This window comes from Kitasatospora sp. NPDC088742, assembly GCF_055584905.1.
In genome coordinates this window covers 207,027-262,902 of record NZ_JBVJLD010000003.1, presented here as the reverse complement: position 1 = coordinate 262,902, position 55,876 = coordinate 207,027, and the positions used below count along the sequence as shown (strand labels likewise).

Annotated in this window: 47 protein-coding genes, 3 tRNA genes, 3 pseudogenes and 3 riboswitches; of the genes and pseudogenes, 27 read left to right on the top strand and 26 right to left on the bottom strand. The window is 73.9% G+C overall.

All coding sequences use genetic code 11. The annotated features are described in order from the left end of the window. Window positions 1–128 precede the first annotated feature (128 nt). Both ACZ6ZR_RS05565 and ACZ6ZR_RS05560 read left to right on the top strand, forming a co-directional pair. On the top strand, window positions 129–1,763 hold the full coding sequence (locus ACZ6ZR_RS05565) for an ABC-F family ATP-binding cassette domain-containing protein (RefSeq protein ID WP_465639622.1): 1,635 nt from the start codon (window positions 129–131) through the stop codon (window positions 1,761–1,763). 308 nt (window positions 1,764–2,071) lie between these two features. After that, on the top strand, window positions 2,072–2,443 hold the full coding sequence (locus tag ACZ6ZR_RS05560) for a hypothetical protein (protein WP_465639621.1): 372 nt from the start codon (window positions 2,072–2,074) through the stop codon (window positions 2,441–2,443). Window positions 2,444–2,487: 44 nt separating this feature from the next. Here the strand turns inward: ACZ6ZR_RS05560 and ACZ6ZR_RS05555 are convergent, their stop codons facing one another. Then, complete coding sequence (locus ACZ6ZR_RS05555; protein WP_465639619.1) at window positions 2,488–3,606, bottom strand: IS110 family RNA-guided transposase; 1,119 nt, start codon at window positions 3,604–3,606, stop codon at window positions 2,488–2,490. A gap of 222 nt (window positions 3,607–3,828) precedes the next feature. Here ACZ6ZR_RS05555 and ACZ6ZR_RS05550 point away from each other — a divergent pair, with 222 nt between their 5' ends. Next, the gene (locus ACZ6ZR_RS05550; RefSeq protein WP_465639617.1) at window positions 3,829–4,962 is read left to right on the top strand and encodes an IS630 family transposase; all 1,134 of its coding nucleotides are present in this window, start codon (window positions 3,829–3,831) and stop codon (window positions 4,960–4,962) included. Between the two features lie 119 nt (window positions 4,963–5,081). On the opposite strand, the gene ACZ6ZR_RS05545 is transcribed toward ACZ6ZR_RS05550, so the two are convergent. The 3 genes from ACZ6ZR_RS05545 to ACZ6ZR_RS05535 form a co-directional block, all read right to left on the bottom strand. Next, entirely contained in the window at window positions 5,082–5,519 is a 438-nt protein-coding gene (locus tag ACZ6ZR_RS05545) for a hypothetical protein (RefSeq protein WP_465639615.1), read from the bottom strand. A 667-nt stretch (window positions 5,520–6,186) separates the two neighbouring features. Continuing rightward, window positions 6,187–7,422, bottom strand: a complete 1,236-nt coding sequence (locus tag ACZ6ZR_RS05540) for an IS110 family RNA-guided transposase (RefSeq protein WP_465639613.1) — start codon at window positions 7,420–7,422, stop codon at window positions 6,187–6,189. A 553-nt stretch (window positions 7,423–7,975) separates the two neighbouring features. After that, complete coding sequence (locus tag ACZ6ZR_RS05535; protein WP_465639611.1) at window positions 7,976–10,750, bottom strand: AAA family ATPase; 2,775 nt, start codon at window positions 10,748–10,750, stop codon at window positions 7,976–7,978. A 163-nt stretch (window positions 10,751–10,913) separates the two neighbouring features. On the opposite strand from ACZ6ZR_RS05535, the gene ACZ6ZR_RS05530 reads away from it, so the two are divergent. The 3 genes from ACZ6ZR_RS05530 to melC2 all read left to right on the top strand — a co-directional run bounded on the left by ACZ6ZR_RS05530 (window position 10,914) and on the right by melC2 (window position 14,916). Beyond that, complete coding sequence (locus tag ACZ6ZR_RS05530; protein WP_465639609.1) at window positions 10,914–13,214, top strand: ATP-binding protein; 2,301 nt, start codon at window positions 10,914–10,916, stop codon at window positions 13,212–13,214. Window positions 13,215–13,604: 390 nt separating this feature from the next. Further along, entirely contained in the window at window positions 13,605–14,030 is a 426-nt protein-coding gene (gene melC1, locus ACZ6ZR_RS05525; protein ID WP_465639607.1) for an apotyrosinase chaperone MelC1, read from the top strand. 58 nt (window positions 14,031–14,088) lie between these two features. Further along, window positions 14,089–14,916 carry a tyrosinase MelC2 gene (melC2, locus tag ACZ6ZR_RS05520; RefSeq protein WP_465639605.1) on the top strand — a complete coding sequence of 276 codons (828 nt, stop codon included), beginning with the start codon at window positions 14,089–14,091 and terminating at the stop codon, window positions 14,914–14,916. Here melC2 and ACZ6ZR_RS05515 read toward each other — a convergent pair. From ACZ6ZR_RS05515 to ACZ6ZR_RS05505, 3 genes are all read right to left on the bottom strand, one after another. Then, entirely contained in the window at window positions 14,898–15,986 is a 1,089-nt protein-coding gene (locus ACZ6ZR_RS05515) for a MerR family transcriptional regulator (protein WP_465639603.1), read from the bottom strand. The two genes, melC2 and ACZ6ZR_RS05515, sit on opposite strands and share 19 nt — an antisense overlap. A gap of 67 nt (window positions 15,987–16,053) precedes the next feature. Continuing rightward, complete coding sequence (gene sigK, locus ACZ6ZR_RS05510; RefSeq protein ID WP_465639601.1) at window positions 16,054–16,632, bottom strand: ECF RNA polymerase sigma factor SigK; 579 nt, start codon at window positions 16,630–16,632, stop codon at window positions 16,054–16,056. An 83-nt stretch (window positions 16,633–16,715) separates the two neighbouring features. After that, complete coding sequence (locus ACZ6ZR_RS05505) at window positions 16,716–17,087, bottom strand: hypothetical protein (protein ID WP_465639599.1); 372 nt, start codon at window positions 17,085–17,087, stop codon at window positions 16,716–16,718. 203 nt (window positions 17,088–17,290) lie between these two features. Between ACZ6ZR_RS05505 and ACZ6ZR_RS05500 the strand changes: the two genes are divergently transcribed. After that, window positions 17,291–17,773, top strand: a complete 483-nt coding sequence (locus ACZ6ZR_RS05500) for a DUF4383 domain-containing protein (RefSeq protein WP_465639598.1) — start codon at window positions 17,291–17,293, stop codon at window positions 17,771–17,773. Window positions 17,774–17,846: 73 nt separating this feature from the next. Here the strand turns inward: ACZ6ZR_RS05500 and ACZ6ZR_RS05495 are convergent, their stop codons facing one another. From ACZ6ZR_RS05495 to ACZ6ZR_RS05460, 8 genes are all read right to left on the bottom strand, one after another. Then, entirely contained in the window at window positions 17,847–18,140 is a 294-nt protein-coding gene (locus ACZ6ZR_RS05495) for a DUF3040 domain-containing protein (protein WP_465639597.1), read from the bottom strand. 112 nt (window positions 18,141–18,252) lie between these two features. Beyond that, window positions 18,253–19,515 carry a beta-ketoacyl-[acyl-carrier-protein] synthase family protein gene (locus tag ACZ6ZR_RS05490; protein WP_465639595.1) on the bottom strand — a complete coding sequence of 421 codons (1,263 nt, stop codon included), beginning with the start codon at window positions 19,513–19,515 and terminating at the stop codon, window positions 18,253–18,255. Further along, the gene (locus tag ACZ6ZR_RS05485; RefSeq protein ID WP_465639593.1) at window positions 19,512–19,787 is read right to left on the bottom strand and encodes an acyl carrier protein; all 276 of its coding nucleotides are present in this window, start codon (window positions 19,785–19,787) and stop codon (window positions 19,512–19,514) included. The genes ACZ6ZR_RS05490 and ACZ6ZR_RS05485 overlap by 4 nt, the downstream gene beginning before the upstream one ends. Next, a complete protein-coding gene (locus ACZ6ZR_RS05480) occupies window positions 19,784–20,965 on the bottom strand; it encodes a beta-ketoacyl-ACP synthase 3 (protein WP_465639591.1) in 1,182 nt (393 codons plus the stop codon). The genes ACZ6ZR_RS05485 and ACZ6ZR_RS05480 overlap by 4 nt, the downstream gene beginning before the upstream one ends. Next, window positions 20,962–21,804, bottom strand: coding sequence for an SDR family NAD(P)-dependent oxidoreductase (locus ACZ6ZR_RS05475; RefSeq protein WP_465639589.1), 843 nt, complete (start codon window positions 21,802–21,804; stop codon window positions 20,962–20,964). The genes ACZ6ZR_RS05480 and ACZ6ZR_RS05475 overlap by 4 nt, the downstream gene beginning before the upstream one ends. A gap of 27 nt (window positions 21,805–21,831) precedes the next feature. Next, entirely contained in the window at window positions 21,832–22,905 is a 1,074-nt protein-coding gene (locus tag ACZ6ZR_RS05470; protein ID WP_465639587.1) for a 3-oxoacyl-ACP synthase III family protein, read from the bottom strand. Then, window positions 22,902–24,767: an acyl-CoA dehydrogenase family protein gene (locus ACZ6ZR_RS05465; protein ID WP_465639585.1), complete on the bottom strand. Its 1,866-nt coding sequence runs from the start codon at window positions 24,765–24,767 to the stop codon at window positions 22,902–22,904. The genes ACZ6ZR_RS05470 and ACZ6ZR_RS05465 overlap by 4 nt, the downstream gene beginning before the upstream one ends. Further along, on the bottom strand, window positions 24,764–25,918 hold the full coding sequence (locus tag ACZ6ZR_RS05460) for an acyltransferase domain-containing protein (protein WP_465639584.1): 1,155 nt from the start codon (window positions 25,916–25,918) through the stop codon (window positions 24,764–24,766). The genes ACZ6ZR_RS05465 and ACZ6ZR_RS05460 overlap by 4 nt, the downstream gene beginning before the upstream one ends. A 245-nt stretch (window positions 25,919–26,163) precedes the next feature. On the opposite strand from ACZ6ZR_RS05460, the gene ACZ6ZR_RS05455 reads away from it, so the two are divergent. After that, window positions 26,164–27,558, top strand: coding sequence for a tetratricopeptide repeat protein (locus tag ACZ6ZR_RS05455; protein ID WP_465639582.1), 1,395 nt, complete (start codon window positions 26,164–26,166; stop codon window positions 27,556–27,558). A gap of 74 nt (window positions 27,559–27,632) precedes the next feature. After that, window positions 27,633–28,736: a hypothetical protein gene (locus tag ACZ6ZR_RS05450; protein ID WP_465639581.1), complete on the top strand. Its 1,104-nt coding sequence runs from the start codon at window positions 27,633–27,635 to the stop codon at window positions 28,734–28,736. On the opposite strand, the gene ACZ6ZR_RS05445 is transcribed toward ACZ6ZR_RS05450, so the two are convergent. Together ACZ6ZR_RS05445 and ACZ6ZR_RS05440 are read right to left on the bottom strand one after the other, a co-directional pair. Next, window positions 28,733–29,752: an ADP-ribosylglycohydrolase family protein gene (locus tag ACZ6ZR_RS05445; protein ID WP_465639579.1), complete on the bottom strand. Its 1,020-nt coding sequence runs from the start codon at window positions 29,750–29,752 to the stop codon at window positions 28,733–28,735. The two genes, ACZ6ZR_RS05450 and ACZ6ZR_RS05445, sit on opposite strands and share 4 nt — an antisense overlap. A 56-nt stretch (window positions 29,753–29,808) precedes the next feature. Further along, window positions 29,809–30,567: a DeoR/GlpR family DNA-binding transcription regulator gene (locus ACZ6ZR_RS05440; protein WP_465639577.1), complete on the bottom strand. Its 759-nt coding sequence runs from the start codon at window positions 30,565–30,567 to the stop codon at window positions 29,809–29,811. 48 nt (window positions 30,568–30,615) lie between these two features. Between ACZ6ZR_RS05440 and ACZ6ZR_RS05435 the strand changes: the two genes are divergently transcribed. The 4 genes from ACZ6ZR_RS05435 to ACZ6ZR_RS05420 all read left to right on the top strand — a co-directional run bounded on the left by ACZ6ZR_RS05435 (window position 30,616) and on the right by ACZ6ZR_RS05420 (window position 33,626). Continuing rightward, window positions 30,616–31,323, top strand: a complete 708-nt coding sequence (locus ACZ6ZR_RS05435; RefSeq protein ID WP_465639576.1) for an NUDIX domain-containing protein — start codon at window positions 30,616–30,618, stop codon at window positions 31,321–31,323. A 112-nt stretch (window positions 31,324–31,435) separates the two neighbouring features. Continuing rightward, window positions 31,436–31,897 carry a hypothetical protein gene (locus tag ACZ6ZR_RS05430; protein WP_465639575.1) on the top strand — a complete coding sequence of 154 codons (462 nt, stop codon included), beginning with the start codon at window positions 31,436–31,438 and terminating at the stop codon, window positions 31,895–31,897. Between the two features lie 158 nt (window positions 31,898–32,055). Next, a complete protein-coding gene (locus ACZ6ZR_RS05425; protein ID WP_465639574.1) occupies window positions 32,056–32,928 on the top strand; it encodes an aldo/keto reductase in 873 nt (290 codons plus the stop codon). After that, window positions 32,925–33,626 carry an NADPH-dependent F420 reductase gene (locus tag ACZ6ZR_RS05420; RefSeq protein WP_465639649.1) on the top strand — a complete coding sequence of 234 codons (702 nt, stop codon included), beginning with the start codon at window positions 32,925–32,927 and terminating at the stop codon, window positions 33,624–33,626. The genes ACZ6ZR_RS05425 and ACZ6ZR_RS05420 overlap by 4 nt, the downstream gene beginning before the upstream one ends. Window positions 33,627–33,698: 72 nt before the next feature. Here ACZ6ZR_RS05420 and ACZ6ZR_RS05415 read toward each other — a convergent pair. Both ACZ6ZR_RS05415 and cobF read right to left on the bottom strand, forming a co-directional pair. Next, window positions 33,699–33,830 (bottom strand): annotated as a pseudogene (locus tag ACZ6ZR_RS05415) (short-chain fatty acyl-CoA regulator family protein); the annotation flags it as partial. A 168-nt stretch (window positions 33,831–33,998) separates the two neighbouring features. After that, on the bottom strand, window positions 33,999–34,760 hold the full coding sequence (gene cobF / locus ACZ6ZR_RS05410; protein ID WP_465639572.1) for a precorrin-6A synthase (deacetylating): 762 nt from the start codon (window positions 34,758–34,760) through the stop codon (window positions 33,999–34,001). Window positions 34,761–34,876: 116 nt separating this feature from the next. Continuing rightward, window positions 34,877–34,995: riboswitch (cobalamin riboswitch) on the top strand. A gap of 101 nt (window positions 34,996–35,096) precedes the next feature. On the opposite strand from cobF, the gene ACZ6ZR_RS05405 reads away from it, so the two are divergent. Continuing rightward, window positions 35,097–36,143: a peptidase gene (locus ACZ6ZR_RS05405; protein ID WP_465639570.1), complete on the top strand. Its 1,047-nt coding sequence runs from the start codon at window positions 35,097–35,099 to the stop codon at window positions 36,141–36,143. A gap of 20 nt (window positions 36,144–36,163) precedes the next feature. After that, window positions 36,164–36,607: a flagellar hook-length control protein FliK gene (locus ACZ6ZR_RS05400; RefSeq protein WP_465639569.1), complete on the top strand. Its 444-nt coding sequence runs from the start codon at window positions 36,164–36,166 to the stop codon at window positions 36,605–36,607. An 89-nt stretch (window positions 36,608–36,696) separates the two neighbouring features. On the opposite strand, the gene ACZ6ZR_RS05395 is transcribed toward ACZ6ZR_RS05400, so the two are convergent. Both ACZ6ZR_RS05395 and ACZ6ZR_RS05390 read right to left on the bottom strand, forming a co-directional pair. Further along, window positions 36,697–37,866, bottom strand: coding sequence for a serine hydrolase domain-containing protein (locus tag ACZ6ZR_RS05395; RefSeq protein WP_465639567.1), 1,170 nt, complete (start codon window positions 37,864–37,866; stop codon window positions 36,697–36,699). A gap of 54 nt (window positions 37,867–37,920) precedes the next feature. Beyond that, window positions 37,921–39,087: a serine hydrolase domain-containing protein gene (locus tag ACZ6ZR_RS05390; protein WP_465639565.1), complete on the bottom strand. Its 1,167-nt coding sequence runs from the start codon at window positions 39,085–39,087 to the stop codon at window positions 37,921–37,923. A gap of 257 nt (window positions 39,088–39,344) precedes the next feature. Further along, a riboswitch (cobalamin riboswitch) is annotated at window positions 39,345–39,576 on the top strand. Between the two features lie 137 nt (window positions 39,577–39,713). Here ACZ6ZR_RS05390 and metE point away from each other — a divergent pair. From metE to ACZ6ZR_RS05360, 6 genes are all read left to right on the top strand, one after another. After that, window positions 39,714–42,023, top strand: coding sequence for a 5-methyltetrahydropteroyltriglutamate--homocysteine S-methyltransferase (gene metE, locus ACZ6ZR_RS05385; RefSeq protein WP_465639563.1), 2,310 nt, complete (start codon window positions 39,714–39,716; stop codon window positions 42,021–42,023). Window positions 42,024–42,199: 176 nt separating this feature from the next. Further along, a riboswitch (cobalamin riboswitch) is annotated at window positions 42,200–42,327 on the top strand. 135 nt (window positions 42,328–42,462) lie between these two features. Then, window positions 42,463–45,330, top strand: coding sequence for a prenyltransferase/squalene oxidase repeat-containing protein (locus tag ACZ6ZR_RS05380; protein WP_465639562.1), 2,868 nt, complete (start codon window positions 42,463–42,465; stop codon window positions 45,328–45,330). Further along, entirely contained in the window at window positions 45,327–46,409 is a 1,083-nt protein-coding gene (locus ACZ6ZR_RS05375; protein ID WP_465639561.1) for a hypothetical protein, read from the top strand. Before ACZ6ZR_RS05380 ends, ACZ6ZR_RS05375 begins: the two co-directional genes overlap by 4 nt. Further along, on the top strand, window positions 46,409–47,596 hold the full coding sequence (locus tag ACZ6ZR_RS05370) for a CbiQ family ECF transporter T component (RefSeq protein WP_465639647.1): 1,188 nt from the start codon (window positions 46,409–46,411) through the stop codon (window positions 47,594–47,596). Before ACZ6ZR_RS05375 ends, ACZ6ZR_RS05370 begins: the two co-directional genes overlap by 1 nt. Continuing rightward, a complete protein-coding gene (locus ACZ6ZR_RS05365) occupies window positions 47,593–49,236 on the top strand; it encodes an ABC transporter ATP-binding protein (RefSeq protein WP_465639559.1) in 1,644 nt (547 codons plus the stop codon). The genes ACZ6ZR_RS05370 and ACZ6ZR_RS05365 overlap by 4 nt, the downstream gene beginning before the upstream one ends. Beyond that, the gene (locus tag ACZ6ZR_RS05360) at window positions 49,233–50,048 is read left to right on the top strand and encodes an ECF transporter S component (RefSeq protein WP_465639558.1); all 816 of its coding nucleotides are present in this window, start codon (window positions 49,233–49,235) and stop codon (window positions 50,046–50,048) included. The genes ACZ6ZR_RS05365 and ACZ6ZR_RS05360 overlap by 4 nt, the downstream gene beginning before the upstream one ends. 147 nt (window positions 50,049–50,195) lie before the next feature. Here the strand turns inward: ACZ6ZR_RS05360 and ACZ6ZR_RS05355 are convergent, their stop codons facing one another. From ACZ6ZR_RS05355 to ACZ6ZR_RS05345, 3 genes and pseudogenes are all read right to left on the bottom strand, one after another. Further along, window positions 50,196–51,656 carry a PepSY-associated TM helix domain-containing protein gene (locus ACZ6ZR_RS05355; RefSeq protein WP_465639557.1) on the bottom strand — a complete coding sequence of 487 codons (1,461 nt, stop codon included), beginning with the start codon at window positions 51,654–51,656 and terminating at the stop codon, window positions 50,196–50,198. Between the two features lie 117 nt (window positions 51,657–51,773). Beyond that, entirely contained in the window at window positions 51,774–52,433 is a 660-nt protein-coding gene (locus tag ACZ6ZR_RS05350) for a hypothetical protein (protein WP_465639555.1), read from the bottom strand. Between the two features lie 183 nt (window positions 52,434–52,616). Next, window positions 52,617–52,922, bottom strand: a pseudogene (locus ACZ6ZR_RS05345) (MmyB family transcriptional regulator); the annotation flags it as partial. An 8-nt stretch (window positions 52,923–52,930) separates the two neighbouring features. Here ACZ6ZR_RS05345 and ACZ6ZR_RS05340 point away from each other — a divergent pair. Beyond that, window positions 52,931–53,308, top strand: a pseudogene (locus ACZ6ZR_RS05340) (SDR family oxidoreductase); the annotation flags it as partial. Window positions 53,309–53,406: 98 nt separating this feature from the next. Next, window positions 53,407–54,099, top strand: coding sequence for a VOC family protein (locus ACZ6ZR_RS05335; RefSeq protein ID WP_465639553.1), 693 nt, complete (start codon window positions 53,407–53,409; stop codon window positions 54,097–54,099). Window positions 54,100–54,379: 280 nt separating this feature from the next. Here the strand turns inward: ACZ6ZR_RS05335 and ACZ6ZR_RS05330 are convergent, their stop codons facing one another. After that, entirely contained in the window at window positions 54,380–54,535 is a 156-nt protein-coding gene (locus ACZ6ZR_RS05330; RefSeq protein WP_465639650.1) for a hypothetical protein, read from the bottom strand. On the opposite strand from ACZ6ZR_RS05330, the gene ACZ6ZR_RS05325 reads away from it, so the two are divergent. The 4 genes from ACZ6ZR_RS05325 to ACZ6ZR_RS05310 all read left to right on the top strand — a co-directional run bounded on the left by ACZ6ZR_RS05325 (window position 54,503) and on the right by ACZ6ZR_RS05310 (window position 55,173). Beyond that, window positions 54,503–54,655: a hypothetical protein gene (locus ACZ6ZR_RS05325; RefSeq protein WP_465639645.1), complete on the top strand. Its 153-nt coding sequence runs from the start codon at window positions 54,503–54,505 to the stop codon at window positions 54,653–54,655. The two genes, ACZ6ZR_RS05330 and ACZ6ZR_RS05325, sit on opposite strands and share 33 nt — an antisense overlap. A 236-nt stretch (window positions 54,656–54,891) precedes the next feature. Then, window positions 54,892–54,964: transfer RNA gene (locus ACZ6ZR_RS05320), tRNA-Gln, on the top strand. Between the two features lie 31 nt (window positions 54,965–54,995). Beyond that, window positions 54,996–55,090 (top strand) — tRNA-Ser (locus ACZ6ZR_RS05315). Between the two features lies 1 nt (window position 55,091). After that, a tRNA-Tyr gene (locus ACZ6ZR_RS05310) sits at window positions 55,092–55,173 on the top strand. Between the two features lie 44 nt (window positions 55,174–55,217). Here ACZ6ZR_RS05310 and ACZ6ZR_RS05305 read toward each other — a convergent pair. Further along, on the bottom strand, window positions 55,218–55,876 hold a 659-nt coding region (locus ACZ6ZR_RS05305), incomplete at its 5' end, for a tetratricopeptide repeat protein (protein WP_465639552.1).

Here is a 55,876-nt window from a genome sequence, read left to right as displayed (position 1 = left end):
ACCCGGTCCTGAGGCCGTCGGCGGGTGGTGGACACCCGGTGTGACGGCCCGGTTCGTCGTACCTCTCCATCCAGTCTCCCGTCACCCCGGCGGAGTCCGCTCCGCCCTGCTCACTTCAGGGTTGCGCCGTGTCCGATGCGTCCATCGTCTGCTCCCACCTGTCCTTCTCCTGGCCCGACGACACCCCCGTCTTCCAGGACCTCTCCTTCGCCCTCGGCCCCGGCCGCACCGGCCTGGTGGCGCCGAACGGCTCCGGCAAGTCCACCCTGCTGCGACTGCTGGCCGGCCAACTCACGCCCACGGCGGGGACGGTGACCATCGCGGGCACCGTGGCGTACCTCCCGCAGGACCTACCCCTCTCGGCCGGCCGCACCGTGGCCGAGGTGCTCGGCGTCGCGGACGTGATCCGCGCGATCGACGCCGTCGAGTCCGGGGACGTCTCGGAGCGGCACTTCACCACCATCGGCGACGACTGGGACGTGGAGGAGCGCAGCACCGCCCAGCTCGAACGCCTCGGCCTGGACGGCATCGGCCTGGACCGGCACCTGGAGACCCTCAGCGGCGGCCAGGTGGTCCAACTCGGTCTCGCCGCCCAACTCCTGGCCCGGCCGGACGTGTTGCTGCTCGACGAGCCCACCAACAACCTCGACCTGGCCGCCCGCCACCAGCTGTACGACGCACTGGACTCCTTCTCCGGCTGCCTGCTGCTGGTCAGCCACGACCGGGCCCTGCTGGACCGGATGGAGCGGATCGCCGAGCTCGGCGGCTCCGAACTCCAGCTGTACGGGGGCGACTTCACCTCGTACGAGCAGTCCGTCCAGGCCGCGCAGGAGACGGCGGAGCGGAACGTCCGCAACGCGGAGCAGGAACTCAGGCGCGAGAAGCGGGAGTTGCAGCAGGCCCGGGAGCGCGCGGACCGGCGGGCGAGCAACGCCGCGCGCAACCTCAAGAGCGCGGGGCTGCCCAAGATCTTCGCCGGCACCATGAAGCGCGGCGCCCAGGAGTCGGCCGGCCGGGCCGGCCAGGTCCACGCGGGGCGGGTCGGGGAGGCTCGGACACGGCTCGACGAGGCGGAGCGCGCGCTGCGCGACGACCAACGGCTGGTCCTCGACCTCCCCGACACCAAGGTCCCCGCCGGGCGCGACCTCTTCGTCGGCGAGGGCCTCCAACTCCTGCGCGACGGCGCCCCGTTCTTCGCGGACGGCGGCATCGACCTCACCATCCGCGGCCCGGAGCGGATCGTCCTGACCGGCCCCAACGGCGCCGGCAAGACCACCCTGCTGCGCCTCCTGCTCGGCGGCCTCACGCCCACCGACGGCCGGCTCCGCCGCGCCGAGGGCCGCGTCGCCTACCTCTCCCAGCGCCTGGACCTGCTCGACCCGGCCCTGACCGTCGCCGAGAACTTCGCCCTGGCCGCCCCCGAACTCCCCGCCGCCGACCGGATGAACCTGCTGGCCCGCTTCCTCTTCCGCGGCCCCAAGGCCCACCTCCCCGCCCACACCCTCTCCGGGGGCGAACGCCTCCGGGCCACCCTGGCCTGCACCCTCTGTGCCTCCCCCGCCCCGCAGCTCCTCCTGCTGGACGAGCCGACCAACAACCTCGACCTGGTCAGCCTCGCCCAGCTCGAGAGCGCCCTCACCTCCTACCAGGGCGCCTTCGTCGTCATCAGCCACGACGACCGCTTCCTCAGCACCATCGCCCCCACCCGCCACCTCCACCTCACCGGCGGCACCCTGACCGAGGCGGCGGTCCCGGCCGGGTAGGCCCCGCAGGGCCGGGGCCCGCGCCAAGGCGCAGGCGGCCGGGCCCGGGGCGGCGGGGGACCGCTCCGTGGGCCCGGCCGACGGGAGGTCAGCAGCGCACAGGGGGCGGCGCTGCTGCTCTGCTCGGCGGCCCGGTAGAGGTGTGGTGGGGCCGCCGTGGCCGGAACACTAAACCCCCAGGTCGGGCCGCCGCCAGACTTCCCAATGCCGCTTGTCAAGGAGATGTGACCCGTCTCAACGAGGTTTGACAGCACTGGACGGCTACCCCGCCCCGCCAGTGGAACCCGGTGATCAATAGGCTGTCGCACATGAAGCAACCGTCGGAGATGAGCGAGCGCGAGTTCTTCGCCTTCATGGGTCGGCGTCCAAGCATGGTCGTGGGCAGGAACTCGTTCGACATGGCGACCGTCTTCCTCTCCGGCTACGCAACGCACGCCGAACGCCACGGCGGCCCGGACCCCCTCGACGGCTTTCACGAGTGGCTGGTCGCCCGCCGAGGCCGAAACTGCAACCACGGCTGGCCGGGCCAGGTCCTACACATTGCTCTCCCCCACGGCTGGGAGAACTTCCAGGACCTACCGCCCGAGGACGAGCAGCGGGCCATCGGGGTCCTGTTCGAGCTCCTCGACGCCTTCCTCGCCGAACGCGAGGCGAAGGCGAACACCCAAACATCAGCGTGACCACACCGGCATCACCAGCGGCGATCAAACTTCGATGAGACGGGTCAAGATGAGATGACTGGCGGTGCAGGTTGGTAGCACCGACCGTCACGCAGAAGTGCCCACAGGACGTTGACGCGTCGACGTGCCAGGGCCAGGACGGCCTGGCTGTGGCGCTTGCCTTCAGCCCGCTTGCGGTCGTAGTACCGCCGCGAGTCGGGGCAGCACGTCAGGCTGCTCATCGCTGACATGTAGAAGACGCGTTGGAGCCCGCGGTGGTAGCGGGTGGGACGGTCTGGGCTGGCGAACAGGGCCATGTCGCCGCCGGTCGCGGCGAGGAACTCCGCGCCGAGCAGGGGGCCGATGCCGGGAACGCTGGTGACGATCTCGGCGTGCGGCTGGGCCTGGAACGCGGCCTGGATCGCCTGGTCGGCCTCGGCGATCTTCTCGTTCAGTTCCATGACCTCGCGGGCCAGGGTGTGCACCATGCGGGCCGTGGCCTTCTCTCCAGGGACGGAGGTGTGCTGGCGCTCGGCGGCGTCGACGGCCAGCCGTGCGAGGCTCGCGCAGCCGCGGACCTTGCGGTTTCGGAGCCAGGTCTCCAGTCTGCTGGCACCCATGCGGCGTATCCCGGCCGGAGTCTGGTAGCCCGTCAGCAGGACCAGCGGGCCATTGTTAGACAGGTCCAACGTTCGTTCAAGTGCCGGAAAGAGACTGGTCAGCATGCCTCGGAGTCGGTTGACGGCGCGGGTGCGGTCGCAGACCAGGTCGGTGCGTCGGCGTGTGGTCAGCCGGAGCTCGGTCAGGTTGTCGTCGGCGACGTTGACGGGCATCAGGTCGCGGCGCATGCGGGCTTGGTCGGCGATAACGACGGCATCGCGAGCGTCGGTCTTGCCTTCGCCCCGGTAGCCGGCGCTGGCGCGGTTGACGGTCCGGCCGGGGATGTAGAGGACACGCTGTCCGTGGCCGACGAGCAGGGCGATGACCAGCGCGGCACCGCCGTCGGCGAGGTCGATGGCCCAGGTCACGTCTTCGCCCAGGACGAGGACGTCGGCGATGAGCTTCAGCAGCTCGGGCTCGTCATTGGCAACGCGGCGCGACAGCAACTTGCCGCCCTCGGCATCCAGGGCCACACAGTGGTGATGCCCCTTGCCCGCGTCGATCCCCGCCCATATCCCGCTCATCGCGCTCCAGGTGCCGTCGAACTTGTCTCGTACTCGGACGACCGCGCCGTCGTTGTCCTACTCAGCGATGTGCTCGCAACTCCCAATGAGCGGCCGGGTCGTCGTTGGGGCACCGGGCGGCCAAGTCTCTCTAGTGCCGCATCAGCCAATGTTTGCCTCGTTGTGATGTGACGCGCCGTCCGGGTGATGCTTTGGACGGTGCCTCTGCGCCAAGCTGTGCGGATGGCAGAGCGGGTACGGGTTCGAGAGATCGATGATGACGAGGGGCAGCGGCTGCTGCGGATTGTCCGGCGGGGCACCGGGTCGGTGGTGACCTGGCGGCGGGCTCAGATGGTGCTGTTGTCCGCGCAGAGCATGGACGTGGGCAAGATCGCCGAGGTTACTTTCACCAGCACGGACCGGGTCCGCGACGTGATCCACAACTTCAACGCCGACGGCTTCGAATCCCTCTACCCGAAGTACCGGGGTGGCTGGCCCAAGACATTCACGCTTCCCGAGCGTCGGGAGATCAAGAAGATCGCGAAGTCCAAGCCGGCCGAGCACGGCCTGCCCTTCTCGACCTGGAGCCTGGCCAAGCTGGCGGACTTCCTGGTCGCCGAGGGGGTGGTCGACGACATCAGCCACGAGGGCCTTCGGGTCCTGCTCCACCAGGAGGGCGTGTCGTTTCAACGCGTGAAGACCTGGAAGACCTCACGTGCCCCGGACTACGCCGCCAAGAAGGCCCGTGTCGAGCACCTCTACGCGATCACCGACGGCGATGTCATACCCGAGGAAGGTGAGCCCGAAGTCGTCTTCTGCATGGACGAGTTCGGCCCGCTCAACCTCCAGCCCCACCCCGGCCGGCAGTGGGTCGAGTGCGGTGGAACGCACAAGGACCCCGACCGCGAACCCCGACCACGGCGGCGGGCGACCTACACCCGCCCGCACGGGGTCCGGCATCTGATGGCTGCCTACGACCTGGCCAAGGACAAGCTCTACGGCCACATCAAGAAGACCAAGAACCGCTCCAAGTTTCTGGAGTTCTGCCGTTACCTGCGCACCCTCTACCCGCTGGACATCCGGATCGCGATCGTCTGCGACAACTACTCGCCGCACCTGACCACCAAGCGGTGCCGGCGGGTCGCCGACTGGGCCGAGGCGAACAACGTCGAGATCGCCTACACCCCCACCAACAGCTCCTGGCTGAACCGCATCGAGGCCCAGTTCACCGCCCTGCGCTACTTCGCCCTCGACGATACCGACCACGCCAGCCACAAGGCCCAGGGCAGCATGATCCGCCGCTACATCATCTGGCGGAACAAGCACACCGCCGACCTTCGGCTCCGCAAGGTCGTGGCCAGGGCCAACGTCGCCTGACCGGCGACTGTCCGAACACCCCGGGGCCGGCGGGCAGCGAACACGTCTGCGCGTGATGCTGTCATCTGGCCTGGCGTTCGACAGTGTCGGCGAGCTGGACGGGTGTTCTGGCCAGAGGCCTACATATCCCATTCGCCGGGAGGGGTTGGCTCGGCATCCGGGTAGTTCTCCCGGAACTCGCGCAGCACCCATTCGTTGGCCGTGCAGACGTCCCAGCTCGTGCTGTCGAACTCTCTCAAGGTCACCACAAGCTCGCCGCCCGAGTACCCCCTGAAGTCCCCGTCGACCGTCTGCAGGTCGGGCGCGGCCAGGGCCAACAACTCCAGGGTGCCGATTCCGGCGCGCGTCGACGCACGTTCCAACTCGGCAAATGCGGCATCCAGCTGAGTGTGATCGGTTCGCGCCTTCCAGGTGAGGCCAAGCCCGAAAGATCCCAGTCGTACAAGGAGCTCCGCCAGGGTTACGTAGCGGAGAGTGACTTGCCCGGCGGCGCGATCACTGACATTTCGCCAAGCTGCGAATGTGAGCGACTGCATCGGGGCCGACGTCTCGGTCATCTGGCTGGAACCCCGTTCGCCCTGGAGGAGTCGGCATCGCCGACCCCTCCATTGTGTTGCTGATCCCGTCCAAACGAAACCGATTTCAGAGTGAGACCGCCAGCCTCACAACAGGGCAAACGTTGACTAATACGGCACTAGCCACGGTCGGCAACATCTCAGCAGCCACACCCGGCGCCCCTGGGCGACCGGACCCAACGAATGGCCCGCTCATCCCGCTCAGAAGGTAGGACATCTCAGGGAGCTAGGACGTCAACCGGTAGCAGGAACTGATGAGATTCGGGGTTCTGGCCGTGAAGGCGCGTCGGCGGCCTGCGGGAACGTTTCATCGCTCCCGGCGGTGGCTCCCCCTTGCACGGTCACAAACCGTTCGACCACCGCACCACCGGCGTCGTAGGGTCGGCAGATGCGACCTGCCTCGGGTCGCAGTTGGCCTCGGCTGACTAGGGCGACAGCCTGGAGCGGGGCGGTTGGCTCGTAAGCTCAGTTGGCCAGAGCTCCCGGCTGCTCGTCGGGGCGCGCAGGTTCAAGTCCTGCCGAGTCCGCGCAGCATGGCCCATATCCGCCTGCACTCCGGCCAGGTTCAGGACGCACTCCGAGCCGCAGGGCCGGCTGTCCGTTGAGTGTTCGGCCCGGCTGCCCGGTCAAGGGCGCTCTGCCCGTGTGACTACGCCGCCGCCATGAGAGCTTGCGGGGCTGCGAAGGCAATCTGTTCGTCGAACAGTCGGCGGTTCTGGAGGCAGTGGTGGAGCTGGCCCAGGAGTCGGTTGAGGAGGTTGCGCTGGGCGGCAGCGTGCCAGTCTCCGTGGTCGCGTCGGCGGCGGTAGTAGGCGTCGGCTCCGGGCGAGGCTGTGAGGGAGGAGAAGGCCCAGAGGAATCCGGCGTGCATGAGGCGGTTGTTCTTGACCATGCGTCGGCCGATGTAGCTCTTCTTGCCGGAGGCGCGGGTGATGGGCGCTGACCCGGCGTAGGCCTTGAGGCCGCGGGCATCAGCGAACCGGGTCCGGTCGTCTCCAATCTCCGCCAGGAGCCGGGCAGCGAGCTGCACTCCGAGCCCTGGGAAGCTCAGGTATATGTCCGCGTCCGGGTGTTCACGGAAGGCGACCTCGACCGCCTCGGCGAGATCGTCCCCAGCCTGACAGGCCGCGTCGAACTGCTTCAGCAGGGCAAGCAGTTGGTGACCGAAGGCGTCCTCGACCGCCTGGGGGTGGCGGGCGTGCTCGGCGCGGAAGACGTCACGCAGGCCTTCGGCCTCGGCGTCGATGCCGCGGGTGCGGCCGGCCCGCTTGAGCGCGGCCCGCAGCTGGACCACGGAGAGCGTCGCCGCCCTGGCCGGAGTGGGGGCTGCGGCGAGCACAGCGCGAGCGTCAGGGCGGGCAAGACCACCAGCTTTGCCCTGGAAGGCTTCCAGAGCGGCCGGGTAGTACTCACGCAGGAGCGAGCGGATCTGATTGCCGAGCTGCTGCCGGTTCCAAACGGCATCCTGTTGGGCGCGGGCCAGCACGGTGACGGCCCGGCCCTGATCGGAGTCGGCCGGCAGCGGCCGGTGCATGGGCATGTCGGTGCGCAGGATGTTCGCCAGCACCAGGGCGTCGCCCGAGTCGGACTTCTTGCGGGACACGCCGTGGCGGTCGCGGTAGCGGGCTGCGGCCAGCGGGTTGATCCCAAACAGCTTGCGGTCGCCGGCGCGCAGGATGGCCACCAGCAGGCCCCGGTTGGTCTCGATCGCCACCGGAATTGGCGCCTCGGGAATGTCGCCGTGCTCGGCGAGTAGGTCCAGCAGCAGCCGGTAGCCGGCCGCGTCATCGGTGATCCGGCGCTTGGCGATCAACTCGCCGTCCTCGTCGACCAGGGCGACATCGTGGTGCGATTCGGCCCAGTCGATACCGCAGAAGATCTTCAACCGACTCTCCCAACCTTGGCTGTTCTCGCAGGTCACGAGCCTATGCGGGTCATGCGGCGCCCTAATCCCAGGACTCTTCGGTCCGCCATCTCAGTAGCCGTTCATGACACCAGCGCGCCCCAGGGGCCCCAATCTGTGCCAGAGCTCAACGGCTCGCGGACTCATGAAGAGGTCAGCCCTGGAACGGGCTCGCGCCACGGCCACACAAACACGATCACCGGTGGGTTTCGCGGCGGCCCGAAGGCGCCAGCCAGCGCCAATCTCCGTTCAGACCTCACAGGTCAGGTAGGTATCAGGCATCAGCCCCGCGCCCACGCGACCACCACGAAACCCACCATCACCACCGTGACGGCACCGCTCTAGCGGTAGGCCTCGCGGGCCAGGGCTGTGAAAGGCATCCGCCACACCCGACAGATCCGGAAGCCCCAGCCGGGACGATCCGGAACTGCCTCACTACGGATTAGGGCTGTGACCAGGGAAATTTTCGGCCGCGGACATGCCACCCGGCCGACCCTGCCCACGCCCCCGCCCCCGCCCGCCGTTGGCGGACGCCTCAGGCCCGGTCGGCCGGCAACAGGGCGAGGGCGTCGCGCAGGGCGGCCCGGGACGTGATGCCGAGCTTCGGGAAGACGCGGTAGAGGTGGGAGCTGACGGTGCGTGGGGAGAGGTGGGTGCGTTCGCCGATCTCCTTGTTGGTGAGGCCGGTCGCGGCCAGGTCGGCGATGCGGCGCTCCTGCCAGGTGAGGGCCGCGGGGTCCGGGTCGGCCGCAGAGGCGGCGGAGGCCGGGGCGCCGCAGGTGCGGAGTTCGGCGCGGGCGCGTTCGGACCAGGCGCGGGCGCCGAGGCGGTCGAGGGTCTCGGCGGCGGCGGTGAGGACGGGGCGGGCGGCCCGGGGGCCGAGGTTCTGGCGCAGGTGGATGCCGTGGGCGAGGCGGATGCGGGCCAGCTCGAAGGGGAAGTCACCGGCGGCGGGGTGGGCCTCGGCCCGCCGGTACATCGCGTCGGCCTCCTCGTGGCCTTGGGCCGTCATGGCCAGCGCGCCGTAGGTGGTGACCGCGAGCCGGGGCGAGATCCCCGGCAGGTCCGCGTCGCGCGCGGCCTCCGCGTGGCGGCGGGCCTGTTCGCCGCGCCCCGTGTGCAGGGCCGCCTCGACCAGGTCGAGCAGGGTCCGCGTGGCCTGGTGCGAGCAGGGCTCGAACTCGCCCGGCGCGGTGATGCCGATCGCGCACAGGTAGGCCGCCTCGTAGTCCCCCTCGCTCAGGGCGGCCGTCGTCGCCACCGCCTCGGTGATCTGGGTGAGGAAGGCGATCCGCCGAGGCCGGGCCCAACTGTCCACCGCCTGCTGGAGTTCCCGGGCTCGCTCCAGATCACCCCGCAGCGCGGCGAGTTGGGCCAGGTAGGCGCGGCTCTGCTGCGCGAAGAGCACGTTCCCGTGGGCCGAGGTCAGCTCCAACGCCTGCTGCCCGGTGCGCTCGGCGGCCTCCCACTCGCCGGAGGCCAGCTGGTCGAGCATGATCAGGTGAAGCATCGTCATGCCGTTGTTCACCGCGCCCGTGCGCAGCTCGCGTTCCACGCTCCGCAGCAGGTAGGTCCGGTAGTGGCTCAGGTGGTCGACGTGGTAGGCGGCGACGCCGAGCCGGGTGATGTCCCACGGGTCCATGTCCGGGAAGTCCGCGTACGCGTCGGCGACCCGCTCGGCCACCCCCTCCCCCCGCCGCACCACGTCGCTCCAGGCGTCCTGGTAGATCCGCGACCGGGCGGGCACCAAGTCACCCAGGGAGTCCAGGAGTTGGTGCGTCCGCTGCCAGGAGTCGGCGTCGCCCGCGTACTGGCTGACCCCCAGCAGCAGGTTCACCACCCGCGCGACCTCCTCCGACGACCCGGCCGCACCCGCCCGCTCCACGGCGGCGAGCAGCTGCCGGTGCGCCGACCGCACGTCCCCGTCCTCGTAGAGGACCGCGTACGCGAAGGCCAGGGCCGAGGCCGTCGTCCCGGCCCCGCCGGACACCCGGTCGGCGCCGACCAGCAGTTGGGCCTGGTCCAGCAGCCCGGCGTGTCCGGCCACGAAGGCCGCGTCGCCGAGCCGGCGGGTACGGTCGGCGGCTGCCGGGCTCAGCTCGGCCGCCCGCGTCAGCCAGGTCACCGCGGCGGCGGCACCTCCGCGCCGGGTGGCCGAGGCCGCGGCCGCCTCCAGGGCGACGGCGACCTCCTCGTCCGGGTCGACCGCCGCGGCCGCCAGGTGCGTGGCCCGCCGTTCGACCTGGTCACGGTGGACCCGGGCCAACTCCGCGTGGGCGGCCCGGCGTTCGTTCGGGGTGGCCAGCCGGACCACGGTGGAGCGCACCAGCGGGTGCCGGAAGGCGAACTCCCCGCTCACCGGATCCTGGTCCAGCAGCCCCGCGGCGGCCGCCGCCTCCACGTCCCGCATCCGGTACCGCAGCACGGGCCCCGGCTCACCACCACCAACGGTACCCGCCGACACCGCGACGGCGTTGACGCCGTCGAGCGCACCCCGCAGCAACTCGGCCCGCACCGCCGCCCCGAGCCCCGCGACCCGCGCGCCGTACACCTGCCGGAACCGGTCCGGCAGCGGCACCGGCACCTGTCCGGCCGCGAGCTCTCCCTCCGCCAACCCGCCGAGGTAGGACGGGAGTTCGAGCAGGGCGAGCGGATTGCCCCGCGCCTGCTCCAGGACCTGCCGGCGCACCCGCCGGTCCACCGCCGGATGCCGCCCGTCGAGCAGCTGCTCCGCGGCGGCCCCGTCCAGGGGCGGCACCGGCAGCACCGGCAGGGCCGCCGCGTCGAAGCCCGCCGAGCTCTCCGGCCGCAGCGCGGCCAGCAGCTTCACGGTGGTACCGGCCAGCCGCCGGCCGACGAACCCGCAGACCTCCGTACTGGCCGCGTCCAGCCACTGGCCGTCGTCCAGCACCAGCAGCAACCGCTCCTGCGCGGCGGCCGCGGCGACCAGGTCCAGGACCGCGATCCCGAGGGCCATCACCGAGGGCGGCGTCTCGCGGCTGCGGCCGAAGACCACGTCGAAGGCGGTCCGGTGGGCGGCGTCCAGCCCCTCGGCGTACGGCAGCAGCGGGTGGAGCAGCTGGTGCAGGCCCGCGAAGGGCAGTTCGGACTCCGCCTCGACTCCGACCGCGCGCACCACCCGGTGGCCGGCGGCGGCCGCGCGCTGCGCGGTGTGCTCCAGCAGGGCGCTCTTGCCGACGCCGGTCTCGCCCTTGAGGACCAGGGCCTGGCCGTAAGCAGCCGTCAGGAAGGAGGTGAGCACCGCCCGTTCGTTCTCCCGACCGACCATGGGCGTGGTGAGGTGTTCCACCGTTGCTGCTCCTTCCCCCGGCTGGGCCGCGTCCAGCCTTCCCGCTCCCGCCCCTGGCGGCCAGGCGGCCGACAGGCGGTTCCCGGGCAGTTCGCAGGCAGTTCGCGGGCGGGCGCCCGGGTGAGATGATCTCCGTGCGGGGGCGGGTCGAGGGGGTACGTAGGTGGAGCGGACGGAGTTCGGCCGGCTGTTGCGGGGCGCGCGCGAACGGGCCCGGCTCACGTTGGAGGGGCTGGCGGCCGCCTCGGGCGTGAGCGTGCGGGCGATCGGGGACATGGAGCGCGGGCGCAGCGTGCCCCGGCTCAGCACGCTCGCCGAACTGCTGGACGCGCTGCCCCTGGACGAGCGGGAACGCCACGCCCTCACCGAGGCCGCCCGCCCCGCCGCCACTCCATCCCCCTCCCGGGAGAGCCCGACGCCGCGTCAGCTCCCGCCCGACCTGCGGCTGTTCCGCGGCCGCGAGGAGATCCTGACCCGGTTCGCCACCGCCCCGACGCCGACACCTACGCCAACTCCGTCACCGACCTCGGCACCAGCACTCGAGAGCCACCCGCCGGTCGTGGTGGTGAGCGGCCTCGCCGGGGTGGGCAAGACCAGCCTGGCCGTGCACTGGGCGCACCGCCACGCCGACCGCTTCCCGGACGGCCAGCTCTACCTCGACCTGCGCGGCTTCGCCCCCTCGGGCGACCACCTCGACCCCGGCGAGGCCCTCGCCGGACTGCTCAGCGCCCTCGGCCTGCCCGCCGCCGCCGTCCCCGAGGGGACCGAGCAGCGCGCCGCCGCCTTCCGGGAGCGGATCGCCGGACGCCGGGTGCTCCTGCTGCTGGACAACGCCCGCGACTCCCGGCAGGTCCGCCCGCTGCTCCCCCGGTCCGCGAGCTGTCTGACCGTCATCACCTCCCGCCACCACCTCACCGGGCTCGCCGCCACCGACGAGGCCGTGCTGGTCAACCTCGGCCCGTGGAGCGGCGAGGAGGGCCTGGCGGCACTGGCCGCCCGGATCGGCGCCGAGCGGGTGGCCGCCGAACCCGCCCACGCCGCCGAGCTGGTGGAGCTGTGCGGACGGCTGCCGCTGGCCGTGGCCATCCTGGCGGCCCGCCTCGGCGCCGAACCCGCCCTCGGCCTGCGGGCGGTGGCGGGCGAGCTGGCCCGGGCCCGTACCCGTCTGGACGAGTTCACCACCGACGACCCGCACACCGACGTCCGGGCCGTCTTCTCCTGGTCCTACCGGGCCCTCGACCCCGAGACCGCCCGCTTCTTCCGCCATCTGGCCGTCCTCCCCGGCCCGGTCTTCTCGGCCGAGGCGGCGGCCTCCGCCGGCGCCGAACCTCCCTCCCGGGCACGGCTGTTGCTCCGTTCCCTGGTCTCGGCGAGCCTGCTCGGCCGGGACGCGGACGGGCAGTTCGTCCTGCACGACCTGGTGCGCGAGCACGCGGCCGAGCTGCTGGACGGGGAGGGGGACGACCGGTACGCCGCCGAGCTGCGCCTGCTGGACTACCTGCGGCACAACGCGCGGGCCGCCGTCCGGGCCTGGGAGACCCGCACCATCCACGCCCTGGACCACGCGCCCGCGCCCGGCGTCACCCTGCTGCCCTTCGACGACCGCGAGGGGGCGCTCGCCTGGTTCCGGCGGGAGGAGCGCACCATCCTGGCCGCGCTGCGCCAGGGCGACGACCCCCGGCTGCTGCACTTCCGGACCAGCCTCGCCGAGGACTGCGTCCCCTACTTCTCCGCGCTGGGCCAGTGGGCCGACGAGATCGAGATCCAGCGGCTGGCCCTGGAGGCGGCCCTGCTGCTGGGCGATCCCGCGGGCATCTGCCGGGCCGCCGCCGCGCTGGCCCGGGCGCTGGCCGAGGCGGGACGCGGCGAGGAGGCCGAGGAGACGGTCGGCCACCTCGAACACCACCTGCCCCGGCTCGCCCCGTTCGAACGGGCCAACGCGCTGCGCAGCCTCGGCTGGGTCCGGGGCCGGCAGCAGCGGTACGCGGAGGCGCTCGACCACGCCCGGGCCGCGCTGGCGATCTACCGGACCCTGGACGACCCCAACCCCGTCGCCCGTGAACTCAACGCCGTGGGCTGGTACTCGACCCTGCTCGGCCGGCACCACGCGGCCATCGCCAGCTGCCGCGAGGCACTGCCGCTGCTCCAGCGGACCGGCAACACCTTCAGCGAGGCCGCCACCTGGGACAGCATCGGCTACGCCCTCCACCGCCTCGGTGAACTCCCGGAGGCGGTGCGGCACTTCGAGGTCTCGCTACGCCTCTACGGGGAGGTCCTCAACCACTACAACCAGGCCGAGGTGCTCGCCCACCTCGCCGAGGCCCAGCACGACCTCGGCGACCTCGCCGCCGCCCGCACCGCCTGGCTGCGCGCGGCCGAGCTCCTCACCGCCCTCGGCAACCCCCGCGCCGCGGCCATGCACGCCGCCGCCGACCGGATTGCGGGCCGTCCGACCGGGGCATGACACGTTCCGTGACCGGAGCATGATCGTGAGTGCTCCCCATCGCGCCATCCTTGTGGCGTGAGCCAGCTCACCATGCCCGCCACCAGCACGGGGGCCGCGGAAGGATCTCCGGCCGGGCGACTACACAGGGTGAAGATCCCTCTCCTTCTGATGATCGTTCAGTGAAGGAGGTGAAGATCTTACGGTCCGTCCCGAGAAGTGGTCCACGCTCCGCTGGCTCGATCCAGCCACCTCCTTTCGACCCCCGCCGATCGGCAGTTCCGCAGGCGATCCCGACTTGAAAGCATCGAAACTGCGAGGGTGATCTTGGGATTCCTTCGCATTAACGTTTCTGCACTGCTTGATGAACGGCGCCCCAACACAGCGGGGGCGCCCAAGGGGGTACTTCTGATGTCCGAAACCACCCACACCTCGGAACTGACCCGCCGTCGGATGCTGCAGGGCTCGGCCGTCGCGCTGACCGCCGCCGCCGGCACCTTCGCGCTCGGCCTCGTCGGCCCGGCCGGCGACTCCGCCACCGCCGCCGACCCGGGCGCCTCCGACACCTTCGACGAGGTCTTCCACGGCCGCCGCATCCAGGGCCGTCCGGTCGCCGACACCGGCGGCCACCACCACGGCACCACCGGCGGCGCGGGCGGCGGCACCGGCTACGCGGTCCACATCGACGGCGAGGAGCTGCACATGATGCGCAACGCCGACGGCAGTTGGATCAGCGTCGTCAACCACTACCAGACCTTCGCGACGCCCCGCGCGCTGGCCCGCGCCGCCGTCAACGACCTCCAGGGCGCCGCGCTCGTCCCGGTCGCCGTCGCCTGATCCGCGGCACACCCTCACCTTCACCCTCACCAACCACCACACGTACAAGGGGGGACTCATGGCAGTCCGCAAGAACCAGGCGACCCTGACGGCCCAGGAGAAGCGCGCCTTCGTCAACGCCGTCATCGCGCTCAAGCGCAACGGCGGTTACGACTCCTTCGTCAGCACCCACAACCAGTTCATCGTCAGCGACACCGACAACGGCGAGCGGGTCGGCCACCGCTCGCCGTCCTTCCTGCCCTGGCACCGCCGCTTCCTGCTCCAGTTCGAGCAGGCGCTCCAGGCGATCGACCCCACCGTCACCCTCCCCTACTGGGACTGGACCGCCGACCGCACCACCGGCGCCACCATCTGGGGCGCCGACTTCATGGGCGGCAACGGCCGCAGCAGCGACGGCCAGGTCACCACCGGCCCGTTCGCCTACAACACCGGCAACTGGACCCTCACCGTCCGCCCCGACACCCGCAACTACCTGCGCCGCTCCCTCGCCACCGGGGTCGCCCAACTCCCCACCCGCACCGAGGCGGACGGCGTGCTCAACATCGCCGAGTACGACGCCGCCCCGTGGAACAGCACCTCGGCCGGCTTCCGCAACAACCTCGAGGGCTGGCGCGGCGTCAACCTCCACAACCGCGTGCACGTCTGGGTCGGCGGCATGATGAGCACCGGCATGTCCCCCAACGACCCGGTCTTCTGGCTCCACCACTGCTTCATCGACAAGCTCTGGTCCGAGTGGCAGAAGCGCCACCCCTCCTCCCCCTACCTCCCCGCCGCCGGCACCGCCAACGTCGTCGACCTCAACGACACCATGAAGCCCTGGAACAACGTCACCCCGGCCGACATGCTCGACCACACCGCCCTCTACACCTACGACACCGGCTTCTGACCACCCTCGTCCACGCCCGGCGGACCACCGAACACGGCCCGCCGGGCGCCCGCCGCTCCGCTTCCGCCGTCACCGCCCCCGGGGCAGGTGGCGGTGCGTTCGAGGAGGTCGAGGGCGGCGGGGAGGGAGCGGGGGCCGGCGGTGCCTTCGGGTTGGTCGCCGCGGTGCCAGCCGGGGCCGGCGGCGAGGACGCGGGGGTGGGTGCGGGCGCCGCGTGGGCCCCAGGTGGTGGTGAGGACGCGGCGGACGAGGTGGGGGTCGGCGGTGGTGGGGTGCTGGGACCAGAGCATGACGGCGCCCGGGCCGGTGCGGTCCAGGGCGTCGAGCAGGGCGCGCGGCGGGACGGCCGCGCCGAGCATGCGGAACGGGATCCGACGGGCTGTCAGGCCAGCGGCGACCGCCTCCAGGGGGAGGGTGTGCTGTTCGTCGGGCATCGCGGCCAGCAGGACGGGCGGGACCGTGCGCGGGGCGCCGGGGCGGACGGCCTCGGTGCGCAGGACGGTGGAGACGTGCCAGGAGAGCAGGTGCTCCACCTCGACGTACTGCTCGCCCGAGCGGGCCCATTTGCGGCCGGCCGCGCGCAGGGCCGGCATCATCACCTCGCCCCAGGCCTCCACCACGCCCAGCTCGTCCACGGTCTCCCGCAGGAGGGCGGCGACCTCGGCCGAGTCCAGCCGCACGGCGGCCCGGACCAGGCCCCGGCACTCCGGACGGACCGCGCCCACCCGCAGGGCGCGGTCGCCGTCCGTCGGGGTGCGGCCGCCGGGCGGGGCGGTGGCCGGGGTGCCGCGCTCCGCGAGGACGGCGCGGGCCGCCTCGGCGGGCGGGACGCCCCGGGCGGTCAGGGCGCACATGGCAGCCAGGGTCTCGATGTCCGCCGGGCTCCAGCGGCGGTGGTGGCCGGGGTCGCGTTCGGCCGGCCCGAGGCCGTAACGGCGTTCCCAGGAGCGGACGGTGGTCGGGGAGACCCCGAGCTGCCGGGCCACCGCCCCGGTGGGCAGGCCCGCGCCCGGGCCGTCCGGCGGCTGCGGTGTCGCGTGCTCCGGCGCCCCGGTCTGACGGTCCCTCATGACACGCCACCATCCCACGTCCGCAGGGGTGCGGGCCGCGGGCCGACGGCGGCCGGCCGCGGGCCGTTCAGCGGACGACCATCGGTCGCAGCCGGCGCAGCCCGTCCCGCATCCGGGTCTTCACGGTGCCGAGCGGCACCCCGAGCAGCGCCGCGATCTCCCGCTGCGAGTAGCCGCCGTAGTAGGCCAGCACCAGCGACTCGCGCTGCGGCGCGGTCAGCTCCGCCAGCGCCGACCGGACGCGCTCCGCCTCCAGCAGGTGCTCGACCTGGTCGGTGGACGGGGCGTGCAGCGGTTGGTCCTGGCGGCTGAAGCGCAGCTCGCGGTCGGAGGAGGCGCGGACCGAGCGGACCCGGTCCACCGCGCGGTGGTGAGCGATCGTCAGCGCCCAGGTCAGTACGGTCCCGCGTTCGGGGCGGTAGGCGGCGGCGGTCCGCCAGACCTCCAACAGGACCTCCTGGGCGACCTCCTCCGCGTGAGCGGGGCTGCGCAGCAGCCGCAGCGCGAGCCCGTACACGGGGCCGGCGAGGGAGCGGTAGAGCTCGGCGAAGGCGGCCTGGTCGCCGCGGGCGACCGCCGCGAGCAGGGCCGGCCGGCCGTCCTGGGCGGGGGACGGCCGGCACTCGGTGGTCACTGTTCCGGTCACACCGCCACAGTGCGGCGAATCGATGCGTCGCGGCCAAGCGCAGCGTTGGTGCAGCGTTTCGCGGGCGGTCAGCGAGGAGCGGCTCAGGCCCCGCGCGGGGTCCGGGCCAGGCCGAGGACGGAGAGCGAGGCCCAGCCGACCGAGACCGTCAGGGCCATGGCGCGGTGGCGGCGACCCGGGAGGGTGGTGGTCAGGGTGAGGGCGTCGGAGAGGTCGGAGGCGATCCGCAGGGCGGCGGCGGTGCGCAGGCTCCGGTCGTCCGGAGCGAGGGCCATGGCCAGGCCGCAGGCGGCGTCGCGGAGGGCGAGCGGCCGCAGGCAGGTGGCCACGTCCCGGGGCACCGCCCCGCCCGGGGCCAGGCCCGAAGGGCCGGCCAGGACGAGCGGCCGGGCGGCCACGGCCAGGCCGTAGAGGGCGGTGGCGGCTCCGACCGTCCTGAGCAGTCGACGATCCATCGCGGTGACCTCCGTGGTCGGCGGGCCTGCGGCTGCCGCAGGCGGTTTGTCCCTGTCTTCGGCGCGGAACCCGGTGACGGATGGGCCCGCTCCGGCGGGAAAACGCTGCGCGAGCGCTGCGAGTGCCCGCCCGCCGGTGCCGGGAGGACCGTCACGGGTGGAGGACCGGACACCTCCGGATCTCCGTGAGGAGGAGACGAGCCATGAAACTCCAGGACGAACTGCCGGTCGACCACCGGCTCGCCCGGGTCTACCGGATCGGCGCCGGACTGTGCGGCGCGGTGCTGTTGGTGTTCGGCTGCCTCGGGCTGGCCGACGGACTGTCGTTCTTCAGCACGGACGGCGAGAACGTCGCCGGCCTGTCCTCGAACGGGCTGCTCAGCGTCGTCTCGCTGGTGGTCGCCGCCGTGCTGATCACCGGCGCGGTCATCGGCGGCAACACCGCCTCCACCGTGAACATCGTGGTCGGCACGCTGTTCGTCGTCAGCGGCTTCGTGAACCTCGTGCTGCTGGAGCGCTCCGCCAACCTGCTGGCGTTCCGGATGCCGAACGTGATCTTCAGCTTCGTGATGGGCCTGCTGATCGCCACCTTCGGCATGTACGGCCGGGTCAGCGCCGGACTGCCCCGGGACAACCCGTACTGGCTGCACCGCCACCCCGGTGCGACCCCCGCCGGCGACTCGTAACGCCCTTGCCCCCGAGCATGGTCGATGCCCCGCCGGGAGCCACCGGCGGGGCATCGACCACGGGCCGGCGCGGTCAGCGCATCCGCAGTCCGGCCAGGCGGCGGAACGCGGCCACCACCACGGCGCCCGCGAGCACCGCGGGGACGGCCGCCCACGGGGTCCGCAGGACGGCGAGGACGGTGCAGGCCTCGGCGAGGAGGGAGAGCAGCAGGACGGTGAGGACCAGCGGGAGCGGCCGGGCGGCAAGGCGCCGGAGCGGGCCGGGCCGGTGGCGGAGGAGTCGGTCGAGGGTGGGGTCGGTGTGACGGAGGGTCTCCTCGATGCCGTGGAGGAGGCGGAGTTCGGCTGCGGTGAGGTGAACTGCCATGGCCCATCTGCTCCTTGGACGGATCGGCTGTCGGACGGCTTCGGGAGTGTCCCCACTCACCGTCCTGCGGAAGCCCTCCGGGACGCAGTCGCACCGTTCGCGCAGCGGATCGTCAGGACACGGCGGCCGGGGCGAAGGCCAGAGCGGTGTTGTGGCCGCCGAAGCCGGCCGAGGTGGAGAGGGCGAGCCGGACGGGCTGGGCGCGCGGGGCCGTGTGGACCAGGTCGATCAGCGCGGTCTCGGGGTCGGGGGTGCTGAACCCGGCGGTGGGGGGCACCAGTTGGCATTCGGTGGTGAGGACGGTGAGGACCGCCTCGATCGCTCCGGCGGCGCCCATGGTGTGGCCGATGGTGCCCTTGGCGGAGGTGACGGAGGGCGGGCGGCGGGCGAACAGTCCGGCGATCATCCGGGCCTCGGTGGCGTCGTTGAGCGGGGTGCCGGTGCCGTGGGCGTTCAGGTGGTCGACGTCCTCCGGGGCGGCGTCGGCCTCGGCCAGGGCCAGCCGGACGGCGGCCGTCAGGCCGCGTGCCTCGGGGTGCGGGGCGGTGGCGTGGTGGGCGTCGGCGGCGCTGCCGGTGCCGACCAGCAGGGCCTTCGGCCGTGCGCCCCGGGCGGCGGCGTCGGCCTGACGCTCCAGCACCAGGAAGCCGGCGCCCTCGCCGATCACGAAGCCGTCCCGCTGCGCGTCGAACGGCCTTGCGGCTCTGCTGGGTTCGGGGTTGCGGGAGAGCGCCCGCATCCGGGCGAAGCCGGTCACGCAGACCGGTGTGACCATGGCGTCGGCCCCGCCCGCGAGCGCGATGTCGCAGGCGTCGGCGCGCAGCAGCAGGGCGGCCGTCTGGATGGCGGTGGCGCCCGAGGCGCAGGCGGTGGCGGTGTGCAGGACGGGGCCGGTGACGGCGAGGTCGATGGCCAGTTCACCGGCGGCCATGTTGGGGAGGAAGGCGGGGAGGGTGAGCGGGGAGACCGCGCCGGGGCCCTGGGTACGGAGGCGGTCGGCGGCCTGTTCGTAGCTGCCGATGCCCCCGGCCGCGGAGCCGAGCACGATGGCCACCCGGGCCCCGTCCCAGTCGGCCGGGTCCAGCCCGGCGTCGGCGACGGCCTGGCGGGCGGCGGCCAGCGCGAAGTGGGTGGCCCGGTCCAGCCGCCAGGGCTGCCGACGGCCCGTCAGGGACAGGTAGTCGCCGGCCACCCGGCAGGAGAGGCCCACGGGCAGCCCCGCCAGCAGCGGGTCGGGGGCGGCGGCGGGGCGGCCGTCGAGGACGCCCCGCCAGGTCTGCTCGGTCCCGACCCCGGCCGGGGTGACCAGGCCGAGGCCGGTGACCGCCAGCGGCGCGCGGGGGGCGGGACGCGAGCGCGTCCGGACCGTGCTCACGCCGAGGGCCCGGCCAGGCGGGTGGACTGGGCGAGCAGGGCGCTGACCCGGCCGACCAGGTCGGCCACGGTGACGTCGGCGGCGGAGTCGGCGTCGTCGTCCAGGGCGACGCCCCAGTGCTCCTGGAGGCTGACGACCAGTTCGACCCTGGCCAGCGAGTCCAGCTCCAGGTCCTCGAGGGCGGCGGTGTCGGTGACCTCGGTGGCGGGCGCGTCGAACTTCTCGGTGAGCAGGGTGACCAGGTGGGCGCGGACGGGGTTGGTGGTGCTCATGGCGTGCTGACCTCCAGAGGAGAGTGGTGCGGTGCGGCGGGGTCCTGCGGGGTCGCCGCGCGGACCGGGGCGTCCGGCCAGCGCAGGGTGACGGAGGCCCAGGTCAGGCCGCCGCCGAAGGCGGTGAGCAGGGTCGGGGCCCCGGGGGCGCAGCGCCCCCGGGCGAGGGTGTCGGCGAGGGCCAGCGGGATGGAGGCCCCGGCCGTGTTGCCGACCTCGGCGATGTTGCCGAAGCGGTGCGGCGGGGCGATGCCGATCCGGTCGGCGACGGCGTCCAGGATGCGCTGGTTGGCCTGGTGGCCGATGAACGCCCGGATCTCGGACGGCCGCCAGCCGGTGGCGGCCAGCACCGCCCCGGACGAGGAGGCCATCCGCCGGACGGCGTGGGCGTAGACCTGACGGCCGCTCATCCGGAAGTACCGCTGCTCGCGCGGTAGTTCGTCGGCGGCGGGCAGCCGGGTGCCGCCCGCACCGACCGCGATCAGGTCGCTGCCGCCGCCGTCGCTGCCCCAGTCGGCCTCCAGGACGGCGCCGGGCTCCTCGGCGCTCCCGGCGCGGAGCAGGACGGCGGCCGCGCCGTCGCCGAACAGGGGTGCGGTGTCGCGGTCGAAGGGGTCGATGATCGCCGAGTACTTCTCGGCCGCCACCACCAGCGGCGTGCGGCAACAGCCGCTCCGGACGAGGGAGTTGGCGGTGATGAGGGCGTAGAGGAAGCCGGAGCAGACGGCGGCCAGGTCGAAGGCGGGGACGGTGCCGAGGCCGAGCCGGTGGGCGACCTCGGGGGCGGTGGCGGGGCAGGGGCGGTCGGGGGTGGTGGTGGCGAGCAGCAGCAGGTCGGGGCGCGGGGCCGGGCCGTCGCCGTCGCCGGCCTCCAGGGCGGCCCGGGCGGCGGCGGCGGCGAGGTCCCCGGTGCTGGTGCCGGGCCCGGCCAGGCGGCGGCGGTGGATGCCGGTCCGGCTGGTGATCCACTCGTCGGTGCTGTCCAGCCCGCCCCTGGCGATGACCTGACCGTTGGTCACCACCCGGGGCGGCAGGGCCGTGCCGACTGCGGCCACCACGGCAACGGGGCCGCAGCGGGGCGGGGCGACGGTCGGACGTTGCGGGGCGCCGGCCAGGCGGGGAGTGGCGCCGGTCCGGCGGGGCGTCGCGCCGGGCCGGCGGGGCGTCGCGCCGGTCATACGGCGGCGGCGAACGGGGAGGGCGGCTTGGGGAACCCGGCCAGGCCGCCGTCAGGGACCGAGAGGCCGCCGTCCAGCACCACCGCCTGGCCGCTCAGGAAGGAGGCGGCGGGCGAGGCGAGGAAGAGCGCGGCCCCGGCCACCTCCTCCGGGTCGGCCCACCGCCCGGCCGGCACGTGCGCCAACAGCCAGGCGGAGAGCGCCGGATCGGCCTGCACGGCGGCGGTCATGTCGGTGCGCACCCAGCCGGGGCAGAGCGCGTTGACCCGGATCCCGCTGCGGGCCCAGCCGACCGCGAGGCTGCGGGCCAGCGACACCTGGGCGGCCTTGGTCGCCGCGTAGGCCTCCATCAGCGGGGTGCCGACCACCCCGGCCACCGAGGACATCAGCACCAGGCTGGCCCCGTCCGAGGCGGCCAGGTAGGGGTGGGCGTGGCGGCAGATCGCGGCGGTGGCGTTGAGGTTGACCGCGACCACCTGGTCCCAGGCGGCCTGCGGCAGGTACTGGAGCGGGGCCATCATGGGGCTGCCGTCCGGCTGGACGGGCAGGGTTCCGGCGTTGTGGACCAGGACGTCCAGGCCGCCCAGCTCCTCGGCGGCCCGGTCGACCAGGGCGGCCTGCGCGGTGTCGGCGAGGTCGCCGGGCACCAGCACGGGCGGGTGGCCGTAGGAGGCGACCAGGTCGGCGGTCTCCTTGAGGGCGGCCTCGGTACGGGCCGAGAGCGCGAGCCGCGCACCGGCCTGGGCGAAGGCCACGGCGACGGCGCGGCCGATGCCCCGGGAGGCGCCGGTCACCAGGGTGCGGCGGCCGTCGAGGCGGAAGCGGTCGAGGATGGTCATGGGGGTACCTCCGGTGGTGACGGCCGGTCAGACCTGAACGGCGGTGTGGAGAGCGGAAGTTCGGGGATCGGCGGTACGCCGCGAGGCAGGGGTGTGGTGGCTGGGCGCACCCGTCCAGGTGAGGTGCGCGGTGCCCCAGGTGAGACCGGCGCCGAAGACGCAGATCAGCACCCGGGCCCCGTCCCGCAACAGGCCGAGGGCGGCCGCGTCGGCGAGGGCGTAGGGGGCGGAGGCGGCGCCGATGTTGCCGGTGAGGTCGCCGGTGATGTGAAGGCGGTCGGCGGGGATGCCGATCCGGTCGGCGACACCGCGCAGCAGCAGCGGGTTGGGCTGGTGGGTGATGACGGCGTCGACGTCCTTGAGGTCCAACTCGTAGTCGGCCAAGGCCTGTTCGACGATCTGCGGGAAGATCTCGGTGATGAAGCCGCCGACCGCCCGGCCGTCCATGTGGATGTGGTGACGGCCATCCGCCAGGCTCTGCGCACTGGCCGGGATGCGGCTGCCGCCGCCGGGGATCAGCACGTGGTGGGCGCCCCGGCCGTCCGAGCCGAGCCGGAAGCCCTGGAAGCCGCCGTGCGGGACGTGGCCGAGGATGCCGGCGGCGGCGCCGTCGGCGAACAGCACGGCGGTACCCCGGTGGGTGGGGTCGACGAACTTGGAGTACGCCTCGACGCCGACCACCGCCGCGTACCGGGCGCCGGGGGTGGTGGCGAGCCAGGCGTGCGCGACCTTCGCGGCGAACAGCCAGCCGGAGCAGGCCGCGCTGACGTCCAGCGCCACCGCGTTGACCGCGCCGGTCAGCGCCTGGACCCGGCAGGCGGTGGCCGGTCCCAGCTCGTCGGGGGTGGAGGTGGCCAGCACCAGCAGGTCCAACTGCCCGGGTTCGAGCCCGGCCGCCCGGCAGGCGGCGAGGACGGCGGCGGCCGCCAGGTCGGAGGCGGCCTGGTCGGGGCCGGCGGTGCGGCGCTCGAGCACGCCGGTGCGTTCGGCGATCCAGTCGGCCGGGACTCCGGCCTCGCGGGCGACGTCGTGGTTGGTGCGGACGGCGGACGGCAGGTGGGTGCCCATGCCGAGGATGCCGATCTGCGGGGCGTGGTTCACGGGGTCCGTCCGATCCGGGCGGTGAGGCGGCTGATGGGGGCGGGGGCGTGACGGTCGATCACCGCGGCGGCGTACTCCGGGGCGTCGAGGGCGGCGCCGCCCGGCGCCGGGTCCAGCGCCGCGACGACCTCCGGCAACCGCGGCAGCAGCCGGTCGCAGACGGTGTCCAGGGCGGCCGGGAGGGCGCGGACGGTGGCGGGGTCGAGGACGCCGAACGCCAGCAGCGGGCCGGCCAGTCGGCTCGCCCGGCGCAGGCCGTCGAGGGCGGCCAGCTCGGCGGCACCGGGGAGCATCCCGCCGGGGCCTGGAGCAGTGCCTGCTGACGCGGCGTCGGCCGCGAGGCGGGTGGCGTGGACCTCACCCAGCAGCAGCACGTCGGCCAGCAACGGGTTCCAGAGGTCGAGCCGCTCGTGGCCCGCGCTCAGTCGCGCGGCCCGGGCCCGGGAGAGCTCGGCGGCGAGGCGGTCCTGGAGGGCCGCGACCACGGCGGGCCACCAGCCGGGCTCGGTCGGGGCGGGCAGTCCGTCGGGCAGCGGCCGGGAGTCCGTGGACGCTTCGGCGAGGGCGCGTCCGGCGTCCATCAGGGTCAGGGTATTGTCCCCGCCGGCGTTCTCGAAGGCGCGGGCCAGCCCGAGGTACTCGGAGAGCCGGTTCTCGCCGAAGAAGCCCGAGAGGCCGCAGCGGTGCTGGAGCTCGTCGACGGTCTCGGCGACCGCCCGGGTGGCGTACACCTTCCGCAGGGCCAGCGCCCGGTCCACGGCGGCCCAGGGCGAGAAGGTCATCACGGCCCCCGGCGCACCGGCGCCGCACTCCGGGGCCCGCAACTCGGGAGCCCGCAGCGCCTCCCACTCCGCCAGCGCCGCCCGGGCGGAGCAGCGCAGGGTGTGCGCGGTGGCGAGCGCCCCGAGCACGGCGTGCTGCTGGGTGCGGTACTCCAGCACCGGACGCCCCGGGGCCAGCCGGCCGTGGCTGCGCCGGGCGGAGCTGAACCGCCAGGCCGTCGCGGCGGAGCGGGCCGCCAGGGCGGCCATCGCCGAGGGCAGGGTGGCCCAGAGCGCCTGACCGCAGCTCAGGGTCCGCTGCAGCCGGGCGTCCTGACCGCCCCTCGGGTCGTCCACCGCGCCCCGCTCGTCGATCTTCGCGCCGTCGGCCAGCCAGCGGTCGTGCGGCACCTCGGCGCCGTCGAAGCGGACGAAGCCGTAGGGCAGCGGCAGCGCGTCCACGGTGACCGGGCCGGAGATGCTCACGCCCGGGGCGGGCCGCCCGTCGGCCCCCGTGATGTCCGTCAGGAAGGAGAACACCCCGCCGTCCTGACCGTCCGTCACGATCCGGGCGCAGACCACCGCCTGCTGGGGCAGACCGGTGGCGGCGACGGAGGAGAACTTGGCCGCCGCCGCGTCCGGGGTGTGCAGGGTGAAGAGGCCGCGCCGGGCGTCGTAGCGGGCCTCGGTGCGGATGCGCAGGTGGCTGGAGGCCTCGCCGATCTCGGTGACCATGAACGAGCCCTTGGTCCGCGCCCGGGCCAGTTCGCCGCGGAGGTCGTCCTCGGCACCGCCGAGCAGGGTGAGGGAGCCGACGCAGAGGATGTAGTGGGAGAGGAAGGTCTGGTAGAGCGAGGGGTCCGCGAGGGCGGTCAACTCGCTGAGCGTGGCGAGGAGTTCGGAATCGGCCAGCACCTCCGGCGCGGGCGGGAGGTGGGCCGCCAGCCGGGCCAGCCGGCGGTGTGCGCCGGTGTCGGCGACGGCGGAGGGCGGGCGGCGCAGCAGGGGGCCGTCCAGCAGACGGGCCAGCTGGGCCGCCTGCTCCGGTGGCAGCAGGGGAGCGAGCCGGGCGTGCAGCTCGCCGGGTGCGGTGGTGGTCATGGTTTCCTCCCGGCGGAGGTCGACGGAGGGCGGTGGGAGCGGGCGGCCCGGAAGGTCCGCATCCGGGGTACGTCGAGAGCGCGGTCCGTGCCCGACGTCGTGTCAGGAGTCCCGGAGGGGGCGGGCCCAGCAGGAGCGGGGGCGGCGGAGGGAGCGGGCCAGCGGCCTTCCGCGAGCGGCGCGAGCGCCCGTACCCCCGGCGTGACGGCGCGCACCGCGCCCGCCAGTGCGCCCCCGGTGCCCGTCTCCACCGCGAGCGCGGCGCCGTTGAGGCCCGAGGGCAGCACGGTGGGCAGCGAGAAGGCCTTGACCAGGCAGGCGGCCAGCGCCTTCGGCAGGTCGGTGTGCGCCTGGTGGAGGCGGCCCGCCACCGCCGAGAAGACCGGGCGGCGGGGCGGCTCCAGCCGGAGCTGCCGCGCGTACCGTTCGAACGCGGCGGCCTCCTCGGCGAGACCGGGGTGGTGGCTCATGAACGGCAGCCGCAACCGCTGGACCGGGACGCCCAGTGCCACGGCGCACCGCTCGGCGGCCTCCAGGTCGGGGAGCGGTCCCGAGATCACCGTCTCCCCGGCGTGGTTGACGCAGGCCGGCACCGTCCGCGCCGCCTCCGGCCCGGCCTGGGCGAGCAGCCGCCTGGTCTCGAACGGTCCGGAGCCGAGGAGGGTCATCCCGCCGCCGTGCGAGGTGAGCAACTGCCCCAGGCGGAAGGCGAGTCGGGCGCCGTCGGCGACCGAGCAGCAGCCGGCGGCGGTCAGCGCGGGGATCTCGCCGAAGCTCACGGAGATGAACCGGCCCGCCACCACACCGTCCTCCTCCAGCGCCCGGTGCACCGCCAGGCAGATGCCGAACTGGGCGAGTTGGAGCGTGCCGGGCGGCTCGGCGGCCAGTTCCCGGGCACTCGGCGCGGAGCCCGGAGCGGCGGTCGCCGCCGCCAGCAGCCTGGGGCCGAGCGGCGCGATGGCGAGTTCGGGGGCGGCCTGGTCCGCCTCCTCGAACACCTCGGCCAGGGCGCGCCGCAGCGAGGGCACGGCGGGCAGGGCCCGGAGCACCGGCCCGAGGCCGAAGTCGCCCTGGCCGGGGAAGAGATGGACGGTGCGAACGGTGCGGGCGGTGCCCGCACCCTCGGGCGCCGACCGTGGTGCGCTGGTCATCGCGGAGTACCTTCCCTTCCGGGGCGCACGCTTCGGCGCACCCGGTCACCTCGATGGTGCGACCTGCCGTGCGCCCCGTGCGGCTTCACCGGTCACTGAGGTGTCAAGAGTTCCGCTCCGTCAATTACCGCCCGTTCTGTCCGTCTTGGCCCCCTGTGCTCTAACCTCTTGGTAGGCATCCGGAGTTCTGCGGCAGCCTCGCCGTCGCAGCCGCTCCGACGACCTCGTCTAGGAGGTGCGGGCGGGTGACAGTCCACCGCGTACCGAACGTCCGTCTCAGAGAACTCCTGCTCGAAGCCCGGTGGACCGGCGCGCAGTTGGCCCGCGCGGTCAACCGGATCGGCGCCGAGTCCGGCCTGCGGAGCGTCGCCTACCAGCGCGCCTCCGTGCACCAGTGGCTGACCGGTACCCAACCCCGCGGCCCGGTGGCCCACCTGGTCTGCGCCGCGCTCACCGAGCGGCTCGGCCGCGCCATCGGCCTGGCCGAGGCCGGCTTCGAGCGCGACACCCCGTCCGAGGGCGCACGCACCGGCGCCCGTACCGGCGCTCGCAACGGCAGCCGCACCGGCGCCCCTCCGCCCGCCAACCCCCGCTCCCTGCTCACCCACCTGGCCGCCGCCGCGCTCAGCCCCGACCGGGGCGGCAGCGTGCTCGCCTACCAACCCTCGACCGAGGCACGGCTGAGCGCCCAGGCGCCCGCCCCGTTCTCCGCCGGAGTGGCCCTGGAGCTCCGGCCCGACGGCGAGGGGGCACCCGCCGACCCGCACGTCCTCACCCTCCTGCTCCCGGTCTTCTCCGCCGCCGACCACCTGCGCGGCGGCGGTCACGCCCGCGCCGCGCTGGCCGCCTTCCTCTCCGCGGCCGTCCCCGACATGCTCGCCGCCGCAGCCTCACCGGTGCGGCGCACCGAGGTGCTGGCGGCCGCCTCGCGGCTGAGCTACCTGTGCGCCTTCATGCACTTCGACGACGAACTCAACGGCCTGGCCCTGCACTTCTACCGCTTCGGCCTGGAGCTGGCCCGCCAGTGCGGGGACCCGGCGGCCCAGGCCATGACGCTGCGGGCGATGGCCGCCCAGGCCTACGAGCTCAACCACCCGCAGGAGAGCCTCAGCCTGGCCCGGGCCGCCGCCGAGCTCCGTCTCTCCACCTCCGCCACCCGCCTGCGGGCCTCCGTCCTCGGCCAGCTCGCCCTCGCCGAGGCCGCCACCGGCGACCGGGCCGCCGCGGTGCGGCACGTCCACGAGGCCTTCGACCTGCTCCCCCGCATCGAGGGCCCGGCACCGCCGGTCGGCGACTACCACCGGGCCGCCTGGGACCACCACCACGCCCTGGTCCAGGCCGAGTTGGGCGACCTCAACGGAGCCATCAAGTCCCTGGAGACCTCCGCCGCGCGCCGCCCCCGCACCGAGACCCGCTCCCACGCCCTGGTCCTCGGCAAGCTGGCGGAGCGTCAGCTCACCGCCGGCCGCCTCGACGCCGCCTGCTCCACCTGGCACCAGTTCCTCGACGTCTACCCCCTCCTCACCTCCCGCCGCGCCCACTCCGCCGCGGCCCGCCTGCACCGCCGCCTCCTCCCCCACCGCCGCCGCCACAGCGCCGACCACCTCCTCCAACGCGTCGCCTCGCTCCGCCTCCCCTGACACCCTCCATCGCCGGGATCTCCCGTCCCACCCCCAGGGACGGGACTCCTCGGAGCCGGTGGGATGCTGGCCCGATGACGCGAACCGAGCGGGGCGAACTGGACCGGATGCGGGAGTCCGCCGCGGCGTGGCAGGAGCTGCGGTGCGAGCCGGCCACCGGCGCCGACGGGTACGAGCACGACCGGAACGCGGTACGGCGGGCGCAGGTGCTCTGGGCCCTGCAGTACGACCGGCGACCGGGGGACCTGGAGTTGGTCCGGTGGCTCGCCGGGCAGGAGGCGGAGTGGCGGCGGGAGGCGCCGTTCCAGGGGCTGGGCGAGGAGACCACGCTGGCCGGGCTGCTGCTCGCCGAGTACCGCCAGGTGGAGGACGTCTGGCTGCACTGGGAGATCAAGCGGGCCAACTTCGACACCTGGTGCGGCTACGATCTCCAGGCGCTGTGCGCGGCGGGCGTCGAGCCCACCCTCGCCCACGTCCGGGCCGGCGACCACCCGGAGCGGGACGCCCTCTTGGAGCGGCTGCTCGGCGAGGACGGCACGCCGTGGGTGACCGAGCAGGAGCTGGCCGACTGGTTCCCCTTCATGCGCAGGCGGTTCCCGGCCGATCCGGCCGAGGAGGACCTGCTCACCCTGGTCGACCGCGCCGCCATGACCGGGGACACCGGGCGTGCCCGTGCCCTGCTGGACGCCTGGGCCGCCGAGGAGGAACGGACCGCCGGTACCCTGAGCCAACTCCGCTACCACCTGGCTGAGTTGGGAGACTTCGCCGGGGCCGCCCGGGCCCAGCGGGAGTCCCTGCCGTTCGCCGAGAGCGCCTGGGACCGGGCCTCGGCCTGGCAGACCCTGGCCGGGCTGGAGCGCCGGGCGGGCGACCATCCGGCGGCCTGGGAGGCGCTGACCGAGTGCCGCCGCGCCCTGACGGACGTCGACGAGTGGCAGGAGGTGGGCCTGGGCCGCAGCTACGTCGAGGAGCTCTTCCTCCTCGCGGGGACGGCCGCGACCGACCTCGCCACCACCGTCTTCGCCGACGCGGATCAGCAGGCCGCCGAGGTCCCGCGACTGTCCCTCGTTGTCCTCCAGGCCGCCACCGCTGCCGCCGCCCACATCGGCGACGGGTCACGGGAGGAGCACTACCGCACCCTCGCCGCAGCGGAGCGGCAGCGCATCGACAGCCTCTAGCCGACCCAGGGCTGAGCCCGGGTCAGCAGGGCGTCGGCCATCTCGGTGACCAGCTCGCGCCCCTCCACCACCGCCAGCCAGTCGGCCGGCAGGGCGGCCGCGCCGTACAGGGCCCCGACCAGGTTGCCGCAGACCGCTCCGGTGGAGTCGCTGTCGCCGGAGTGGTTCACGGCGAGCAGCAGGGCGGCGCGGGCGTCGGTGGTGGTGAGCGCGCTGTAGACCGCGATGGCCAGGCACTCCTCGGCGATCCAGCCGAGCCCGACCCGTTCCACCGCCTCCGCCGTGGGCGGGCCTTCGGCGGCGATCCGCACCGCCCTGTCCAGGGCCTCGACGGTCTCCGCCGCGTTCGGGTACCGCTCCAGCACGGCCACGGCCGCCGCGAGCGCCTCGGGCAGCGGCAGACCGGCCACCACCCGGTCGACCAGAGCTGCGAAGGTGCCGGCCGCCAGCTGTCCGGTGGGGTGACCATGCGTCAACTGGGCACACTGGGACGCCAGTTCGAAGGCCGCTTCGGCACCGAGACCGAGCAGGCCGAACGGGGCCGAGCGCATCACCGTGCCGCAGCCCTTGGAGTGCCCGTTCACCGGGCCGGCCAGGCCGGTCGCGACCGGCGGGACGAACTCCGGGTGGTCCTCCAGGCCGCTCATGCAGGCGTTGCCGGGGGCGCGGCGGGCGTAGAGGAAGGCGTGCGCCAGCAGCGGCGAGGCCACGGGCCCGGGACCGGGTCCCTTCCGGTGCTGGGTCAGCAGCCAGTGCCGGTAGGAGCGGTGCAGGTCGGCCGGGGTCCCGCCGGCCAGCAGGCCCTCGACGGTGAACAGCGTCATCTGGGTGTCGTCGGTGATGTCCCCGGCCCGGTCCCCCGGGCGGTCCGCGGCCCGGAGACCGGTCACGCCGTCGGGGCCGTGGTCCTCGCGGATCCGGTCGAGCCGGCGGAACTCCACCGGCCAGCCCAGCGCGTCGCCGAGGGCACCGCCGAGCAGGGAGCCACGGACACGGTCGGATAGGGAAATGGTCATCCGTGGACGCTACGTGGTGGGCCGGCCGGCACGGAAGGGCGTTTCGTGACCGGCCGTCAGCGGGCGGGCAGGACGTCCACGCCGAGGGAGGTGAGCTCGGCGACCACCGGGTGGCGGGGGTCGGCGTCGGTGATCACCGCGGTGACCTTCTCCCACGGGAGGACGCGGTACTGCGAGGCGGTGCCCAGCTTCTCGGAGGAGGCGAGGACGTAGGTGTCGGCCGCCCGCCCGGCGAGGGCGCGCTTCATCGCGGCCTCGTCGGCGTCGGCGGTGGTGAGCCCGGCCCGGGGGTGGACGCCGGTGACGCCGAGCAGGCAGAGCTCGGCGGAGACGTTCTGGGCGGCCTCGACGGCGGCGGCGCCGCAGGTGACGGCGGAGTGCTTGAAGACCCGGCCTCCGAGCAGGAAGATCTCCACGCCCTGATGGTCGATCAGAGCCGTGGCGACGGTCGGGCTGTGGGTGATGACGGTGCAGACGAGGTCCTTCGGGAGTGCCCGGGCCACGGCGAGGGCGGTGGTGCCGCCGTCGAGGATGACCGAGCCGCCCGGCCGCACGAGCGCGGCGGCCACCGCCGCCACCTTCCGCTTGCCGTCGGGGGCGACGGCCTGCCGCGTCCCGTAGTCGGCCACGGCCGGGGAGACGGGCAGCGCGCCGCCGTAGACCCGCTGGCACAGCCCCTCGGCCGCGAGGTCGCGCAGGTCGCGGCGGACGCTGTCCTCCGAGATGCCCAGCTCGGCGGCGACCTCCTTGGCCACCACCTTGCCCGTACGGGCGAGCAGTTCCAGCAGGTGGTCGCGCCGTTCGGCAGCCAGCATTCGCGTTCCTTCCCGTTCTTGCACGATTCTGCATGTATGGTAACCGCCATGACCACCGCGCAGCCACCGGACACCGCCCCTGCACCCTTCCCCGGCACGACCACCCCCGACCACCGCGGTCGCACCGGCCTCGACCTGGCCGGCCGCGACCTCGACCGCAACCCCGGCGTCCGGGTCCGCGAGGTGGATCTCACCTCCCGGGGCTGGCACGTCCTGCGCCGCACCACCTTCGACTACCGCCGCCGGGACGGGCGTTGGGAGACCCAGCAGCGCGAGACCTACGACCGGGGCAACGGCGCCGTCGTGCTGCCCTACGACGCCGAGCGCGGACTCGTCCTGCTCACCCGCCAGTTCCGCTACCCCGCCTACGTCAACGGCCACCCCGACGGGATGCTCGTGGAGGCGGCGGCCGGCCTGCTCGACGCGGACGACCCGGAGACCGCGATCCGGCGCGAGAGCGCGGAGGAGCTCGGCGTCGAACTCGGGCCGCTCACCCACCTGTTCGACTCCTACATGAGTCCGGGCTCCGTCACCGAACGCCTGCACTTCTTCGCCGCCCCCTACACCCCGGCTGACCGCACCGGCCCCGGCGGCGGCCTGGAGGACGACGGCGAGGACATCGAGGTCCTCGAACTCCCCTTCACCGAGGCCCTCGCGATGACCCTCGACGGCCGGATCGCCGACGGCAAGACCGTCATGCTCCTCCAATGGGCGGCCCTGCACGGCCCGTTCCGCGATGCCCCGGCATCGAACTGACCAAGGCCCCGCACACCACGGAATCGGTCGGCGATCGCCTCCGGACGTCACAGAAACCTGAGAGTCTGTCAGTTCCCTTGCCGTAAAGGACTCGACACCGAAGGACGTGCCCATGACCGTCGACCGCCGCCCCCGCCCGGCCCTGCGCGGAGCGTTCACCCTCGCCGTCGCCGCCCTGCTGTCAGCCGGACTCGCAGGCTGCTCCTCCGACGACAACACCTTCAAGAGCTGGGTCGACAAGGGCGGCAAGGAACACACCCTGACGCTGGGCACCGACATCCGCTCGCTGATATCCCTCAGCGGGCAGGGGGGCGGCAGCACTACCGTCCAGCGCTGCAAGGAGGTGCTCGACCACGTCAAGTCGGCGAAGGCGTACCGCAAGCTGCCCAACGAGACCGCCCAGGGCTACTGGTCCAAGGTGCTCGACGAGACGGAGCGCACGGCCACGAACTGCGTCCAGAACAAGGAGACGGGCATGTCCGGCGGCCCGAAGCTCTCGGAGGCCGCCGAGGCGCAGAGCGCGTACAGCTCACTGACCATCAGCATCGACCACCTCTCCAAGACCAAGTCCTGACGGCGGCGGCTCCGCGACCACGACTGAACGGAGCGCCGCAATGCTGCGGCAACACGGGAACATTCCCTGGAAGGTCTCGGTTCGGCATCCACGTGACGGGCAGCACAGTGCCCGTCGGACCGCTGAAGCACCGTGAGACCGACCGAGAGGAGTGCTCCATGAGCACCCAGTCCACCTCCCGCCCCGCCGACGCCTCCGGCGCCTTCGCCCTCGGTGGCGACCTTCCCGTCAACCGGCTCGGCTTCGGCGCGATGCGCCTGACCGGGCCCGGCGTCTGGGGTGACCCGGAGGACCCGGCGGAGGCGGTGCGGGTGCTGCGCCGCGCGGTGGAGCTGGGCGTGACCTTCATCGACACCGCCGACTCCTACGGGCCGTTCATCAGCGAGAACCTGATCCGGCAGGCTCTGCGCCCGTACGCCGACGACCTGGTGATCGCCACCAAGGGCGGGCTGACCCGGACCGGCCCGAACGGGTGGCACCCGGTCGGGCGGCCGGAGTACCTGCGCCAGCAGGTCGAGCTGAGCCTGCGCCACCTCGGCCTGGAGCGGATCGACCTGTACCAGCTGCACCGGATCGACCCGCAGGTGCCGCTCGCCGACCAGCTCGGTGAGCTGGCGCAGCTCCAGCAGGAGGGCAAGATCCGCCACCTGGGTCTGTCCGAGGTCACCGTGGAGGAGCTGGAGGAGGCCCGCAAGCACGCCACCATCGTCTCCGTCCAGAACCGCTACAACCTGGTCGACCGCAGCTCCGAGCAGGTGCTCGACCACGTCACGGCGGAGGGCATCGCCTTCATCCCGTGGTTCCCGATCGCCACCGGTGAACTCGCCCGCCCGGGAAGCAAGTTGGACTCCATCGCGGCCCGCCTCGACGCCACGCCCGCCCAGCTCGCGCTGGCCTGGCTGCTGCGCCGCTCGCCCGTCGTGCTGCCGATCCCCGGCACCTCCCGGGTGGCCCACCTGGAGGAGAACCTCGGCGGCGCCCTGGTCACCCTGGACGACGCGGACTTCGCCGAGCTCAGCGCCCTCGCCTGACCTTCCTCCCCTACCTACGAGAACGGACGCACCCCATGAAGATCGGCATCATCGGCGCTGGGCACATCGGCGGCAACCTGACCCGCCGCCTCAGCGCCCTCGGCCACGAGGTTTCGGTGGCCAACTCCCGTGGCCCGGAGACCCTTTCGGACCTGGCGGCCGAGACCGGCGCCACCCCCGTGGCGGCCGCCGAGGCGGCGGCCGGCGCGGAACTGGTCGTGGTGACCATCCCGCTGAAGAACATCCCCGACCTGCCGGACGACCTGTTCGCCGGCGCGGCCGAGGGCTTCGTGGTCATCGACACCAACAACTACTACCCGCGCAACCGCGACGGCCGGATCGGGGGCATCGAGGACGAGGGCGTGACCGAGAGCCGCTGGGTGGAGCGCCAGCTCGGCCACCCGGTGGTCAAGGCCTTCAACGGCACCTACGCCCAGGACATCCTCGACCGCCCCCTCCCGGCCGGCGACCCGGCCCGGCTCGCCCTCCCGGTGGCCGGCGACGACCCGGCCGCCAAGCAGCTGGTCCGCGAGCTCATCGACGCCCTCGGCTTCGACAGCGTCGACTCCGGCACCATCGACGACTCCTGGCGCCAGCAGCCCGACACCCCCGTCTACGGCCTCCGCGCCGGCGTCGAGGCCGTCACCAAGGCGCTCGCCGAGGCCTCCCCGGACCGCACGGCGAACTTCCGCGGCTGACCGGCTGACCGGCCGACCGCGGCCGACCGGCTGCGGCTGACCGGCCGTCAGGACCACTCCCTCGCCCCGTTGCTCGGCAGCCGCCGGGTACGGGGCGAAGGTGCTGGTGCGCTCGTCCACCAGCAGCGGGCGCCCGAGCGGCGGCGCGGCCCGCTGCGGGCAGGCCGGGCGGTCGCAGAGCTCGCACCCCAGGCCGATCGGGGTGAGCGACCAGACGATGGATGGACCCGGCGGAGCTGTCCTCGGCCGCCAACTCCGGTAGCAGCGGTTCGTGTTCGAGGTAGGCGAGCTGGCTGGCCAGCCGGAACGCCCGCCTCCGTCGCCCGTCCTGAGCGTGCCACCGCCCGCAGCGCGTCTCGGTCTGCGGCGCGCTCAGTCCGCTTCGCGCCGGAGCAGGTAGGTGTCCATGATCCAGCCCTTGCGCGTGCGGGCCTCCTCGCGCAACTCCCGGATCCGCGCCGCCTGTTCGGCCAGCGGACCGGCCACCAGGATCTCGTCCGGGGTGCCGAGGTAGGCGCCGTAGTGGATCTCCAGGCCGGCGGGGTCGATCTCGGTGAAGGCGGCCCGGCCGTCCAGCATCACCACGACGTCGTCCACCCCGTCCGGCATCCCGGCGGCCAGCCGGCGCCCGGTGGTGATCTGGAGCGGGCGGCCGACCCGGGTCAGGGTGGTGCGGTGGCGGGCCGCCAGCGCCGAGACGCTGCTGATGCCGGGGATCACCTGGTACTCGAAGCCGGCACCGGCGCTGCGGTCCAGCACCTCGGCCACCACCGCGATCACGCTGTCGTACAGGCTCGGATCGCCCCAGACCAGGAACGCTCCGGTCTGACCGTCCGTCAACTCCTGGGCCAGCAGCGCCTCCACCAGGTCGCCGCGCCGCAGCCGCCAGTCGTCCACCGCCTCCCGGTAGGCGGGCGTGCTCCGGTCCCGCTCCGCGTCCGGCACCGCCACCACCCGGTGGCGCGGCCGGGCGTGCTCGGCCAGGATCCGCCGCCGCAGCTCGATCATGTCCTGTCGCTCCTCGGGCTTGTCGAGGAGGAAGAAGACGTCGGTGCGCGCGATCGCCTTGGCGGCCTGGAGGGTGAGGTGGTCGGGGTCGCCCGCGCCGATGCCGATGATCAGGATGTGTCGCATGGCGCGATTCTCCCGCACCGGGCCCCGTCGGTCGGTCGCGGGCGACCGACCGGGGCCGATCTGCTGTGACGAACTCGCCCTTGACCCTGGCTTTCGGGCGCCGAGATGATGAGCCGTCACATCGTGACTCCGCCGTTGGGGGAAGCCGGTCAGAATCCGGCGCTGACCCGCAACGGTAGGCAGCCGGCCCAGGCCGGCGGCGAGCCCGGATGCCCGGCGGCGGAGGTGTACGTCCCACTCCTCCCGTCGTGGTCTGCGGGCCGGAGCCCCGTGGGCTGCCCGGATTCTCGTCCGGCGCCCTCCGGGCGCCTGCGTCCAGGCCCGGAAAGGCAGTTCATGCCCGCGCTCCGCCGCTCCCTGGGTCTGCTCGCGATATCCGCGCTCACCCTCGCCGCCACTGTGCCGACCGTCACCGCCGCCCAGGCCACCACCGGCTCCACCGTCCGGCCCGACGCCGCCGCCGCCGGCTGGCTGGCCCGCCAGCTGGTGAACGGGGACCACTTCGAGTCGGTCTTCGACGGCGTCGCCTACCCCGACCAGGGCCTGACCATCGACGCCGTGCTGGCCTTCGCCGCCGCCCGCAGCTCCGACCAGGCCTCCGCCCGCGCCACCGCCTGGCTCGCCCAGCCCGCCAACACCACCGGCTACGTCGGCGACGGCACCACCGAGGCCTACGCCGGCGCCACCGCCAAGCTGCTGCTGGCCGCCGAGGTCCGGGGCGCCGACCCGGCCGCCTTCGGCGGGGTCGACCTGCCCGCCCGCCTCCGCGGCCTCCAGACCCCCTCCGGCCGGTTCTCCGACCGCTCCCAGTGGGGCGACTACAGCAACAACTTCGGCCAGTCCCTGGCCGTCATCGCCCTCAAGCGCACCCCGGGCGGCGCCCCGGCCGCCGCCGTGGACTTCCTGGCGGGCACCCAGTGCGCCGACGGCGGCTACCCCGTCGCCCTGGCCCAGCCCAGCTGCACCAGCGACCCGGACGCCACTGCATTCGCCGTCCAGGCGCTGGCCGCCACCGGCCGCACCGCGAAGGCGAACGCGGGCCTCGCCTGGCTGACCTCCCACCAGAACGCCGACGGCGGCTTCGCCGCCGCCGGGGCGGCCGCCTCCAACGCCAACAGCACCGGCCTGGCCACCGCCGCCCTGCTCTCCGGCGGCCGCTACTCCTCCGGCCTCAAGGGCTGGAGCAGCCTGGTCAAGCTCCAGCAGCGCTGCTCCACCACCCCGGTGGACCAGGGCGCGGTGGCCTACGACGCCTCCGGCTTCAACGCCGCCACCGCCAACCGGGCCACCGCCCAGGCCGTGCTCGGCCTGGCCGGCACCTCACTGGCCACCGTCTCCGCGAACGGCGCCCGCCCCGACGCCCCCACCCTCGCCTGCCACTGACCCGAAGGAGACCCGAACTCGTGCTCACCAGAAGAACGTTCGGCGCCACCGCCCTGGCCGCCGGCCTGCTGGCCGCCTCCGCCGTGACCGCCACCCCGGCCCAGGCCGCCGCCTGCACCGGCACCTCCGGCGTCACCGTCGTGGTCGACTTCACCGCCGTCGGCGGCGGCATCCAGACCGGCTGCGCCCCGGGCGACCCGGCCAGCGGCCTGGCGGCCCTCACCGGGGCGGGCTTCTCCTACTCCTTCCACCCGCGCTTCCCGGGCTTCGTGTGCAAGATCAACAGCCTGCCCGCCGTCTGCACCAACCCGACCGGCTCCGCCTACTGGTCCTACTGGCACGCCCAGCACGGCACCCCCTGGGTCTACAGCAACCTCGGCGGCGCCTCCTACAACCCGGCCCCCGGCGACGTCGAGGGCTGGTCCTTCGGCGCCGGCACCCAGCCCGGCATCACCGCTCCCTGACGCACCGTCACCCACCGCTGCCCCGGCCCTCCGAGGGGAAGGGCCGGGGCGGCGGTGGGTCGCCGTGCCCCGGAGCCCGGCCGACGGGGTCAGCGGCAGAGGGCCGCGTCGACCGCGTCGGTCAGGCGGGTGCCTGCGGGAGCGTCGGGGACGGTGGTGAGGGTGATGGTGGCGGCGCGGCCGTCCTCGGTGGCGCCGCCGCGGGTGCGGTAACCGGGTGAGGTGCCGCCGTGGCCCCAGACCAGACCGCCGCAGGTCAGCGGACGGCTCTGGATGCCGAGGCCGTAGCGGACCCCGGGGCCGAGGAGCTCGGCCGGGACGGTGGTGCGCATCTCGGCGAGCTGGGCGGCGGGCAGCAGACGGCCCGTCAGGAGCGCGCCGTAGAAGGTGTTGAGGTCGGTGTTGGTGGAGACCACCGCTCCCGCCGCCCAGGCCATCGAGGAGTCCATGGCCGTGTAGTCGACCATCGGCACACCGGGGGCGGTACGCAGGTAGCCGTGCGGGTGGGCCTCGCGGACGGCGGTCTCCCCGGCCGCCGGGACGTAGGTGTGGCGCAGGCCGATCCGGTCGACGACGCGCTTGGTGGCCTCCTCGCCGTAGGGGCGGCCGGTGACCTTCTGGATCAGGAGGCCGGCCACCAGGTAGTTGGTGTTGCTGTACTCCCACCGCGTGCCGGGCGCGAACCGCGCCTTCTGGGCCAGTGCCCCGTCGAGCAGTTCGCGCGGCTCGAACCAGCGGTACTGGATGGTGGTGAAGTCGGCCAGCGCGGGCGCGTCCATGTAGTCGGGCAGGCCGCTGGTGTGCTGGAGCAGCTGACGGACTGTGATGGTGCGGCCGTCGAAGCCGTCGCCGCGCAGCAGGCCCGGCAGGTAGACGTCGACGGCCGTGTCGAGACCGACCTTGCCCTCGGCGACCAGCTGGAGGACGACGACGGCGGTGAAGGCCTTGGTGTTGCTGCCGGCCCTGATCTGCCCGTCGACGGGCACCCTGGCCCCGGTGGCCAGGTCACCGACTCCGGCGGTGTACGTGCGGCTGCGGCCGTCGCGGCCCTTGACGGTGGCGAGGGCGGCGGGTATCCCGTCGTCCTTCACCAGCGCGTCGAGGCGCTGCTGCACGACGTCCGGGCGCGGTGCGGCGGAAGCCGGGGGCGGGAACGGGGCGAAGGCGCTCAGCGCGATGGTGACGGCGGCCGTGGCCGTCATGGCGTACCGCGCCGTGCGGAGGTGGTGCGCCCTGCGCTGCGGGGCGTGTGCGTTCATCGGGACTCCACTGCTGGGAGGTGAAGGGGGCGTACGAGTGGCGGTGCTCGGGGCTCAGCGGCAGAGCGCCGCGTCCACCGCCTGCTCCACGTGCTTCGCGCCGTCGGCGGACGGGATGGTGGTCACCGCGAAGTTGACGGCGCGTCCGTCCTCGGTGGCGCCGCCGGCGGTCTCGTACCCCGGGATGGTCCCGCCGTGGCCCCAGGCCAGGCCGCCGCAGGAGAGCGGGCGGCTGATCAGACCGAGGCCGTAGCGGGCCCCTGGGCCGATCTCCTCGGCGGGGACGGTGGTGCGCATCTGGGCGAGCTGGGCCGCGGGGAGCAACCGGCCGCCGAGCAGCGCGCCGTAGAACCGGTTGACGTCGCTGTTGGTCGAGACGGCCGCGCCGGCCGCCCAGCCCCAGGACGGGTCCAGCTCGGTGTAGTCGCGCAGCGAGCCGTCGGCGGCGCGCTGGTAGCCCTTGGGGTGGGCCTCGCGGATCGTCATGTCCCCCGGGGTGGGGAAGGAGGTGTGGCGCAGGCCGATCCGGTCGACGATACGCCGGGTGATCTCCTCGCCGAGCGGGCGGCCGGTGACCTTCTGGATGATCAGGCCCGCCAGCAGGAAGTTGGTGTTGTTGTACTCCCACCGGGTGCCGGGCGCGAAGTGGGCCTTCTGGGCCAGTGCGGCGTCCAGGAGTTCGCGCGGCTCGTAGTAGCGCTTGGGGCTGGTCAGCACGGCCTCGCGGTCCACGTACTCGGGCAGGCCGCTGGTGTGCTGGAGCAGCTGACGGACCGTGATGTTCCGGCCGTCGATGCCCTCGCCCCGCACCAGGCCGGGCAGGTACGCGTCCACGGCGGTGTCCAGGCCGACCTTGCCCTCGGCGACCAGCTGGAGGACGACCACGGCGGTGAAGGCCTTGGTGTTGCTGCCGATCCGCACCTGTCCGTCCATCGGCACCTTGGCCTTGGTGGCCGCGTCGCCGACGCCGGCCGTGTAGGTGCGGGTGCGGCCGTCGCGGCCCTTGACGGAAGCGAGGGCCGCGGGCACGCCGTCGGCCTTGACCAGGGCGTCCAGTCGCTGCTGCACGGCGTCGGGCCGTGGGCCGGCGGAGGCCGCGGACGGGGCCAGGGTACCGGCCACCACAGCGGCCGCGGCCACGACGGTGACGGCCGCCGCCAGCCCGCGCCGGCCGCTTCGGGGGCGGTTCGGGAGGTGGTTCTGCGGTGCGTGCTCGTTCATGGGAAAGCCCCTCCGGGTAGGGCGCCGGAGCTCTTCTCGGCGCCCTCCAAGAGGATCATCCGACGGACCGTCAATCCGTCCGCGCAGCGGACGAGACCGCACCCGGGAACGTGCTCCGGGGAGGGCCCGGGCAGGGGACCGTGCTCCCGGGGCCGGACGGCGGGTGGGACCGGCGGGTCGGCGGGCCGTCCCACGTCTCATGTCTCACGTCGGCATTCAGCATCCGGACGGTTGGCGACACCGGCCCGCCCAGGACCTAGGCTGGGGACCGCAGTCGGTTCGCCCTGACAGCCGGTCAGGTGCGTCGCAAGAGGGAACCCGGTGGGAATCCGGGACTGCCCCGCAGCGGTGAGTGGGAACGACCGCCGTCACATGCACTGGGCCCGTGACGGGCCCGGGAAGCGACGGCCAGTAGGTGTCCGGTTCTTGGAACGCTCCAGGACGGACGGGCCCGCGAGTCCGAAGACCTGCCACTGCCCGTGTGCACCCCGCACGCGGTGATCTCGGTGACCTCGTGGGCGGGTCGGCGGAACGGGCGGGCACATCCTGGTGCCGCGTCCGCACTGTCACACCTCCTCGCCCCGTGCTCTCCCGGGATCGCAGCGCGACTCGCGAAGGAGAGTTCCGTGACCACGAGCACCACCGCCTCGCAGGCCACCGTGTACGGCTACCCCAGGCAGGGGCCGGACCGGGAGCTGAAGAGGGCGATCGAGGGCTACTGGGCGGGCACCGTCACCGCCGCCGCCCTCCACTCCACCGGGGCCGAACTGCGGTGCGCCAACTGGCGCCGCCTCGCCGGGGCCGGCATCACCGAAGTCCCCACCGGGGACTTCTCGTTCTACGACCACGTGCTGGACACCACGGTGGCCGTCGGCGCGATCCCGGCCCGGCACCGGGCCACCGTCGCGGCCGATCCACTGGACGGCTACTTCGCCATGGCCCGGGGCACCCAGGAGGCCGCTCCGCTGGAGATGACCAAGTGGTTCGACACCAACTACCACTACCTCGTGCCGGAGTTGGGACCTGACACGGTCTTCACTGCCGACCCGTCCAAGCAGGTCGCCGAACTCCGCGAGGCGATCGTCCTCGGCCACCGCGCCCGCCCCGTGCTGCTCGGCCCACTGACCTACCTGCTGCTCGCCAAGCCCGCCCCGGGCGTCGCCGCCGACTTCCAGCCCATCACCCTGCTGGACCGGCTGCTGCCGGTCTACGCCGAGCTGCTGGCGGCCCTCCGGGAGGCCGGCGCCGCGTGGGTGCAGCTGGACGAGCCCGCGCTGGTGCAGGACCGCACCCCGGCCGAACTCAACGCCGCCACCCGGGCGTTCCGCCACCTCGGTGCGCTGACGGACCGCCCGAAGCTGCTCGTCGCCACCTACTTCGACCGGGCCGGCGAAGCCCTCAAGGTGCTCGCCAAGGCCCCGGTCGAAGGCGTCGGCCTGGACTTCACCGGCCCGGCCGCCGCCAACCTGGACGACCTGGCCGCCGTCGGCGGCCTGCCCGGCAAGCGCCTGGTGGCCGGGGTGGTGGACGGGCGCAACGTCTGGATCAACGACCTGGGGAAGTCCCTCGCCACCCTGGCCACCCTGCTCGGCCTGGCCGGGCGGGTCGACGTCGCACCGTCCTGCTCACTGCTGCACGTGCCCCTCGACGCCACCGCCGAACGGGAGTTGGACCCGCAGATCGCGCGCTGGCTGGCCTTCGCCCGGCAGAAGAGCGCGGAGGTGTCCCTGCTCGCCCGCGGCCTGCGCGAGGGCGCCGACACCATCGCCCCCCAACTCGCCGCCAACTGCGCCGACCTGACCTCCCGTTCCCTCTCCCCGATCACCCACGACCCGGCGGTCCGCGCCCGGGCCGCCGCCACCACCGACGCCGACGCCCACCGCACCCAGGCCTACCCCGAGCGTGCGGCGGCCCAACGGGCCCGGCTGGCCCTGCCGTTGCTCCCGACCACCACCATCGGCTCGTTCCCGCAGACCGCCGAGCTCCGCGTCGCCCGAGCCGCCCTGCGAGCAGGCCGGATCGACGCGGCGGCCTACCAGGAACGGATGGAGGCCGAGGTCCGGGAGGTGATCGCCTACCAGGAGAAGGCCGGCCTGGACGTCCTGGTGCACGGCGAGCCCGAACGCAACGACATGGTGCAGTACTTCGCCGAGCAGCTCACCGGCTACCTGGCAACCCGGCACGGCTGGGTGCAGTCCTACGGCACCCGCTACGTCCGGCCGCCGGTGCTGGCCGGGGACGTCGCCCGGCCCGGCCCGATGACCGTCGACTGGCAGCGCTACGCCCAATCCCTGACGGACCGTCCGGTCAAGGGCATGCTCACCGGCCCGGTCACCATGCTCGCCTGGTCCTTCGTCCGGGACGACCAGCCGCTCGCCGACACCGCCCGGCAGGTCGCCCTGGCCCTGCGCGACGAGGTCACCGACCTGGAGGCCGCCGGGGCGGCGGTGATCCAGGTGGACGAGCCCGCGCTGCGCGAGACCCTGCCGCTGCGCGCGGCCGACCGCGCCGCCTACCTGGAGTGGGCCACCGAGGCGTTCCGCCTCACCACCTCCGGGGTCCGGGCCGACACCCAGGTGCACACCCACATGTGCTACGCCGAGTTCGGCGAAGTCCTCAGTGCCATCGAGGACTTGGACGCCGACGTGATCTCGCTGGAGGCGGCCCGCTCGCACATGGAGGTGGCCCACGAGCTGTCCGGCGCCGGGTACCCGCGCGAGGTCGGGCCGGGCGTCTACGACATCCACTCCCCCCGGGTGCCCTCCGCCGAGGAGGCCGCCGCCCTGCTCCGCGCCGGCCTCGCCGCGATCCCGGCCGAGCGGCTCTGGGTCAACCCCGACTGCGGCCTGAAGACCCGCGCCTGGCCCGAGACCCGGGCCTCGCTGGAGAACCTCGTCGAGGCCGCCCGGACGGTCCGGGCGGAGCTGGCCGGCTGAGCCGACCCGGTCACCGGCGGAGCGCCACGACGGGCCCGCCGGCGGCCGGCCCGGGACGTCAACTCGCCCCGCACCGCCGCGCGTCAGCCCTGGATTCGCACCGGGTTCCCCCCTCGGCGACCGCGGACGCCACCGCAGGTGCGGCTGATGACGGTGTGGCGAAGGCGATATGACACAGCGTTGACCCTCGGGTCGGCCCCGTGGTCTGATGAACCGCCTTTTTCAGATTGTCGATGGTGGGGGAAGCCGGTCCGACTCCGGCGCTGACCCGCAACCGTGGACCCGCCGACCCGGCGGGTGAGCCGGAATGCCCGCCTCGGACAGCTCGTCAGCATCACGTGCGTCGTCGCGGACTACGACGCGGTCGGGCCAGGCCCCCACCCGGGCCTGGCGGCTGCGCCGTCGGATCCCGCGTCGACCGACCAGGGAGACGTATCCGGTGAGGGTCAGCAGCAGCCGTACCACCCGCGCGCACAGGGGCCGGAGCCTCGCCTCTGCCCTGCTCACCTCGGCGATCGCGGTCGCCGCCACCGGTACCGTGCTGTTCGGCCGCCCCGGCAACGCCGTGGCCGATCCGCTCGAGGACTGCACCGCCACCACCGGCGCGATCGTCGCGGTCGACTTCGGCCACTGGGGCGGCGGCACGGTACGCGGCTGCGACGCCCACCCGACCACCGGCCTGAACCTGCTGCTCAAGGCCGGGTTCACCACGGCCGGCACCCAGCACGACGGCCCCGGCTTCGTCTGCCGGATCGGCAGCTCCACCTTCGGCAGCGGTGTCCAGTACCCGACCCCGGCCGAGGAGCCCTGCACCTCCACCCCGCAGGCCGAGGCGTACTGGTCCTACTGGATCGCCCTGCCCGGTCAACAGACCTGGTCCTACAGCCAGTTCGGCGCCGCGGGCCAGCAGCCCAAACCGGGTGAGGTCGAGGCCTGGGTGTACGGCGCCACCTCCCTGGACGGCAGCACCGGCGGGCCGTCGTTCACCCCCGACTCGGTCCGGTCCAAGAACACCACGAGCCCGTCCGCCTCCGACTCCGCCTCGCCGAGCCCGAGCCCGAGTCCGAGTCCGAGCCCGACCGCGCCTCCGGCCCCCGCCGACCCCGCCGCGGCCGCCGCCTGGCTGGCCGGCCAACTGGCCGACGGCGACCACATGGAAAGCCGGGCCTTCGAGGGCCCCGACCTCCCCCGCACCTCGTTCACCGCCCTCGCCCTCGCCGCCTCGCGCACCCAGGATCCGGCACTGCGCAGGGTGGTGGCCTTCCTCCGGGCACACACCGAGCAGTTCGTCCTCCCCGACGGCCCGGGCTCCACGCCGGACTCCGGCGCCGCCTCCCTGCTCGCCCTGGTCGCCGAGAGCACCGGCGGCAACCCACGTGCCTTCGGCGGCCGGGACCTGCTCGCCGAACTGACCGACCACGTCTGCACCGGCCAGGGCGAGAACGGCAAGTGCACCGCGGCGGGCGACTTCCACGGCGCCGCCTCACCCTGGGTGCAGGCCTACGGCGTGATCGCCCTGGTGCGCGGCGGTATCACCCCGCCCGCCGCCGTCCTCGACCGCTTCCAGGGCCTCCAGTGCGCCGACGGCGGGATCGCCGGCTCGATGATCGTGGCCGGCGGCCACTGCGAGTCGGACCCTTCCAGCACCTCACTCGCCGTCATCGCGCTGCGCGCGGCCGGCGGCCACGAGGCGTTCGTCACACGGGCCGCCGAGCAACTGGGCGCGAGCCAGCAGGCCGACGGCTCCTACGTCCCCTACGCCGGCGCGAGCGGCGAGACCGCCGGCACCGCGGCGGCCGCCCAGGCGCTCAAGTCCTCCGGCCTCGGCGACAGGCAGGCCGCCGCGAAGAGCTGGCTGAACACCCGTCAGAACAAGGACGGCGGCTTCGCCCCCGACGCGGGGAACCCGGACTCCGACGTCCCCTCCACCGAGCAGGCCCTGCTCGCGCTGACCGGCAACGACTACGCCACCGTCAGCCGGGACCTCGGCCCCACCACCACCCCGAAGCCCGCCCGCACGCCGGACCTGGCCAAGGGCAGCCGCTTCCTCACCGACCCGGCCAACCTGGTCGACGGCCACTACTACGACGCCCTTCCCGGCCAGAAGTTCGCCGACTTCGGGCTCACCGTCGACGGCGCCTACGCGCTGGCCGCCACCGGCACCGACGACGCCGCGCTGCGCCGGATCGTGGACTTCCTCGACCAGCAGGGCAAGGACGGCAACGGGCGGCTCATCGACGAGTGGACCGGCATCGGCTCCGACTACCCCTCCGGCGGCGCGATCGGCAAGGAGGCCCTGCTCGCCGAGATCGTCGGCCGCGACCCGCGCGACTTCGGCGGCCACGACCTGATCGCCGCGCTGGACGCCGCGATCTGCGCCAAGGCCGACGCGGACCTCGGCTGCGAGGCGGCGGGCAACTACACCTGGGCCACCTCCGTCTTCTCCCAGTCCCTGGGCGTGACGGCCCAGCTGCGGGCGGGCGACACCGCGAACGCGGCCGCCCCGATCGCCTACCTGCGCAGCCTGCAGAAGCCCGACGGCGCCTGGCCGAGCCTGATCCCGAGCACCGACGACTCCGACGTGGACAGCACCGCGATGGCCGTGATGGCACTCTCCCTGATCCCCGGCGAGGAAGCCGCCGAGGCCGTCGACCAGGGCCTCGCCTGGCTCGCCACCACCCAGGCCGCCGACGGCGGCTTCCCCGGTGCGGCGGGCAACTCCACCAACTCCGCCGCCCTGGCCGTCCAGGGCATGACGCTCCGTCAGAACACCTACGCGGACCGGATCGCCAAGGCCATCGAGTTCCTGGCCGACCGCCAGAACGCCGACGGCGGCTTCGACGTCGCCTCAGCCGGGCAGAAGGGTTCGGACCTCCGCGCCTCCACCCAGGCCCTCGGCGGGGTCACCGGCATCTCCTTCGGCACCCTGAAGCGCGACCTCGGCACCACCACCCCGAGCCCGAGCCCCTCCCCGTCCGACTCCACCTCGCCGTCTCCTTCACCGTCACCCTCACCCTCTCCTTCACCCTCGGCCTCGCCGTCACCGGAAGCCTCCAACTCGCCCTCCCCGTCCGTCTCGGAGCCGGGCTCCGGCTCGCTCCCTCCGTCACCGCCCGCGCCGTCCTCCGCCACCCCGGCACCGGCCGGTGCCGGCGGCCAGAGCGGCCCGCAGGACTCCAGCCTCGCCTGGACCGGTACCGAGGTCCTCGGCCTGGTCGCGCCCGGCGTGCTGCTGACGGTCGGCGGCGCCTCCGTACTGGTCGCCCTGCACCGCCGCAAGGCCTCGGCCCCGGGACGGCACCTGTGAGCCGCCGTAGCGCCCGACTCCCCCGCCTGGCAAGGCTGTTGGCCGCCGCCGGGGTCACGCTCGCGATGGCCCTCGGCGGGCTCGGCGCGGGCGTGGCCCCGGCGGCCGCCGACCCGCTGCCGATCGACCGGTGCACCACCACCTCCGGCGTGGTGCTCGCGGTCGACTTCGGCCACTGGGGCGGCCCGCTGCTGCGTTCCTGCGGCACCACCCCCACCACCGGCTACACCCTGCTGAACCAGGGCGGCTGGAAGACCACCGGCACCGGCCACGACGGGCCGGCCTTCATCTGCCGGATCGGCTACAGCGGCCACCAGGGCGGCACGCAGTACCCGACGCCCGCGCAGGACAAGTGCGTCAAGACCCCGCCGGCCACCGCGTACTGGTCGTACTGGCACGCCGACCCCGGCCAGAACTCCTGGTCCTACAGTCAGTTGGGCGCGATGAGCTACAGGCCGCTGCCCGGCAGCGTCGACCTGTGGATCTTCGGCGCCACCAACATCGAGGGCACCGAAGGCCGGCCCGCGATGTCCCCGGACAGCCTCCGCGCCCACAACACCTCTCCCGGGGGCGCTCAGAGCCCCGCCCCCACGCCCACACCCACGCCCCCGGCCGGTGGCGGCACCACGACCGGCGGATCCGGCGGAAGCACCAACGGCGTTTCGGGCGGCGGAACTTCGAACGGAACCTCGGGCGGAACCGGCGGCACGAGCGGGGCCAGGACCACCGGCGGAACCACCGGCGGCAAGGCCACCACCCCCGCCACCCCGCAACCGGGCAGCCCGCAGACCACTCCGGGCACCGCGGACCCGACGCCCCAGGAGGGTGCCTCGCCGACCTCCGGTGCCTCCCCCTCGCCCAGCCCCTCCGACTCGCCCTCGCCGACGCCGACGCCGACCGCGTCGTCATCGGCCTCCGCCACCGGCCTGACGCCGGTCGATGCCGCCCCGGTCGCCGACGCCCCGCACGAGGCGGGCTCGATCGCCCCGGTGGTCACCGGGGTCGCCCTGGTGATCGCCCTCGGCGTCGCCACCACGGTCGCCGCGCTGCACCGCCGCCGGCAGCGACGGGCCGAGTGATCCGGGTGGCACGACTCACCGAGCACGACCAGGACTCCACCCGGTCCACGGGGCGGGTCCCGCGCGACCTGCACCCCGTGGCCTGGTGGATCTGGGCACTCGCCCTCGGCACCGCCGCCAGCCGCACCACCAATCCGCTGCTGCTCTCCCTGGTGCTCGCCGTGCTCGGCTTCGTGGTCACCCAGCGCCGCACGGACGCGCCCTGGGCCCGTGGCTTCACGTACTACCTCTGGCTGGCCCTGACCGTGGTGGCCATCCGGGTGGTCTTCCGCTGCGTCTTCGCCACCGGCATCACCCCGCGCGACCACCTGCTGTTCTCGCTCCCGCACATCCCCACCCCCGCCTGGTACGCGGGTATCCAGATCGGCGGCCCGGTCTCCCTGGAGGCCACCCTCTCGGCCGCCACCGACGGCCTGCGGCTGGCCTGTCTGCTCTGCTGCATCGGCGCCGCCAACACCCTGGCCAACCCCAAGCGCGCCCTGCGCGTGCTGCCGGGCGCGCTGTACGAACTCGGCGTGGCCGTCACCGTCTCGCTCAGCGTCGCGCCCCAACTGGTGCAGAGCGTCCAACGGGTGCTCCGGGCACGGCGGTTGAGGGCCGGGCGGAGCAAGGGCCTGCGCGCCCTGCGCAGCATCGCCGTCCCGGTGCTGGAGGACGCCCTCGAGCGCTCGCTGCTCCTGGCCGCCGCGATGGACTCCCGGGGCTACGGCCGGTCCGGCACCGCCACCCGGGCCTCCCGCCGGACCACCGGCGCGCTGCTGCTCCTCGGCATGTGCGGCCTGTGCGCCGGGATGTACGGACTGCTCGACGGCACCGCCCCCGCCCTGCTCGGCCTGCCCGCGCTGGCCGTGGGCTCGGCGCTCTGCGTGGGCGGCCTGGCCCTCGGCGGCCGCCGGGTCCGCCGCACCAGCTACCGGCCCGATCCGTGGCGGGCCGCCGAGTGGTGGGTCGCCGGCTGCGGGGTGACGGCCGCCGTCCTGCTCTGCCTCTCCGTCGGCTACGACCCGGCCGACCTCAACCCCTCGCTCTACCCGCTGAGTTGGCCAACCCTTCCGGCCCTGCCGGTCGTCGCCCTGCTCCTGGCCGGTCTGGCCGGCGTCATCGCGCCACCGCCGGGCCGCCCGCCGGTGACCGCCGAACGACTCCCGGCCGGTACGACCCGAAAGCCCACCGAGGTAACCCAGTGATCCGCTTCGACCAGGTCGGCGTCCGCTACGACGGCGCCGAACACCCCGTCCTGCACGGGGTCGACCTCACCGTCCCGGAGGGCGAGCTCTGCCTGGTGGTGGGCCGCACCGGCAGCGGCAAGTCCACCCTGCTCGGCGCGGTGAACGGGCTGGTGCCGCACTTCACCGGCGGCACCCTGAGCGGCCGGGTCACCGTGGACGGGCGGGACACCGCCCACCACCCCCCGCGCGAACTGGCCGACGTGGTGGGCGTGGTGGGACAGGACCCGCTGGCCGGATTCGTCACCGACACGGTCGAGGAGGAACTCGCCTACGCGATGGAGCAGCTGGCCATCGAACCGGCGGTCATGCGGAAGCGAGTGGAGGAGACCCTCGACCTGCTGGGGCTGGCCGACCTGCGCCACCGCGGCCTGCACGAGCTCTCCGGCGGCCAGCAACAGCGGGTCGCCATCGGCTCGGTGCTCACCGCCCACCCCCGGATCCTCGTCCTGGACGAACCGACCTCCGCGCTGGACCCGACCGCCGCCGAGGAGGTGCTGGCCGCGGTCACCCGGCTGGTGCACGACCTGGGCGTCACGGTCCTGCTCGCCGAGCACCGGCTGGAGCGCGTCGTGCAGTACGCGGACCGGGTGCTGTACCTGCCCGGCGACGGCGCCCTCCGGGACGGAGCCCCGGCCGAGGTCTTCGCCGACACCGCGATCGCCCCGCCGGTGGTCGAGCTCGGCCGGCTGGCCGGCTGGCGGCCGCTGCCGCTCTCCATCCGCGACGCCCGCCGGGCCGCCGCCCCGCTGCGCGAGCGCCTCGCCGACCGCCCCGTCCCGCCCGCCCGCTCCCGACCGGCCGACGGAGCGCCGTTGCTGACGGCCCAGCGGGTCGTGGTCAAGCACGGCCGGACGGTCGCCGTCCGCGAGGTCTCGCTGGAGCTGCGCGCCGGTGAGGTGACGGCGCTGATGGGCCGTAACGGCTCCGGCAAGTCCTCCCTGCTCTGGGCCCTCCAGGGCTCCGGCCCGCGCCAGGGCGGGACCGTACGAGTGACCCGCGCCCGGCAGGACCCGGCCGATCCGAAGAAGGTCTCCGCCGCCGTGGCCCGCCGCCTGGTCGGCCTGGTCCCGCAGACGCCGACCGACCTGCTCTACCTGGAGACCGTGGCCGAGGAGTTGGCGCAGGCCGACCGCGACGCGGCATCCGCCCTCCCGGGAGCGACCGCCCGGCAGATCCTCGACCGGCTGGCCCCGGGGATCGAGGACGGCAGCCACCCCCGCGACCTCTCCGAGGGGCAGAAGCTCTCGCTCGTGCTGGCGATCCAGCTGGCCACCGCCCCGCCGGTGGTCCTGCTGGACGAGCCCACCCGCGGCCTGGACTACCGGGCCAAGACCGAGCTGGCCGCCGTCGTCGACCGACTCGCCGAGGAGGGACGAGCGGTCGTGGTGTGCACCCACGACGTCGAGTTCGTCGCGGGCGCCGCCGACCGCGTGGTGGTGATGGCCGAGGGTGAGGTGGTCGCGGACGGACCGACCGCCGAAGTGATCGTCGCCTCCCCCACCTTCGCCCCGCAGACCGCCAAGATCCTCGCCCCGCTGCCCTACCTGACCACCGCTCAGGTGGCCGGGGCCCTCACCGCGGCGGAGGCCGGCCGATGAGTGCCCTGCCCGCCGCCGTCCGCATCCCGGGCCGGGCCCGGATCATGGTCGCCCTCGCCGCCTTCATCGGCCTGGTCGCCTTCCTCTGGCCCTTCGTGGTGGCCCCTGGCAGGTTCGGCGCCTCGTACGCGCCGCCGCTCATCTTCGGCGTCCTGCTCGCCCTGGTCCTCTCCGTGGTGATCGCCGAGATCTCCGCCGGGGGCATCGACGCCAAGGCGCTCGCCATGCTCGGCGTGCTGTCGGCCGTCAACGCGGGCCTGCGCCCGCTGGGCGCCGGAACCGCCGGGGTCGAGACGGTGTTCTTCATCCTGGTGCTGGCCGGCCGGGTCTTCGGTGCCGGATTCGGCTTCGTGCTCGGCTGCACCTCGCTCTTCGCCTCCGCCCTGCTCACCGGCGGCGTCGGCCCCTGGATGCCGTACCAGATGTTCGGCTGCGCCTTCGTCGGCCTGATCGCCGGGCTGCTCCCGCCGCTGCGCGGCAAGGCCGAGGCACTGATGCTCGCCGGCTACGGAGCCTTCTCCGGCTACCTGTTCGGCTTCCTGCTCAACCTCTCCTTCTGGCCGTTCAGCCTCGACCCGAACAGCTCGATCGCCTACCTCCCCGGCCTGCCCTTCACCGAGCAGTGGCACCGCTACCTGCTCTTCGACCTCACCACCTCACTCGGCTGGGACACCGGACGGGCCGTCACCACCGGCCTCTGCCTGCTGCTGGTCGGCCCGGCCCTCCTCACGGTCTTCCGCCGCGCGGCCCGCCGGGCCAACTTCGAGGCCCCCGTCCACTTCGCCCCGGGGCAGGACGACTCCACGACCTGAGGCTGCTCGCGATGACCGGCGACGGGACGGGCACCTGCTCCACCACCCCTGGCTCACCTCGGAGACCCGGTCGGGGGCGAGTCGCCGGTAGGCCGGCGAACAGGTGGGCCGGAGGCGGCAGTTGCCCCCTCCGGCCCACCGTCGTGATCAGCTCGCGGACGGGCCGCGCCGCACCAGACCGGCGAGGACGTCGACCAGGACGAAGGCGGCCAGCGTCACGCCGAGGACGGGCAGCGCCCAGCCCAGCGCTACCGTCAGCGGGATGCCGAGCACCAGGGCGGTGACGGGCAGGCGCCGCCAGACGCCGCGGGCGGGGGCCTTGCCGAAGCGGGCCGTCCGGTCGGCGCGAGTGGGGCGGCGCTGCCACCACATCCGGTAGCCGAGCACGGTGATGACGCTCAGTCCGATCGCCAGCGCGGCGAGCACCAGCTGGTTGGCCAGGCCGAAGAGCCGGCCCATGTGGCCCTGGACGCCGAGCTTGGTGAGCTTGGACAGCACCGGGTACTCGGACCACCGGGTCTCGGCGGTGACGGTGCCAGTGCCGTCCGCGACGTCGACCGCCACCCGGTCGTAGTGCACCGGCCAGGTGTTGTCGGCCTGCGCCACCGTCCAGGCCTTGCCCGGCTTCGCGGGCGGAGCCACGGTCACGGTGCCGCCGAGGCCGGCGGCCCGGGCCGCCATCAGGGCCGCCTCGAAGGCTGCCGGGTCCGGCTCGGCCACGGCCTGGGCCGTCGCCGCCCCGCCGTGCTCGGCGTGCTCACCGGCCGGGGCGTCCGTGGCAGGTGCCTTGGCGCCGGGCAGGGTGGTGTCCAGCTTGGGGGTACGGGCCTTGGCCGCGTCCAGCAGCTGTCCGAAGCGGTCACCCGCGTACTGCGACCAGGTCATACCGGTGGCGGAGAGGAAGAGCAGCCCGAGCGCCAGCCAGACGCCGGTCGCGGCGTGCAGGCTGCGGGTACGGCGCACGCCCTTCGCGGAGCGCTCCGGCAGCAGCACGCCGCGCGCGCTCGCCGCGCGCTGCCCCCGGGCCCGGCCCAGCCAGAGCGCCAGGCCACCGAGGACGACCACCCAGAGCCAGGTGGCGGCCGTCTCCGAGTAGAGGCGGCCGAGGTCGCCGAGGTGGAGGTTGCGGTGCAGGTCGTCCAGCCAGGTGCTGAGCGGGGTCGACCCGAACCAGGTGACCAGATCGCCCTTCACCTGCGCGGTGTACGGGTCGACGTAGACGGTGAGCTGCTTCTCCCCGAGCTCGGGGAGGGAGAGGACCACCTGGGTGGTGTCCTCCGGCCCCGCCGGAGTGATCACCGAGGCGAGCTCGCCCTCGGGGTACGCCCGGCGGGCGGCGGCTATCTGCTCGGCGAGCGGCCGCACGGCGTCGCCGGGCTGATCGACCGTCAGCCAGGTCTCGTAGACCAGCCGGTCCAGCTGAGGGGTGAAGGTGTAGAGCAGGCCGGTCACGGCCGCGACGAGCAGGAACGGCGCGATCAGGATGCCCGCGTAGAAGTGCAGGCGGGCCAGCAGCGTTCTGACCTCGCGCCAGGAGCGCGCGGGTACGCCGCTCTCCGCCTCCGGGGCGGAGGCGTCGGACGGCCGGTTTTCGGTTGTCGAAGACATGGGTGTTCGTCCCCTGGGGTCGCGCGCCCGATCGTGCGGGCGCGGGGCAGGCGTCGGGTTGTGGGGTGCACGGGCCGCACCCGGAAGGCGCGGCCGGGCCAGACGCCCGCGAGGACGTCAGGCCCGCACCACCGGCGGCCCCCGACGGGGGAGGGAACGGGCGAGCAGCGCCCCGATCGCGGGACGCACCGGCTCGGGGAACACCGGCCGGGGTGCGGCCGGAAGCGCGGGGGCGGCGAACAGCGCCGCGAGGAACGGGAGTCGGGGCCGCGGCAGCAGCGCCGCCAAGCGGCGCAGCAGCCGGCTCCCGTGGATCAGCGCGACCGCGCTGGTGACGGTGGCCACGGTGTGCCAGGCGGCCATCGAGCCGTGCATGCCGTGGACTCCGGCCATGCCGGCCATGCCGCTCATGCCGTGGTCGGCGGAAGGCATCCCACCCATACCGGCCATGCTTCCCATGTCCGCCATGCCCGCCATTCCAAGGTCATGGCCGGAGCCACCGCCGGACGGCATCGGGGCGAGGCGGTGGAAGCTCTCGTGCAGGCCCAGCTGAAGGACCGCCAGGACCGCGACCGCCACCTCGAAGCGGTGGCGCAGCCGACTGCCGGCGAGCAGGGTGCCGGGCACCGCGAGGGCCGCGAGCAGCAGCCCGAGCGCGCCCGGGCCGGGCAGCGCTCCCCCGGCGGCAGCGTGCGCGGCGGCAGCCGGAAGCAGGCACGCGAGAGCCCCGAGCAGGCCCCAGCCCGCCCGCTCCCCCAAGCCGACCGGTCTGCGCACGGCCACAACGTACCGGCTCCCCGACCGCACGGCGTGCCGTTCGCCCGGGCCGCCCCTACACCCTCTTCTGCCGACCGGAACGTCATGTGTACGGAACAAGGCGGCAGTTGGGGCACACACCGGCCTCACGGACGGCGACCGTGGGGTACACCGTGTCGTCCGTCACAGCGGCGGCCGCCGTGGTCACGGGGTGACGGCGTGGAGGGAGCCGAGGAGGGCGAGGGCGTGGGCGCTGGGGCTGTCGGGTTCGGCTTGGTAGACGACGAGTTGCTGGCCTGGGGCGGCGCGGACGTCGAAGGTCTGGTAGGTGAGGGTCAGCGGGCCGAGGTCCGGGTGGTGGAGGTGCTTGGCGTCCTGGGTCTTGGCCCGCACGGCGTGGGTGTCCCACAGCCGGGTGAAGTCGGCGCTGTGCGCGGCGAGTTCGTCGAGGAGTTCCCGTAGGCGGGGGTCGTCGGGGTGGTGGCCCTGGGCTTGCCTCAGGTGGCCGGCGGTCGCCCGGGATCGCCGCCGCGCTGCCGGTGATGCGGGCCCAGGGCAGCGGACACTTCGTCACCATCGCGTCCGTCGGCGCCCACGAGGTCTCCCCCACCGCAGCCGTGTACTGCGCCACCAAGTTCGCGGTCCGCGCGATCTCCGAGGGCCTGCGGCAGGAGTCCGCCGGGGACGTCCGGGTCACGGTCGTCTCCCCCGGCGTCACCGAGTCCGAACTCGCCGACGGCATCGGCGACCCGGACGCCCGGGAAGCCATGCGGACCTACCGCGCCGTGGCCCTCCCGTCCGCCGCCGTAGCGGGGGCCGTCGCCTACGCCGTCTCCCAGCCCCCGCACGTCGACGTCAACGAGATCCTCGTCCGCCCCACCGCCAGTGCCCAATGACCCACCGGGCGGCATGGCCCTGCCTGTCCGACTTGCCTGTCCGACCTGCCTGTCCGACCTGCCTGCGCGCCGACGGCCGGTGGTGCGACGATGGCGCGATGGAGCGGAAACTGAGCGGGCGGGAAGCCTCGGACGCGGTCGGCGAGTTGGGGTGGCGGTTCCTGTTGGGTGCGATCCGGACCTCGGTGCCGGTCGGGTCGCTGGCCGAGGGGGTCAGCCTCGCGGCGGACGCGGTGACGGTCTGCGGCGACGACGCCGACCGGCACCTGCGCGCCGATCTCAGGCCCGGGCGGGTCGTGTTCACCCTCCAGTCGCTGGACCGGGCGGCGGTGACCACTCACGACGTGGAGCTGGCGCGGCGGATCTCCGGCCTCGCGCGCGAGGCCGGGTCGCGGACGGAGCCCGAGCTCGGTGCGGAGGCGCCGCGGTCGGTCCAGGTCCTGGAGATCGCGATCGACGCGCTCGACATCGCGGCCGTCCGCCCGTTCTGGAAGGCGGTGTTGGGCTACGCCGACGAGGCGGGGGCCGACGGTCCGGAGGATCCCCTCGTCGACCCGGTCGGGCAGGGGCCCGCGGTCTGGTTCCAGCAGATGGACCAGGTGCGCTCGGAACGCAACCGCATCCACTTCGACGTCTGCGTCCCGCACGACGAGGCACCGCGCCGGATCGCGGCCGCGCTGGCGGCGGGCGGGCGGCTGCTCTCCGTCGTCCGCGCACCGGCGTTCTGGGTCCTCGCCGACGTCGAGGGCAACGAGGCCTGTGTGACGACCTGGCAGGGCCGGGAGGGTTGACGCGCGCGGCGGACGCGATGGGACGAAACTCGGGTACCCCCGTCGGCGGCACCGGCAAAACTGACGCCATGACTGACGCCGTGACTGACGCCGTGAGTGTTGCCGCACCGTCTCAGCTGCTCCGCCCACGTGCACTGGGGCCCGGAAACCTCGTGGTCATCGCCGCGCTGTCCGGTCCGTTGCCGGCCGCCTGCGAGCCCAACGTCCAGGAGGCGGTGGGCATGTTGGAGCGGATGGGCTTCCAAGTGCGTCGGGCTCCGCTCCTCGAGGTCGGACGCCGTCACTGGTGGAGCGTGGCCACCCCGGCCGAGATCGTCCCCGCGCTCAACAGCCTGCTGCGCGAAAGCCTGGCGCCTCCCCCACCCTCCCGGAGCTCGTCCTCGACGTCCTCGGCGACCGTGACATCCCGGCCCTGGGCAACGTCGACTTCGGGCACGCCTTCCCGAACCTGCCGATGCCGGTCGGTCTCCGGGTCGGACTGGACGCGCAGGAGCGGAGGCTTTCACTGCTCGAACCCGCAGTGCTGCCAAGCACGTTGGCGGAATCGGTCGGCTGAGGCGTAAATGCGGTTGCCAGGCAGGACCGGTCTGGCGCAGAGTAGGCACATCAGCCCGGCAGCACCGCCACGGAGAGGAGCGCACGTCATGAGCAACAGCCAGTCGTATCAGCGTTCTTCGGGCTCCCAGCAGAGCCAGGGGTATCCCTCCACGCGGTAGACCGGCGCCGTCACGCGCCCCGGCCGCCCGGGAGGGGATTCCCCTTCCGGGCGGCCTTCGCGTTTCCGCCCCGCAGTGCCGGATGGTGCAACTGGCAGCACGCCTGACTCTGAATCAGGAAGTTCGAGGTTCGAATCCTCGTCCGGCAGCGCAGCACCCGTGCGGAGCACGGGAGTTCACGGAGGAGCCAGCCGACAGGTGGCGCCGGCCTCGGTCTTGAAAACCGTTGGGGTGCGCGAGCACCCGTGTGGGTTCGACCCCCACTTCCTCCGCCAAGGGCGAGCTGGGCACTGGAGAGCCCAAGGGCCTGTAAAGCCCCCGCATCGCTGTGCCGGTTCGACTCCGGCCTCGCCCACCACCACCATCCCGGCTACCAGCCACCCGGCCGAGCCGGCCGACTCGCTACCACCAGCGGCGCCACCACAGGCTCCGCCGAGCCGCGGTTCGCCAATGGGCGAGGTTCGATCGGGTGACCAGGGTGTCGGGATGCTCTGGCCCGAGGACGCGGATGCGGTCCGGAAGGAGCTCGGCGAAGGCGGCCGCTGCCCCTGCCACGTCCCCGGCCTCCCCCTGCCAGTGGGCCAGATTGTTCCTGGCGGTGAGGATGTGAGGGTGGTCGGGGCCAAGGACCCGTGTGTAGGTGGGGAGAAGTTCGGCGTAGGCAGCCCTGGCGCCTTCGGCGTCTCCCGCCTTCCCCCTCCAGCGGGCGAAGTTGCCCCGGGTGTTCAGGGTGTCGGGATGCTCCGGTCCCAGGATGCGGATGCGGTCCGGCAGGAGCTCGGCGAAGGCGGCCGCTGCCCCTGCCGCGTCCCCGGCCTCCCCCTGCCGGTGGGCGAGGCTGTGACGAGTGGTGAGGGTGTCGGGGTGGTCCGCACCGAGCACCCGAACGCGGTCGCGGAGGAGCTCGGCGTACGCAGCCCTGGCCCCCTCTGCATCCCCTACCTCCCCTCGCCAGAGGGCAAGATCCGCCCGGGTCATGAGGGTGTCGGGGTGGTCCGCCCCAAGGACCCGGACGCGGTCCGGAAGGAGCTCGGCGTACGCAGCCCTGGCCCCCTCTGCAT

Coding starts and splice junctions, on each gene's coding strand:
- ACZ6ZR_RS05560 (WP_465639621.1), top strand. CDS start 2,072: ATGAAGCAACCGTCGGAGATGAGCGAGCGCGAGTTCTTCGCCTTCATG.
- ACZ6ZR_RS05555 (WP_465639619.1), bottom strand. CDS start 3,606: ATGAGCGGGATATGGGCGGGGATCGACGCGGGCAAGGGGCATCACCAC.
- ACZ6ZR_RS05550 (WP_465639617.1), top strand. CDS start 3,829: ATGGCAGAGCGGGTACGGGTTCGAGAGATCGATGATGACGAGGGGCAG.
- ACZ6ZR_RS05545 (WP_465639615.1), bottom strand. CDS start 5,519: ATGACCGAGACGTCGGCCCCGATGCAGTCGCTCACATTCGCAGCTTGG.
- melC1 (WP_465639607.1), top strand. CDS start 13,605: ATGTCCGAAACCACCCACACCTCGGAACTGACCCGCCGTCGGATGCTG.
- melC2 (WP_465639605.1), top strand. CDS start 14,089: ATGGCAGTCCGCAAGAACCAGGCGACCCTGACGGCCCAGGAGAAGCGC.
- ACZ6ZR_RS05515 (WP_465639603.1), bottom strand. CDS start 15,986: ATGAGGGACCGTCAGACCGGGGCGCCGGAGCACGCGACACCGCAGCCG.
- ACZ6ZR_RS05505 (WP_465639599.1), bottom strand. CDS start 17,087: ATGGATCGTCGACTGCTCAGGACGGTCGGAGCCGCCACCGCCCTCTAC.
- ACZ6ZR_RS05500 (WP_465639598.1), top strand. CDS start 17,291: ATGAAACTCCAGGACGAACTGCCGGTCGACCACCGGCTCGCCCGGGTC.
- ACZ6ZR_RS05495 (WP_465639597.1), bottom strand. CDS start 18,140: ATGGCAGTTCACCTCACCGCAGCCGAACTCCGCCTCCTCCACGGCATC.
- ACZ6ZR_RS05485 (WP_465639593.1), bottom strand. CDS start 19,787: ATGAGCACCACCAACCCCGTCCGCGCCCACCTGGTCACCCTGCTCACC.
- ACZ6ZR_RS05480 (WP_465639591.1), bottom strand. CDS start 20,965: ATGACCGGCGCGACGCCCCGCCGGCCCGGCGCGACGCCCCGCCGGACC.
- ACZ6ZR_RS05475 (WP_465639589.1), bottom strand. CDS start 21,804: ATGACCATCCTCGACCGCTTCCGCCTCGACGGCCGCCGCACCCTGGTG.
- ACZ6ZR_RS05465 (WP_465639585.1), bottom strand. CDS start 24,767: ATGACCACCACCGCACCCGGCGAGCTGCACGCCCGGCTCGCTCCCCTG.
- ACZ6ZR_RS05460 (WP_465639584.1), bottom strand. CDS start 25,918: ATGACCAGCGCACCACGGTCGGCGCCCGAGGGTGCGGGCACCGCCCGC.
- ACZ6ZR_RS05450 (WP_465639581.1), top strand. CDS start 27,633: ATGACGCGAACCGAGCGGGGCGAACTGGACCGGATGCGGGAGTCCGCC.
- ACZ6ZR_RS05445 (WP_465639579.1), bottom strand. CDS start 29,752: ATGACCATTTCCCTATCCGACCGTGTCCGTGGCTCCCTGCTCGGCGGT.
- ACZ6ZR_RS05440 (WP_465639577.1), bottom strand. CDS start 30,567: ATGCTGGCTGCCGAACGGCGCGACCACCTGCTGGAACTGCTCGCCCGT.
- ACZ6ZR_RS05435 (WP_465639576.1), top strand. CDS start 30,616: ATGACCACCGCGCAGCCACCGGACACCGCCCCTGCACCCTTCCCCGGC.
- ACZ6ZR_RS05430 (WP_465639575.1), top strand. CDS start 31,436: ATGACCGTCGACCGCCGCCCCCGCCCGGCCCTGCGCGGAGCGTTCACC.
- ACZ6ZR_RS05425 (WP_465639574.1), top strand. CDS start 32,056: ATGAGCACCCAGTCCACCTCCCGCCCCGCCGACGCCTCCGGCGCCTTC.
- cobF (WP_465639572.1), bottom strand. CDS start 34,760: ATGCGACACATCCTGATCATCGGCATCGGCGCGGGCGACCCCGACCAC.
- ACZ6ZR_RS05405 (WP_465639570.1), top strand. CDS start 35,097: ATGCCCGCGCTCCGCCGCTCCCTGGGTCTGCTCGCGATATCCGCGCTC.
- ACZ6ZR_RS05395 (WP_465639567.1), bottom strand. CDS start 37,866: ATGAACGCACACGCCCCGCAGCGCAGGGCGCACCACCTCCGCACGGCG.
- ACZ6ZR_RS05390 (WP_465639565.1), bottom strand. CDS start 39,087: ATGAACGAGCACGCACCGCAGAACCACCTCCCGAACCGCCCCCGAAGC.
- ACZ6ZR_RS05360 (WP_465639558.1), top strand. CDS start 49,233: ATGAGTGCCCTGCCCGCCGCCGTCCGCATCCCGGGCCGGGCCCGGATC.
- ACZ6ZR_RS05355 (WP_465639557.1), bottom strand. CDS start 51,656: ATGTCTTCGACAACCGAAAACCGGCCGTCCGACGCCTCCGCCCCGGAG.
- ACZ6ZR_RS05335 (WP_465639553.1), top strand. CDS start 53,407: ATGGAGCGGAAACTGAGCGGGCGGGAAGCCTCGGACGCGGTCGGCGAG.